31 protein-coding genes and 2 pseudogenes are annotated in these 41457 nt (G+C 63.8%); 21 read left to right on the top strand and 12 right to left on the bottom strand.

Going from position 1 to position 41457, the window contains the following annotated elements:
- The first annotated feature begins 265 nt into the window (after positions 1 to 265).
- Positions 266 to 1397 (top strand): annotated as a pseudogene (locus L5014_RS32990) (IS110 family RNA-guided transposase).
- A gap of 239 nt (positions 1398 to 1636) precedes the next feature.
- Here L5014_RS32990 and L5014_RS32985 read toward each other — a convergent pair.
- Positions 1637 to 2962, bottom strand: coding sequence for an IS110 family RNA-guided transposase (locus L5014_RS32985; RefSeq protein WP_238467986.1), 1326 nt, complete (start codon positions 2960 to 2962; stop codon positions 1637 to 1639).
- A 337-nt stretch (positions 2963 to 3299) separates the two neighbouring features.
- Here L5014_RS32985 and L5014_RS32980 point away from each other — a divergent pair, with 337 nt between their 5' ends.
- Together L5014_RS32980 and L5014_RS32975 are read left to right on the top strand one after the other, a co-directional pair.
- On the top strand, positions 3300 to 4454 hold the full coding sequence (locus tag L5014_RS32980) for an IS110 family RNA-guided transposase (protein WP_238467985.1): 1155 nt from the start codon (positions 3300 to 3302) through the stop codon (positions 4452 to 4454).
- Between the two features lie 475 nt (positions 4455 to 4929).
- Positions 4930 to 5634, top strand: coding sequence for a sterol desaturase family protein (locus tag L5014_RS32975; RefSeq protein WP_238467984.1), 705 nt, complete (start codon positions 4930 to 4932; stop codon positions 5632 to 5634).
- A 15-nt stretch (positions 5635 to 5649) separates the two neighbouring features.
- Here the strand turns inward: L5014_RS32975 and L5014_RS32970 are convergent, their stop codons facing one another.
- From L5014_RS32970 to L5014_RS32950, 5 genes are all read right to left on the bottom strand, one after another.
- Positions 5650 to 6567, bottom strand: a complete 918-nt coding sequence (locus L5014_RS32970; RefSeq protein ID WP_238467983.1) for a LysR family transcriptional regulator — start codon at positions 6565 to 6567, stop codon at positions 5650 to 5652.
- A gap of 182 nt (positions 6568 to 6749) precedes the next feature.
- Positions 6750 to 7679, bottom strand: a complete 930-nt coding sequence (locus tag L5014_RS32965; RefSeq protein ID WP_238467982.1) for a D-2-hydroxyacid dehydrogenase — start codon at positions 7677 to 7679, stop codon at positions 6750 to 6752.
- An 18-nt stretch (positions 7680 to 7697) separates the two neighbouring features.
- Entirely contained in the window at positions 7698 to 8408 is a 711-nt protein-coding gene (locus L5014_RS32960; RefSeq protein ID WP_238467981.1) for a GntR family transcriptional regulator, read from the bottom strand.
- Between the two features lie 32 nt (positions 8409 to 8440).
- Complete coding sequence (locus L5014_RS32955) at positions 8441 to 10354, bottom strand: TRAP transporter large permease (protein WP_238467980.1); 1914 nt, start codon at positions 10352 to 10354, stop codon at positions 8441 to 8443.
- 35 nt (positions 10355 to 10389) lie between these two features.
- A complete protein-coding gene (locus L5014_RS32950; protein ID WP_238467979.1) occupies positions 10390 to 11418 on the bottom strand; it encodes a TRAP transporter substrate-binding protein in 1029 nt (342 codons plus the stop codon).
- A gap of 245 nt (positions 11419 to 11663) precedes the next feature.
- Here L5014_RS32950 and L5014_RS32945 point away from each other — a divergent pair, with 245 nt between their 5' ends.
- Genes L5014_RS32945 through L5014_RS32910 form a run of 8 tightly spaced genes read left to right on the top strand, consistent with a single transcriptional unit; the run spans position 11664 to position 21535 of the window.
- Positions 11664 to 13145, top strand: a complete 1482-nt coding sequence (locus tag L5014_RS32945; protein ID WP_238467978.1) for an NAD-dependent succinate-semialdehyde dehydrogenase — start codon at positions 11664 to 11666, stop codon at positions 13143 to 13145.
- Between the two features lie 12 nt (positions 13146 to 13157).
- On the top strand, positions 13158 to 13982 hold the full coding sequence (locus tag L5014_RS32940) for an HpcH/HpaI aldolase family protein (RefSeq protein ID WP_238467977.1): 825 nt from the start codon (positions 13158 to 13160) through the stop codon (positions 13980 to 13982).
- Positions 13983 to 14002: 20 nt separating this feature from the next.
- Positions 14003 to 15184 carry an acyl-CoA dehydrogenase family protein gene (locus L5014_RS32935; RefSeq protein ID WP_238467976.1) on the top strand — a complete coding sequence of 394 codons (1182 nt, stop codon included), beginning with the start codon at positions 14003 to 14005 and terminating at the stop codon, positions 15182 to 15184.
- 12 nt (positions 15185 to 15196) lie between these two features.
- Positions 15197 to 16975, top strand: coding sequence for an FAD-binding protein (locus L5014_RS32930; RefSeq protein ID WP_238467975.1), 1779 nt, complete (start codon positions 15197 to 15199; stop codon positions 16973 to 16975).
- Complete coding sequence (locus tag L5014_RS32925; RefSeq protein ID WP_238467974.1) at positions 16968 to 18191, top strand: CaiB/BaiF CoA transferase family protein; 1224 nt, start codon at positions 16968 to 16970, stop codon at positions 18189 to 18191. Before L5014_RS32930 ends, L5014_RS32925 begins: the two co-directional genes overlap by 8 nt.
- Positions 18188 to 19828 (top strand): GMC family oxidoreductase, encoded by a 1641-nt coding sequence (locus L5014_RS32920; protein ID WP_238467973.1) that lies wholly within the window; start codon positions 18188 to 18190, stop codon positions 19826 to 19828. The genes L5014_RS32925 and L5014_RS32920 overlap by 4 nt, the downstream gene beginning before the upstream one ends.
- Positions 19825 to 20574 carry an electron transfer flavoprotein subunit beta/FixA family protein gene (locus L5014_RS32915; protein ID WP_238467972.1) on the top strand — a complete coding sequence of 250 codons (750 nt, stop codon included), beginning with the start codon at positions 19825 to 19827 and terminating at the stop codon, positions 20572 to 20574. The genes L5014_RS32920 and L5014_RS32915 overlap by 4 nt, the downstream gene beginning before the upstream one ends.
- Positions 20575 to 20596: 22 nt before the next feature.
- On the top strand, positions 20597 to 21535 hold the full coding sequence (locus L5014_RS32910) for an electron transfer flavoprotein subunit alpha/FixB family protein (RefSeq protein WP_238467971.1): 939 nt from the start codon (positions 20597 to 20599) through the stop codon (positions 21533 to 21535).
- 243 nt (positions 21536 to 21778) lie between these two features.
- Here L5014_RS32910 and L5014_RS32905 read toward each other — a convergent pair.
- The 4 genes and pseudogenes from L5014_RS32905 to L5014_RS32890 all read right to left on the bottom strand — a co-directional run bounded on the left by L5014_RS32905 (position 21779) and on the right by L5014_RS32890 (position 26811).
- Positions 21779 to 22617 (bottom strand): annotated as a pseudogene (locus L5014_RS32905) (IS110 family RNA-guided transposase).
- A 774-nt stretch (positions 22618 to 23391) separates the two neighbouring features.
- Positions 23392 to 24414, bottom strand: coding sequence for an XdhC family protein (locus L5014_RS32900; protein WP_238467970.1), 1023 nt, complete (start codon positions 24412 to 24414; stop codon positions 23392 to 23394).
- 19 nt (positions 24415 to 24433) lie between these two features.
- Positions 24434 to 25873: an aldehyde dehydrogenase family protein gene (locus tag L5014_RS32895; protein ID WP_238467969.1), complete on the bottom strand. Its 1440-nt coding sequence runs from the start codon at positions 25871 to 25873 to the stop codon at positions 24434 to 24436.
- A complete protein-coding gene (locus tag L5014_RS32890) occupies positions 25870 to 26811 on the bottom strand; it encodes a LysR family transcriptional regulator (protein WP_238467968.1) in 942 nt (313 codons plus the stop codon). Before L5014_RS32890 ends, L5014_RS32895 begins: the two co-directional genes overlap by 4 nt.
- Before the next feature lie 278 nt (positions 26812 to 27089).
- On the opposite strand from L5014_RS32890, the gene L5014_RS32885 reads away from it, so the two are divergent.
- The 10 genes from L5014_RS32885 (at position 27090) to L5014_RS32840 (ending at position 39940) form a co-directional block, all read left to right on the top strand.
- Positions 27090 to 28583 carry a UbiD family decarboxylase gene (locus L5014_RS32885; protein WP_238467967.1) on the top strand — a complete coding sequence of 498 codons (1494 nt, stop codon included), beginning with the start codon at positions 27090 to 27092 and terminating at the stop codon, positions 28581 to 28583.
- Positions 28576 to 29190: a UbiX family flavin prenyltransferase gene (locus L5014_RS32880; protein WP_238467966.1), complete on the top strand. Its 615-nt coding sequence runs from the start codon at positions 28576 to 28578 to the stop codon at positions 29188 to 29190. The genes L5014_RS32885 and L5014_RS32880 overlap by 8 nt, the downstream gene beginning before the upstream one ends.
- Positions 29191 to 29194: 4 nt before the next feature.
- Positions 29195 to 32236: a xanthine dehydrogenase family protein molybdopterin-binding subunit gene (locus L5014_RS32875; protein ID WP_238467965.1), complete on the top strand. Its 3042-nt coding sequence runs from the start codon at positions 29195 to 29197 to the stop codon at positions 32234 to 32236.
- The gene (locus L5014_RS32870; protein ID WP_238467964.1) at positions 32233 to 33054 is read left to right on the top strand and encodes an FAD binding domain-containing protein; all 822 of its coding nucleotides are present in this window, start codon (positions 32233 to 32235) and stop codon (positions 33052 to 33054) included. The genes L5014_RS32875 and L5014_RS32870 overlap by 4 nt, the downstream gene beginning before the upstream one ends.
- On the top strand, positions 33051 to 33587 hold the full coding sequence (locus L5014_RS32865) for a (2Fe-2S)-binding protein (protein ID WP_097219658.1): 537 nt from the start codon (positions 33051 to 33053) through the stop codon (positions 33585 to 33587). The genes L5014_RS32870 and L5014_RS32865 overlap by 4 nt, the downstream gene beginning before the upstream one ends.
- Positions 33580 to 35154: an AMP-binding protein gene (locus tag L5014_RS32860; protein WP_238467963.1), complete on the top strand. Its 1575-nt coding sequence runs from the start codon at positions 33580 to 33582 to the stop codon at positions 35152 to 35154. The genes L5014_RS32865 and L5014_RS32860 overlap by 8 nt, the downstream gene beginning before the upstream one ends.
- Positions 35155 to 35158: 4 nt before the next feature.
- A complete protein-coding gene (locus tag L5014_RS32855; protein WP_238467962.1) occupies positions 35159 to 35965 on the top strand; it encodes an enoyl-CoA hydratase/isomerase family protein in 807 nt (268 codons plus the stop codon).
- Positions 35966 to 36010: 45 nt separating this feature from the next.
- On the top strand, positions 36011 to 37732 hold the full coding sequence (locus L5014_RS32850) for a GMC family oxidoreductase (protein WP_238467961.1): 1722 nt from the start codon (positions 36011 to 36013) through the stop codon (positions 37730 to 37732).
- 67 nt (positions 37733 to 37799) lie between these two features.
- Positions 37800 to 39176: an MFS transporter gene (locus L5014_RS32845; RefSeq protein ID WP_238467960.1), complete on the top strand. Its 1377-nt coding sequence runs from the start codon at positions 37800 to 37802 to the stop codon at positions 39174 to 39176.
- A gap of 62 nt (positions 39177 to 39238) precedes the next feature.
- Positions 39239 to 39940, top strand: coding sequence for a sterol desaturase family protein (locus L5014_RS32840; RefSeq protein ID WP_238467959.1), 702 nt, complete (start codon positions 39239 to 39241; stop codon positions 39938 to 39940).
- On the opposite strand, the gene L5014_RS32835 is transcribed toward L5014_RS32840, so the two are convergent.
- Positions 39937 to 40857: a LysR family transcriptional regulator gene (locus L5014_RS32835; RefSeq protein WP_238467958.1), complete on the bottom strand. Its 921-nt coding sequence runs from the start codon at positions 40855 to 40857 to the stop codon at positions 39937 to 39939. The two genes, L5014_RS32840 and L5014_RS32835, sit on opposite strands and share 4 nt — an antisense overlap.
- Before the next feature lie 348 nt (positions 40858 to 41205).
- Positions 41206 to 41400: a hypothetical protein gene (locus L5014_RS32830; protein ID WP_238467957.1), complete on the bottom strand. Its 195-nt coding sequence runs from the start codon at positions 41398 to 41400 to the stop codon at positions 41206 to 41208.
- Positions 41401 to 41457: the final 57 nt, after the last annotated feature.

Genomic DNA, 41457 nt, shown 5'->3' with positions numbered 1-41457 from the left:
TGACTGACTTCCATCGCCTCCACGCCAACGTCGCCGCTCGATTATGATCGCCGCGACGCGGCTACGCTCGACCTTCAATTGCCCGCAAGCTGCCATGCCGTGTGCTGAAATCGTCGCTTACGTTTGATGTGCACTAGGCAGTATGACTTCACGTGAGGTAGGAGGGCTGGCCTGCCGTGAGGTATCAAACGCGGGTTAGCATTGCTGCCAGAGCCGCACGGTGTGGACGGCGCCACACCCGGCGATTTCCCGCACGGAGGCCAGCATGGAACACGATAGCACGCTATACGTCGGCCTGGACGTTCACAAGGACTCGATCACGGTCGCCTATGCGCTCGGCACCGGCGAGGTCGAACTGCCTGGCAGGATCGGTACGACGCAGACCGACATCGAACGCCTGTGCAAACGCCTGCAGTCCAAAGCGCGCCGCATACGCGTCGTCTACGAAGCGGGCCCGTGCGGCTATGGGCTCTACCGTCAACTGATAAACAAGGGCTTCGACTGCATGGTGTGCGCACCGTCACTGATTCCCAGAAAGCCCGGCGAACGCGTCAAGACTGACCGGCGCGACGCCATAAAACTCGTGCGCCTGCTCCGCGCCGGCGATCTGTCGGCCGTGTACGTACCCACCGTAGAGGATGAAGCGTTCCGTGATCTGGCACGTGCGTGGGTCAGCGCCAAAGACGATATGAAGCGTGCACGACAACGCCTGAAGGCCTTCCTGCTCTCACATGGCGTGCGCTATGTGGGTCGTGCCGACTGGGGGGGCCGCGCACCGTCGCTGGGTAAGCGCATTTTCATTCGACAACCTTTGGCAGCAACTCGCGCTCGACGAGCTTCGGCGCACGATTGAGGACCGCCTCGCGCAATGCGAGCGTCTCGAAACCGCCCTGCGCGAGGCGGTCCTCATCTGGCGCTTCTATCCTGCCGTGCTCGGCCTGCAGACGATGCGCGGTGTGCAGTTCACTACGGCCGTAGGCATGCTCGCCGAGCTGGGCGATCTCTCACGTTTCGTGCACCCGCGCCAGTTAATGGCCTGGCTCGGCGTGACCCCGTCAGAACATTCCTCCGGCAACAAACGGCGCCAGGGCAGCATCACCAAGACGGGCAACAGCTATGCAAGAAAGCTGTTAGTCGAGGCCGCCTGGAGCTACCGGCACCCGGCACGCGTGAGCCCCGACATCCAGCGGCGACATGAAGGCATCCCCAAGCCCATCATCGATCGCGCCTGGGACGCGCAGTTGCGACTGTGCCGGCGTTATCGCAAACTCGTCGCACGCGGCAAGCAGAAGAACATCGCGGTGGTCGCGGTCGCCCGCGAACTCAGCGGATTCATCTGGGACATCAGCCGGCTGGCGATGTCGCTCGCTGTACCGCACGAGATGCGCGCGGCGTAATGCAACAATGCAACACTTGAGCATCCCCTCGACCTCACCCAACCCAGGAGGAAGAGTTTCCTGAAGGCGGCGTAGCCCGGCACGCGAGTAACCCGCGAATGGACTACGCAACGGACAACATCCGATTTGCGACACTAGATAGCGGTAGGCTCGTTGGGCGGACCTCTGTAATGCGGTAGCCAACCCGCGAATATCAGATCCTCTCAAGAAACCTAGCGGAATATAGATCGGTTCGGTTTTCAGGGAGTCGGCGCGTTTGGCTGCAGCTGGAATCCGAGGGCGGAGGCACGTCGCCTGAGGGCGGCGATGCTGCGCTGGCGCTGCTGTTCCTCATATCGCTGTTGGCCCTGGTCGACGAAGGCTTCGCCGCGCGTGAGCATGAAGTACACCATGCGGGCGAGTTTGTGGGCCACGGCCGTATTTGCGCGCGGCTTGTCCATGCGGGTGCACAGCCGGCGGTAGAACGCGCCGAGCGCAGAGTCGCTGCGCGACAGGCTCATGGCTGCCATTTTCAGCGCCTGCCGGGCGCGGTTGGCGGAAGGTCGGGTACCGGAAGTCAGCGTCTTCCCGCCGCTGATTTTCGTGGCTGGGCACAGGCGCAACCATGAGCAGAAGTGTTTGACGTTGGTAAAGCGGCTCAGGTCCGGGCCGATCTCGGACAGGAGCGTCATCACGGTTGCGACTGACAGGCCGTTGATGCGCGTGAGGTCCACGCCCGCCCAGCGCGCGAGCGCAGCACGCGCGTCGAACCGTGGGGTGTTCTTGTGGCGCTTCTTGTCCGGGCCGGCCAGTTCGACGTCATGACGCCCGAGCGGCACCAGTAGCGCGTCGATCCTGGCGTCGCACTCGAGGATGCGCTGGGCGAGACTGTCGAACATCGCCAGTGCCTGCCCGAGCACGAACAGGTGCTCCTCACGCCAGTTGCCAGTCAGCGCGCTGATGACGTCATCGGTGCTGGCTTTGACGAGTTTATGGCGGAAGCCCGCAAGCACTTTCGGGTCACGTTCGCCGGCAACGATGGCACGGATGATCGCTTGTCCGGTTGTACCCATCACGTCGGTGAGTACCTCGGCGAGCTGGAGGTTCATCTGCACCAGGGCCTTCTGCATGCGCTGTATCCAGCTGGCCTGTTCGGTAAGCAGCAGCTCACGCTGCCGCACTACTGCGCGCACCACGCAGACTTCGCCAGCAGGCCGCCAGGCCGCGCGCAGCAGTCCGAGACTCATGAGCTTCTGCAGCCATTGACAGTCCTGTACGTCGCTCTTGCGCCCCGGCACGTACTTCATCTGCCGCGCATCGACGAGCCAGACTGTCAGCCCGCGCTGCTCGAGCACCTCGTAGAGCGGTATCCAGTAGACTCCGGTGGATTCGAGCGCGACGATATCGACGCCGCACGCGAGCAACCAGTCGGCCATCGCGTGCAGGTCACCGGTCATCGCGCCGAACTCGCGCACCGGCTGGTCGTCGGCCGTCCGGGGGACTGCTACCCAGTGGCTCGACGCACCCACATCGATCCCGGCGGCGTTTGGATACACCACATCTTCGTCTCGCTTGCGCATGGCCATAACCTGCTCCCGGCTGGTTGGTTCAGGGCAGCGCCAGGGGGAAGCGTCTGAATCGACTCGATCTCTCAAACGGGATGCAGCTCGCGCTGCTCACCAATATCACCGACGATTCCCGGACCATGCTATGAACCGGGCTCGTCACGCGGCGTCCGGTGACGTCGCGTGCGGGCACCAGTGATCTTCCGGTCATCGGGGCGCTGCCGCCTGTGTTATAGCGCATCGTGGTTTCTTCCGGAACACCGGGGACGATCGGCGGCCTTGGGAAGCTATGAAGCGAGTCCCTCGCCAAGCTGACGCCTAAAATCAGCATGCTGAGGTTTGCTCACAGGAGAACATCATGCTTACCGATCAGGCATACACGGGTAGTGGTGACGGACTGGTGCTGGCAGTGTCGCTGGAACTGGCGGCGGCCAAATGGAAAGTCGCGTTTCACGACGGCCGGCGCGAGAAGCCGGCCATTCACACCGTTACACAGCCGCAGGCTGCGGCACGCCTGCAGGCAGTGCTGGACCTGATCGAGACCCACAAGGAGAAGTGGTCATTGCCGACAGATGTACGGATTGCCGTGAGCTATGAGGCCGGGCAGGACGCGCTCTGGATCTGGCGCGCGTTACGGGTCCGACACGTCGACTGCTACGTTATTGATCCGGCCAGCATTCCAGTCGAACGCCACCAGCGGCGTGCCAAGACCGATCGGCTCGATGTCATCAAGCTCGTCATCAACCTGCGCGCGTGGCTGCGCGGCGAGCGCGATCGCATGCATGTGATTCGCGTACCGTCACCGGAGGACGAGGCATCGCGCCATTTGATGCGAGAGCGCGGGCAACTACAGAAGGAAATCCTGCAGCACCAAGATCGCATGCGCAAGCTGCTGGCCACCCTCGGCTGCTGGGATGCGGTCGATCACCGGGCTTTCGCGGACCGGCTCGAGCGCGACGAGGTGCGCTGCCACGACGGTGCACCGTTACCGCGCGAGCTGTATGAGCGGTTACGGCGTGAGTGCGATCGGCTGGCCCTCGTCGAACAGCAACTTGCGGTGTTGGAGAGCACGCGAAAGACAAACGTACCAGCAGTCGCGCGCCAGCGTTGCGATGCGCTGGCGCGCCTAAGGGGTATCGGCGAAGTGGGCGCCTCGCGCCTTGCGCTCGAGCTCTTCTGGCGGAACTTCAACAATCGCCGCGAAGTCGGCTCGTGCGTCGGACTGGTGCCTCAGCCATACGACAGCGGCGAAAGCCAGGTCGATCAAGGAATCAGCAAACAGGCAAACCGGCGGGTACGCGCGCTGCTGATCGAGATTGCATGGACCTGGCTGCGCTACCAGCCCGGCAGCGCATTAACGAAATGGTTTGACCAACGCACACAGGGCACAGGGCCGAACCGACGTGCGCGACGTATCGCTATCGTCGCGGTGGCGAGGCGTCTTGCCATTGCACTCTGGCGCTATCTGAAAGACGGAGTCATTCCCGAAGGTGCGGACCTTAAGTCAGCTTAGGTTTCCTCATGTTTCTCTGGAGGATGTAACGGTTTGGCACCTTGTTTGCGTAGTAAGCACGGTTGAAGTGAACATGCCCGTGATCACGCTGGGTTGCTGAAGCAACCGAATATTTTCAGATGGGGCATGTTCCCGGAAGAAATTCCGGCGTAACGCGCATGCAGGATAAGGCTGGCAACACGCCAGCGGATAGAAGGTGGTGAGATGCTGGTTCATCTCACGAGCGCAACGGCGACTTCAGATCGAGGCCCTACCGGAGACACGTTATGAAGATACCGGCGAAAGCGATCTTGACATAATCTCGCTCATAGAAGCGTGATCTTCCTCGTGGGCGCGTTCGTCGTGCCCGAGACGCTCGGCAAGCTCGAGAACAGCGCGGCGCGCAATCCGTCCTAAAGCGCGCAGTCACCAAACCACCGGGCGCGCGAAGAACGCGCCCGCATCTTCCGGCAGAAAAAAACAGGAGACGCTCATCATGAAAAATGACGACGACGTTCGCGCGCGGTCCTACAAGTTCCGCGACGAATATGTCGAGGCGACGCCGTGGTGGTATCGCGGAGAGATGCACCTGGGCTTCACGCTCGTTTTCACGACGGCGGTGATCCTTTATTGCGCCGCGCAGCTTCACGCGCCGACGTTCGCGGAATGGCTCGCAGTCGTGCCGCTCTTCCTGTTCGGCAACTGGGCGGAATGGGCCGCGCACCGGTACGTGCTGCATCGGCCGACCAAATGCTTCAGCATGATCTACAAGCGTCACTGTGCCGTGCATCATCGCTTTTTCACGCATGTGACGCTCGAGTACAAGGGACACAAGCACTGGCGCGCGCTGCTGTTTCCGCCGTTCGCGCCGGTCGCTTTCGTGCTGGCCGCCACGCCGCTCGCCTTGTTGATCGGCTTCGTGTTCTCGCGCAATGCGGGGTATATCGCGCTTTTGACCATGGCCGCGTACTACCTGATGTACGAAGGGCTGCACACGCTCTCGCATGTCACGGACAGCCCGTTTCTCGACCGTGTGCCGTTCATCAGCACCGTGCGTCGCCTGCATGTGACGCATCACGATCCCGAGCAGATGGCGACGCAGAATTTCAATCTCACGTTTCCGCTCTGCGATACGCTTTTCGGCACGCGCAGCGATGCGCCGCGCACGGTGCGCAAGCCGACGACCCCGCGCGGCGGCTGATCGGCATTCGCTTCGTTATGGAGACGCGGCCGGCGCGCCCGTGGTCACGCGCCGGATCTCTTCGGTGATGATCGCAATGAGCGCCTGCGCCGCCGGCCCGATGGGCCGCTTCGGATGCGTGACCTGGATGATGTGACGCACGATAGGAGGCGAGCCGATCGTGCGGGCGCGAAGCAGCCCTTCGTCCACCTTCGACTGCACGACGACCCGCGGCAGGATCGTCGCAATGTGGCTATGCTCCACGAACTGCACGATCGTGCTGAGAAGATCGATCTCGAACTTCGGCTTGGTGACGACATCGGCCGCCATGAGCGCGGCGTCTAGCGCACCGCGCAGGCCGTTGCGCCGCGTCGGCAGCACCAGTTCGATCTCAGCGAGGGCGACGAGGTCGATCGTCTCCGGCAAATCCGGCCCGTGCGCCGCGCTCGTTACGAGAACCATTTCTTCCACCAGCAAGGGCTCCACGTCGAGCGTGAGCCTGCCACGCGGCTTGTTGATGATGGCCACGTCGAGCCGGCCGGACTCCACGGCGTCGATGAGTTGCGCGCTGAAGCCGTCCGCGACCGATACTTCCACCTGCGGGAAGAGCGCGTCGAACCGCACGAGCGATTCCGGCAGCACGCTTTGCGCTTCCGACGACACCATGCCGAGCGACACGCGGCCCGTCACAACGACATCGCGCCGGCTCAGGTGTTCGCGCGCATGCTCGATGTCGCGCATGATCGGGCTGTAGAGCCGGTACATGAGGCGCGCGGCTTCGGTCGGCGCCATGCCGTGCGGCCCGCGTTCGAAAAGCGTCTGCCGCAGTTCCGTTTCCAGCTTCGCGATCTGCATGCTGAGCGCCGGTTGTGCGATATTGAGCCGCTTGGCCGCGCGCGTGACGGTGCCTTCCTCGAACAGCGCGATGAAATACTGGATGTGCCTCAGTTCCATGTGACAGCCCTGCGACGAAACGGACATGGTACCGCCAGCCGGCCATCCACGGTTCTCCGCGCCCTCAGGCAATCACTCAAGCAATCACTCGGGCAATCAGCCCGGCACCCGCTGCTCATTGCAACGATGCTCTCGGCTTTTCAGCCGCGATGGCGCGGCGCAGCACCTCGTCGAATTCGCTCTCAGCGACGCGCGTAATGCTGTTCGATGCCTTGCGCGAGCTGTGTAACGAGCCGCTGCATCGCCACCCGAGTCCGCCATGCGACATGTGGAGTCACGATCAGATCGGTGCGCGCGCTGGTCAACAGCGGATGATCGGCCGCCGGCGGTTCCTGTTCGAGGACGTCGAGCGCGGCATTGGCTATCAGCTTGCGGTCGAGCGCCTCGATCAGCGCCCCCTCGTCGACGATACCGCCGCGTGAGGCGTTCACGAGTGACGCGCTGCGCTTCATTCGCTCGAATTCGGCGAGACCGAACAGATGCCGCGTTTCGTCGGTAAGCGGGCAATGGAGGCTGATCACATCTCCTTCGCGCAGCACCTCGTCGAACGCGGCGTAGCCCTCGCGCACCACCGTGGCGTGCCTGCGCTCGGCGAAGATCACACGCATGCCGAACGCGCCTGCCAATTCGGCGAGTCGCCTTCCACCGTGACCGGCGCCGACGATGCCGAGCGTCGAACCGTGCAGATCCTCGATCGGATGCAGTTCAGCATAGAAAGTGGGTGACCCGCTCCAGCCCCCGTCATAGACGTCGCGCCAGTAAGGAACCAGGTTGCGGCGCAGCGCGAGCATCAGTGCGAACGCGTGCTCCGGCACGGATATCGTCGAATATCCCGGGCACGCGACCACTTCGATACCTCGTTGGCGGCATGTTTTCATATCCAGATGATTGACGCCTGCGGCCGGCACGCCAATCAGTTCCAGTTGCGGCAACTGCTCGAGCACATCGCCCGACAGTGGAACCTTGTTGGTCACGACGATCTGCGCATCGCGGCAACGCTCCACCACATCTGCCTGCGCCGTAGATGGATATTCGATCCAGCGATGAGAAAACGAAAAATCGGGTAGATCAGCCCCCAGCGTCGCGCGGTCCAGAAACACTATGGTTTTCAACAAGCTACTCCAAGCTCATTAACGATCGGACGGATTCGTGGACACGGTGTCGAGCATGCGCTTCTTGCCCGTCTGCACGTGATTCTCGAAAGCCTGTGCAGCCGCGTCGGCCTGACCCGCACGCAGCGCCTCGAAAAGCTCGCGGTGTTCCTTCAAAGAACGCTGCATCTGCGTGAACGAATATACGCCTTTGTGAATATAAAGCGTCAGTTCGTCCTCGACAGCCTGGTTGATCGTGATCAGCCGCGGATTCTTGGTCGCTGCCATTAGTTGACGGTGGAACTCGATGTTCAGAGTCTGATACAGAGGGGTGTCGCGCTCAGCCACGGCGGAGTCCATCTGCTCGACGAGAAGGCTCAGCAACTGCTCCTCGTCGGTGGTCAGACGCAGCGCGGCGAGACGTCCCGCCGTGCGTGCGAGCCCTGCTCGAATCTCGTAGAGATCCATCGCCTCTTCGAGCGACAGCCGCCGCACTTCAGCGCCCCGATTGGGGACGATTCGCACGAGCCCCGCCTGTTCGAGCGCGCGCAGGGCCTCGCGCGCCGAATTGCGGCCGACGCCGATCTGGTTTGCGAGCGCCTGCTCATTCACGCGTTCACCGGGGCGCAAGTCCCCCCGCTGAATCATGGCGCGCACCTGATCGCGAATGTCATCGAGCTTCGACGCAATTACCTCGGGAGCGCGCGCGTTCCCCTTGCCGTTTGGTTCACTGTTAAACGCGTTTTTCATGCCGATTGCCCTTCCTGTGCCATTCGATACCTTTATTTTGCTTGCAGAAAACCCGTCGATACCCACGGAACCAGCACTATCACGATGAGGCCCCCCGCCAATGCCCCCAGATACGGCCAAACGCGGCGCATCGCGGTGGACGGGTCGACCTTGCTGACCGCGCACGCCGCATAAAAGCCAAGGCCAAGCGGGGGGGCGAACAGGCCCAGTCCCATCGCGAACACCACGACCATTGCGTAGTGCACGTCCGAGATGCCCATCGCGCGCGCGATCGGGAACAGTAGCGGCCCGAACAGTACGATCGCCGGGATACCTTCAAGAAAGCTGCCGAGCATCACGAACGTAATCGCGGAGATCGCCAGGAAGCCGAGCTTGCCCCCGGGCGCAGCCATCATCAACGTGGCGAGTTGCGCGGAGAAGCCTGACTGCGTGAGCGCCCATCCCATCGCGGTTGCACACCCGATGATGATCAGAATCGCGCCAGACAGCGACGCCGCTTCCACCAGAATAGGATAGAGCCGGCTCCAGTCGAAGCGGCGATACAGTAGCAAACCCACCACAAAGGTGTAAGCCACGCCGATTGTCGCCACCTCCGTCGCCGTCGCGATGCCTTCCACTACGGCCGCGCGGATCACGAAGGGCAGCGCGAGCGCAGGCAGCGAGATCACGAATGCGCGGCCGACCTGGGCCCGGGAGGCCCGTTGCACGCCTTGCAGGATTTCCCCGCGGCTTCTGAACCAGACGACTGCCGCGAGTGCTACCGCGCCGACCACGGCCGGCATGAAGCCGCCTGTGAACAGCGCTGCAATCGAAACGCCGGTTACCGACCCAATCGTGATCAGCACGAGGCTGGGCGGAATGGTTTCCGACATGGCCGCCGCCGAACTGAGCATTGCGACGAGGTCGCCTTCATTCGCACCGCGCTTTTTCATTTCCGGGAACAGGCCCGGCGCGAGTGCAGCCATATCCGCCACCTTCGAGCCGGAGATGCCGGAGACGAGGTACATGGCGCCGATCAGCACATAGGCGAGACCGCCACGCTTGTGCCCGATCAGCGAAGCGAGGAAACGGATCATCGCTTCGGCAAGCCCCATCGCTTCCATGAGCGCGCCTAGCAGGATGAACAGCGGGACGGCGAGCAGGATCAGGCTGGACATCCCCTGATTCATGGTGCTCACGACAATCGTCAACGGTGCGCCGGTGACGGTTGCGAGATAAGCAAACGTGCACACCCCGAAGGCGACCATGATCGGCACACCGAGACAGATGATCATGACTACGCCGACAGCGAAAAAAAGGATCAGGCTGACTGCGGTCAGTGGCGCGAGCGCTTGCCGTGCGAAATAGAGCGCAATTGCGACCCCGGCCACCAGCGCGAAAGCCTTCACGCAATCGCGCAGTGACGAGCGCTCGAGCAACCGTGTAACGGCGAGCACGAGCATCAGCACGGCCGCCACGGGAATCGCGGCCGCGGGAATGGCATTCGGCAGATCGAGCGCCGGCGTGCTGATGATCCATTCGTTCATCGCCCAGTCGGTTGCCGGCCGTACCAGCAGCAGCACGAAAGTCACCACGATGAAATTTCCAAGCGTTTCCGCAAACGCGCGGTTTTGCGGGGACATTCTGGCAACGAACATCGTCAGCCGCAGATGTTCGCCGCGCCGCAGCGCCACCACTGCGCCCAGCATCGACAGCCAGATGAACAGGATCGACGCGAGTTCGTCACCCCAGATCAATGGATCCTGCAGCACGTAGCGGCAGAAAACGTTGGTGAGCAGCAGCACCACTTCGGCCACTAGCAGCAACGCAGCGGGAACCTCGGTGATCCACTTGATGGCCGTTTCGAGTGCGCTGCCGACCCGCACGACCTTCGATATCGCATGTCGTTCCTTCGGCGCGCCCATGTCGTGGGCGAACACCTGCTCGGGATGAACTCGGGAAGTCATGACTCGTTCTCCAGAAACTCTTCGGTGGTCCGCGCTCATGCGAGCTTCTGCGTGTACTTCTCGAGCAACGCCCACGCTTCATCGCCGTATTTCTTGCGCCACTGGTCGTAGAAGCCGGCCTTTTGCAGCGAGGCGCGGAACGGCTGGGTGTCGGGTTTGTTGAACGCCATGCCGTGCGATTGCAAGGTTCCGACGAGCGATGTGCTCAGAGCGGCGACGTCCGCCCGTTCAGCCACCGCGGCCGCATTCAGGTGTTTCGCCACGATGGTCTGTAAGTCCGGTGGGAGGTTGCCCCAAGACCGCGCGTTGCCAAGGAACCAGAAACCGTCCCAGATATGGCCGGTCAACGAGCAGTACTTCTGGACTTCATAGAAGCGACCGGTTTCGATCAGCGCGAGCGGGTTTTCTTCCGCGTCGACCACCTTGGTTTGCAGCGCCGAATAGGCTTCGCTGAAGTTGATGCTGGTGGGCGAGGCGTCGAGCGCCTTGAACATCGAGGTCCAAAGGGGGCTGACCGGCACGCGAATCTTTAGGCCTTTAAGGTCGACCGGGCTTTGCACCGGCTTGACCGAGCTCGTGAGATGCCGAAAGCCGTTGTCCCACGGTTTCTCCATCGCGACGAGCCCGACCTTCGAGATCGCCGTGCGGATGTGGCTCCCGAGCTCGCCGTCCATCGCCGCCCATACCTGGTTGTAGTCCTTGAACGCGAAGCCGATGCCGTTGATCGCGGAGACCGGCACCAGCGTCGACAGCACCACGCCACCTTGAGTAAGGAAGTCGATGGCGCCCGATCGAACCTGCGACAGCATGTCGGTATCCGTGCCCATCTGACCGTTCGGGAAAATCTGCAACTCGACACGGCCGCCGGATTCCTTCTTGATGGCGTCCGCGGCTTCTTTCGCGCGAACGTTGAGCGGATGGGACAGCGCGAGGTTGTTCGCGTACTTCAGCTTGAACTGCGCGGTCTGCGCCCGAGCGAGCGACGGCAAGGCGCCGGTCCCCATCGCCGCCACCGTGGCGGCTCCGAGCGTTTGAAGAAAGGTACGACGGGAATACAAACTCATTTTCGTCTCGCTCCATGGAATGGAAATGCTGGATGACGCATTCGGCGGCGCCGGTGGCGTTCTTGTTGAATCTTCCGCTAGGCAAAGTGCATGCGGGTGAATGCATTTCGCTGACACACACTATAAAAGTGTTGACACTTTGATGTCAAGATGTTGTTATAAGAAAAAGAGTGCATGCAATAAGGCTCCCGGGAAAGCACCTACAAAGCCGGGAAACAACCGCGATACCTGTCAGGAGGAGGCAAATGGAACTAGAGGCGCACTACCGCGAGCACGGCTTGCTTCTCGGAGGCCGCTGGGAAGCCGCAACGGCTGACGACGGCCAGCTTTCGATCAATCCGGCGACGGAAGAGCGGCTGGGCTACATGCCACTGGCCAGCCAGGCGCAGGTGACCGAGGCCGTCGACGCCGCGACCGAGGCCTCGGCCGCAATGCGCAAGCTCACACCATGGGAGCGCTCAGCGCTGCTGCGCCGGGCTGCGACGCTCATCCGCGAACGCGCGCCGCAGCTCGCGCGAATCGTGGCGCTGGAAACAGGCAAGCCGATTGCACAGGCCAATGGGGAAGCCCACGCGTCCGCTGAGTCGATCGACTGGTTCGCCGATGAAGCGCGCCGTGTGTTCGGCATGTCTTACGAAAGTCGCGTCAAAGGCGGACGGTATCTGGTGCATTACGAGCCGCTCGGCGTGGTCGTCGCTTTCACGCCGTGGAATTTTCCGCTGCTACTTCTCGCCCGCAAGATGGGCCCGGCGCTGGCCGCCGGCAACGCGATCGTGATCCGTCCATCCAACGAAGCGGCCGGCGCGACGATGGCGCTGGTGCGATGTTTCATCGATGCCGGTTTCCCCGACGGAGCGGTCAATCTGGTGATCGGCAAAGCTGACACGATCACGCCGACGATCATGGCCGACCCGCGCGTGGCGAAGATCAGCTTCACCGGCTCGGTGCCTATCGGCCGGCAGATCGTCGAAATGTCCGCGCAGACCCTCAAGAAGGTCACGATGGAACTCGGCGGCCATGCGCCAGTGATCGTTCATCGCGACGCTGACATCGATGCCTTCGCGCATCTCGCGTCGCTGGGCAAGTTCCGCAATGCGGGTCAGGTTTGCGCATCGCCGACGCGCTTCTATATCCACGAATCGATCTTCGACACGACCGTAAAGGCGCTGGTCGAGCGCTCCAAAGCGCTCCGCGTCGGCGATCCGTTGCAACAGAAAACCGATCTGGGTCCGCTGACCACCTCGAAGCGCCGCGACGCGATCGAACGTCTCGTCGATGAAGCCGTCAGTGAAGGCGCCGGCGTGCTATGCGGTGGACGGCGCCCCGCGCAATTCGGTCGCGGCTGGTTCTATGAGCCGACGCTCGTCGCCAATCCCGCTTCGCACATCGGCCTGATGAACGACGAACCGTTCGGCCCCGTCGGGACGCTCACCCCGTTCACGACGATGGACGAAGTCATCACCGAGGCGAACCGGCTGCCGTTCGCGCTCGCGGCGTATGTCTTCACGCGCTCGATGCGCAACACGCTGGAAACCACGGAGCGTCTGCAGGCCGGCGTGGTCGGCGTGAATACGTTCGTCGCGTCGACGGCGGAGACGCCGTTCGGCGGCAGCAAGGACAGCGGGTTCGGACGCGAAGGCGGACCGAACGCGATCCGCGACTACATGGACACGAAATTCATCAACCTCGAACTGGCGAACGACGACCCGCTCGACGCCACCGCCTGAATGGGATCGATCATGCGAAGCATCAAGAATCACGCGAAAGCGCAACTCGCCGCGGGCGAACTGGCACTTGGCATGGGGCTGCGCCAGGCCCGCACCGTCGACATCGCGCAGATCGCGCAGACGGCGGGTTTCGACTGGCTGTTCATCGATATGGAACACAACTCGATGGACATCGACACGGCCGCGCAGATTTGCGCCGCCGCTCTGGTGGGCGGTGTGACGCCGATCATCCGCGTGCCAGGACACGAGCCGTTCCACGCCACTCGACTGCTCGATACCGGCGCGATGGGCATCGTGGTGCCGCACGTGAGCACGCCCGAACAGGCCGCGCGGATCGCCGATATGTGCCGCTTCCCGCCTGCGGGCGGGCGGTCGATCCCGGGCATGCTGCCGCAGGTCGGCTTTCAGGCTCTTCCGATCGCCGATGTTGTTCGCGCGATCAACGAAGAGGTGCTGGTCGTGGCGATGATCGAAACCCGCGAAGGACTCGAGAACGCCGACGCGATTGCGGCCGTGCCGGGCATTGACGTGCTGCTCGTCGGCGCGACCGATCTTGCGGCGGATCTCGGGATCACTGGACAACTCGGCCATATGCGTGTGGCGGCCGCCGTCGACGCCGTGTGCGCTGCATGTCACCGGCACGGCAAGGTGCCGGGCGTGGGCGGGGTGTACGACGAGGCACTGATGACCGCCTACGTGCAAAAAGGCGCACGTTTCATTCTCAGCGGCTCGGACCTTGCGTTCTTGATGACGGGGGCGAAGTCGCGTTCGGAGATGTTGCGTGCAATCCCGCTCGGCCAAGCGGAACAAGAGACGGCGCAACGCAAGGCGTCCTGATCGGACAAGGAGGAAACAGAGTGAATCCCGAATACGCAAGCAATCTGGTCAACCGGCGCGACCTGAAACCCTATCTGAATGCCGATCAATTCGAATTTCGAGATTCGGTGAATCGGGTGCTGACGCGCCATGCATCGCCGGAATACGTTCGCCAGTGCGACGAAGAGAAGCGCTTCCCACAGGAACTCGTGAAGGTGGCCGCCGAACAGGGCTGGTTCGGTATCACGCTGCCCGAAGCGTACGGCGGCGTCGGTGGCTATCTCGACATGGCCGCTTATCTGGAGGTCGTCGCGTATCACACCATCGCGCTCGCGCGCTTCTGGAATGCCAACGTGAACATGGTGGGCGGCGCGCTGGCGCGCTTTGCTCCCGACGATATCAAGGCCCTGGTGTTGCCGAAGCTAGCCGAAGGGCGTGCCTTTCTTGCCTTCGCACTGAGCGAAAACGGCTCCGGCTCGGATGCCGCCTCGCTGACGACGCGCGGCGTGGCCGACGGAAACGACTTCATTCTCGACGGCACCAAGATGTGGATTTCCGGCGCGCTGCAGGCCGACTACATTCTGACCGCGGTGCGCACCAATCCCGAAGCGAAGAAGCACGACGGGATCAGCCTCTTCCTCGTACCGAAGGAATCCAGAGGCCTGACCATCAATCCGATCGATTTGCTCGGCGGCCACGCTATCCGGACCTGCGAAGTGGTGTACGACGGAGTGCGTGTCCCGAAAGAAATGATCGTGGGCGGCCTGCACGTGGGTTGGAAGAAGCTCACCACGGTGCTGTCGAAGGAGCGCATCGCGTTGTCGGCGATGTGCGTGGGCGGCGCGCAGGCGGCGATCGATCTTGCGCGCTGGTATGCGAACGACCGCAAACAGTTTGGGCAGTCCATCATCGATTTCCAGGCCGTGTCGCATCTGCTCGCCGATATGCAGACGCGCGTGGATGCCGCTCGCCTGATGGCGTTTCGGGCGGCGAAGCTGCTCGACGAAGGCGGCAGCTGCGACGTGGAGTCGTCGCAGGCGAAGTACTTCGCGTCGGACACCTACGTACAGGTCGCGACCGACGGCATCCAGATCATGGGTGCCAATGGCTATTCCGCCGAATACGCGATGCAGCGTCATTACCGCGAAGCCAAGATGTTCCAGATCTTCGGCGGCACCAATCAAATTCAGCGCAACATCGTGGCGCGCGCGCTCAAATCGTAAGCGGAGACAGACGTGACGGCAGTTCGGACATTGGAGAAATTCGGCTTTAGCGTCGACTACGCGCAAGCCGACGTAGTGGTGGTCGGCGGTGGCGGCGCGGCGTCGCGTGCTGCCGTGTCGGCGGCACAGGCGGGTGCGAAGGTCCTCATGCTGGCCAAGGCGCTGGTCGGCCAGGGTGGCAGCACGGTGCACGGCGCTAGCGAAATCATGAGCATGGGGGCATCCGGCTACGGCAGTCCCGACGATAGCGCAATCGTGCACTACGAAGACACCATGCGTCCGGCAGCCGGCTTCATCGACCGCGACCTGGTGCGCGTTCTGGCGGAGGACGCACCGAAGCGCATCGCTGACCTGATCGACCTCGGCGTGCCGTTCGACCGCGTCGACGACGGCTATAAGCTCATCCGCAGCGACTTCGGCAGTTATGCGCGCGCGCTAGGCGTGAAGGGCAAAACCGGCAAGGCCTTCGTGGGCGCGCTCGCGGACCAAGCCAGAAAGCTCGGTGTCGAGACCCGTCAGCCGGCGGCGCTGATCGACCTTCTGCGCGATTCGACAGGGCGCGTGAGCGGCGTGGTTGCGATGGACCTCGATTCGCGGCGGCTGCTGGTGGTCTCGGCAGGGGCCGTCGTACTTGGCACGGGCGGCGCGCACGGTCTGTTCTCGCAGCAGGTGTCGACAGCGGAGATGACCGGTGACGGCCAGGCGATCTGCTTCCGCCACGGCGCAGAACTCGTGAACATGGAGTTCCACCAGTTCGGGCCGGCGATGGTGCACCCTTACGTGCAACTCTTCAGCAAGTCGTGCTTCATCCTGCATCCGAAGATGCTCAATCGCGACGGTCACGAATTTCTCTCGGACTATCTGCCGACGGGCGTGACGCCCGAGGCTGCGATGAACGAGAAAGTGTTCCCGTTCACGATCTCGAACGAGTCGCGCTACATCGATATCGCGATCGCAACGGAAATCGCGCAGGGCAGAGGCACGGAACGCGGCGCGGTGCATTTCTCTTTCGCCGACATCGCCGAGGAACGGTTGGCGGCCACCATTCCGAACACCATGCGCTGGATGCGCGCCAAGGGACTCGACCCGAATCGGGATCTGCTCGACGTCGGGATTGCTTTTCAATGCCTGAATGGCGGTGTCCGGATGACCAACACTGATGCGATGTCGACCATCGAGGGGCTCTTCGTGATCGGCGAACTCGCGGGCGGCGTGCGCGGTCCCGATCGTCCGGGCGGCAACTCGCTTGCCGAAGGTCAGGTTTTCGGCCATCGCGCAGGTGTGGGTGCGGCCGCATTCGCACGCGGCAGCGCGGCACCGGGCACGTCCGATGTGGCGCCGCTTGCACGGCGCCTCGAAATGGCCCTAAAACCGAACGCGTCGTTCGACGCTCGACGTATCGCCTCCGATCTGCGTGCAGCGATGCAGGCGCATTGCCTCGTCGAGAAGACGGAAAGCGGTCTGAACATCGCGTTAGCCGCCGCTCGCGAGGCGCGCGCGGCTTTTGCCGCAGGGGGCGGGGCCACGCCGCCGCAAGTGATCGATGCGTTGACGATCGACAACATGGCGACGACTGCCGACGTCATCGTGCAGGCGTGCATCGAGCGGCGCGAATCGCGCAGCAGCCACTATCGCACCGACTGTCCTGAGCGCGACGACGCCCGTTTCAGTCACGCATTGACCATCACGCGCGGTGGGGCCGACCCGTTCCGCCTCGCCTTCGACGTGCTCGATTATCCCCGTCCCGAACTCACGGACGCATCGCATTTCCAGGCGGCAAATCATGGATAAGAAGCAAGTCGGCCCGTTGTCGGGCTACCGCATTCTCGATCTCACCGTCATGACCGCGGGTCCGGTCGGTACAGTGCTGCTTGCCGACCTCGGCGCGGACGTGATCAAGGTTGAGGAACCGAAGGCCGGTGACCTCTCGCGCAATCTCGGTAATCAATTCGTCGAAGGCGAAAGCGTGCAGTTCCTGTCGCAGAACCGTAACAAGCGCAGCATCCGCCTCGACCTGAAGTCGCCGAAAGGACGCGATGCATTTCTGCGCATGGCGAAGCAGGCGGATGTCGTCGTCGAAAACTTCCGACCGGGCACGGTGGATCGGCTCGGCATCGGCTACGAGGCCGTGAAAGCGCGCAATCCGATGATCGTCTATGCAAGCGTGTCGGCGTTCGGACAAAGCGGTCCTTACGCCGCATGGCCCGCGAACGATCCGATCGTGCAGGCCGTGGCGGGTCTCATGGACATGACGGGCGAAGCCGGCGGCAATCCGGTGCGGCTCGGGGCGCCGTTGCCGGACTTCGGCGCGGCTGCGCTGCTCGCGTTCGGCATCTCTGCGGCGCTGTTGCATCGCGAACGGCACGGAGAAGGGCAGCGCATCGATACGTCGCTGCTGTCGGCTGCGCTTTTTAGCACCATCCCGCGCGACGGCGAGACGCTGAGAAGCGGCAAGGCGCCGGAGCGCCTCGGCAGCGGCCATCCGACGATGGTGCCGTATCGCAACTATCAGGGCTCCGATGGCCGCTATTTCTTCGCGGCCTGCTTCACCGAAAAATTCTGGCAGAACCTTTGCCGCGCGTTGGGCCGCGAAGACTTGCTGAGCGATGAGCGCTTTGTCGGCAACACCGCGCGGACCGCAAATCGGCATGCGCTCGACGTCATTCTCGAACAGGAGTTTCTGCTGCATACCGCCGAATACTGGGTGGCGCATCTGAGCGCCGCGGACGTGCCGTGCGCGATCGTGCAGGACTATCACACCGCGTTGACGGAGGACCCGCAGATCGCACATAACCGCGCGGTCGTCGAGATCGAACATCCGGTTGCGGGCACGGTGACGAACATCGCGAGTCCGGTGAATTTTCACGGTAGCCCGGTCGCTTACCGCCGTGCGCCGCCTACGCTCGGACAACACACGGCTGAAGTACTTGTCGAATTCGGTTTCGGCGAGGACGAGATCGCAGCACTGGAAGGTCGTGAACCGGCCGTTGCCGGAGCGAAGTCATGAAATCGTACTCAGCGGACTACGTGATCGTCGGCGCGGGGACGGCGGGTTGCGTACTTGCGAGTCGCCTGACCGAAGATCCGAACATCAAGGTGATCCTCGTCGAAGCGGGCGAGCGCGATCGTCACCCGTTCATACACGTACCGGCCGGCTTCGTACGCTTGCTCGATCATCCAACCGTGACATGGCGCTATCGCACCGAGGCCGACGCGGAGACCAGCGGCCGTGCAATCCTGTTCCCGCGCGGACGCGGGCTCGGTGGGTCCAGTGCGATCAACGGCCTGCTTTATGTGCGCCCGTTTGCGGAGGATATCGATAGCTGGGAGCAGTCGGGCGCCAGGGGCTGGACCTTCGGCAACTGTCTGCCGTACTACCGCCGCTCCGAAACGTGGACCGAGGGCCACAGTCCCCAACGCGGCACCCAGGGTCCGATCCAGGTCAGCCGGGTAAAGAATCCGCCGGACATTTGCGCTACGGTCGTGCAAGCCGCCCAAAAGGCCGGTCTCGAGTATGTAGATGATCCAAACAGCGACACCCGCGGTCCGTCGATCTGGTACTACCAGCAAACGCGCGACGGACGTCGCCGGTCCAGCGCAGCGCGCGGTTATTTGCGACCCGCAATGTCGCGGCCGAATCTCACGGTGGTGACCGGCGTCCAGGTGTCCGGCCTCGAAATGAACGGCACGCACGTGAGCGGCATCAATGCGACGACGAGCGCAGGCGTTTCGATGCAGTTTCGCGCGACCAGCGAGGTCATTCTGAGCGCGGGCGTAATCGGCACGCCCAGACTACTCGAAATGAGCGGCATCGGCGATAAGGACGTGCTGGAGAATGCAGGCGTTCGAACACGCGTCGCGTTGCCGGGCGTCGGCAACAATTTGCAAGATCACTATGTAGTCCGGCTGGGCTATCGTGTACGGGGTGCAGGTACCGCGAACGAGCGCTCGCACGGACTCGCGCTCGCGCGCGAGATGATGCGCTACGTCGTGTCGGGGACCGGCGTGCTGACATATAGTGCGGCGATCGTCGGCGGCTTTGCGCAGACATCGCTCGCAAGCCGGCCCGACGTGCAGTTCGTGATCGCGCCGGGCAGCTTCGTCGAGGGACGGATCGGCGTGCTCGAGTCCGAGCCCGGTGTCTCCTGCGGCGTCTGGCAGATGCGCCCCGAAAGCCGTGGGCACGTGCACATCACCAGCACCGAGATAACAGCAGCGCCGACGATCGCACCGTCATACCTCAGCAGCGAACTGGACCGCAACACGATGGTGGAAGGACTCAAGATCGGCCGCCGGATTTTCGCGCAGCCCGAGATCGCCCGGTATATCGTCGATGAAACCGTACCGGGCCGTCACGCGGACACCGATGAGGCGCTATTGCAATACGTGCGCGACAACGGGTCGACTGTGTACCACGCGGTTGGCACGTGCCGCATGGGAGAGGACGAAATGAGCGTCGTCGATTCGGAAATGCGGGTGCGCGGAACGACCGGCCTGCGCATCGTCGATGGCTCGGTGATGCCGTCAATTACCTCGACCAATACCAATGCGACGGTGTTGATGCTGGCCGAGCGGGCAGCCGACATGATCCGTTCGCCGATGACAACGCACACGGCTTCGACATATTCGAAGGAGACAGTATGAAAGTGCTGGTAGGTGTAAAACGAGTGGTCGATTACAACGTGAAGGTCCGGGTCAAGTCGGACGGCACGGGCGTCGACACTACGAACGTGAAGATGTCGATGAATCCGTTCGATGAAATCGCCGTCGAGGAAGCAGTGCGGCTGAAGGAAGCCGGCGTGGTTAGCGAGGTCGTGGCGGTTTCTTGCGGCGTAGCTCAGGCGCAAGAGACGCTGCGTACGGCGTTGGCGATAGGCGCGGATCGTGCTGTGTTGATCGAGTCATCCGAAGACCTGCAGCCTCTGGCCGTTGCCAAACTGCTCAAGGCGCTGGTCGACAAGGAACAGCCTTCGTTGGTATTGCTGGGCAAGCAGGCCATCGACAACGACTCGAACCAGACCGGGCAGATGCTCGCCGCTTTGGCTAGCCTTCCGCAAGCGACGTTCGCTTCGAAGGTCGTTGTGGCTGAGGGGAAGGCGACCGTGTCGCGCGAAGTGGACGGCGGAGCTGAAACGCTGTCGCTGACGCTTCCCGCCGTGGTCACAACTGATCTACGCCTGAACGAGCCGCGCTACGTGACGTTGCCGAATATTATGAAGGCGAAGAAAAAGCCGCTGGAAACGATCAGGCCCGAAGACCTCGGCGTCGATGTCGCTCCGCGTCTTAAGACGCTGAAAGTCGCCGAGCCGCCCAAGCGCTCCGCCGGTGTGACGGTGCCGGACGTAAAGACGCTGGTCGAGAAGCTGAAGACCGAAGCGAAGGTGCTTTAGATAGAACGCGGAGACAGAGCAAATGACGAATCTGGTAATTGCAGAACACGACGATGCGTCGATCAAGACCGCGACGCTGAACACCATCGCGGCGGCCCAGAAAATTGGCGGCGACATTCACGTGCTAGTCGCGGGTCACAACGCGCAGGCCGCAGCGGACGCCGCCGCGAAAATCGCCGGCGTCTCGAAGTTGCTGCTCGCGGACGCGCCGCAACTCGCCAAAGGCCTCGCGGAAAACGTCGAAGCCACCGTGCTGAATATCGCCAAGGACTACTCGCACATCCTCGCGCCGGCCACCGCCTACGGCAAGAACATCGCGCCGCGCATCGCCGCGAAGCTCGACGTCGCACAGATCAGCGACATCACCGCAGTCAATTCCGCCGACACGTTCGAGCGTCCGATCTACGCGGGCAACGCGATCGCGACCGTGCAATCGGCTGACTCGATCAAGGTGATCACCGTGCGTACGACCGGCTTCGACGCCGTTGCGGCCGAAGGCGGCAGCGCGTCGGTCGAGAAGATCGAAGCCGCAGCCGACGCCGGCATCTCGCAGTTCGTGAGCCGCGAAGTGATGAAGCTGGACCGTCCGGAGCTGACAGACGCGAAGATCATCGTGTCCGGCGGCCGGGGGCTCGGCAACGGCGAGAACTACACGAAGCTGCTGGAGCCGCTGGCAGACAAGCTCGGCGCGGCGCTCGGCGCGTCGCGCGCGGCAGTCGACGCGGGCTTCGTGCCGAACGACTACCAGGTCGGCCAGACCGGCAAGATCGTCGCGCCGCAACTGTACGTTGCCGTCGGCATCTCGGGTGCGATCCAGCACCTCGCCGGCATGAAAGACTCGAAGGTGATCGTCGCGATCAACAAGGATCCCGAAGCGCCGATTTTCAGTGTCGCCGACTATGGTCTCGTCGGCGATCTTTTTACGGTCGCGCCAGAACTTACTGGAGCGATCGACGGCTAGAATCGTCGCCATAGCTCGCCCCCGATTGAGTTTGCACGACGAGCCGAAGCTGTGCACGCGGAGACAGATGACGCCGCTCTTTGGCGCTGGTTGTTATCTTCATGCCCGGCATGGGAATTCGCCAGTGCCGGGCGGGTGACCGTTGGCTTATCACCGTCGAGCACAAGCACGTGGCAATCGAACGTCACTTCTGCGAGGCGATGCGCTTGGCGAAGACATTCGCATGCGCAACGTTTCGGTACCTTACGCACGCATTGCTTTCGGTTCGTGCCATCTAGAAGTCAAGTCGGTAGACAAACGGCTCTGGGCGGACGCGGTGAGCGGCCCGATTCCGAGTATTGTTTCGAGAAGTTGGCCGGGCGCATCGGTCCGGTGGATTGCGCGGATGCGACCTTCCAGTTCGGCCACCTTGTTGCCAAGCTCGCGCAAGTGCTCGACGAGCATCTGGATTAACGCCCGAAACGGTTCGCAATATTCACTGTCACGGCTGGAAAGAGCCTCCATGGCCCGTTGCCCCAGTAGCCGGATACCTTGTGGTAGCGCGATACCGAATTCGCCTAGAAGTTCGCGGATCTGGTTGGCCAGTGCTGTGCGCGACTTGACCAGCCCGGCGCGAGCGCGATGCAGCGATAGCATTGTCTGTTGCGCCTGCGTCTTGACCGGTACAAAGCGCATGTTCGGTCGTTGTACCGCTTCGCAGATTGCTTCGGCGTCGGCCGCGTCGGTCTTGTTGCTCTTTACGTAAGGCCGGACGAACTGCGGGGCGATCAGTCGAACGGTGTGTCCGAGCTTTGTGAGTTCGCGGCCCCAGTAGTGCGACGAGCCGCACGCTTCCATGGCCGCACGAACTGCGGTGAGATCAACTTGACCGTATGCCCGAATGTGGCCAGCTTGCGAGCCATATGATGCGAACCGGCGCAGGCCTCCATGACGGCGGTGCAGGCATGAAACGTTGAGAAGGACTCGATCAGTTGCTTGCGGTTCATCTTTTTGCGAAATACCGCCTTGCCGCTCCCGTCCTGACCGTGGAGGTGGAAGCTATGCTTGCCGAGATCGATGCCAACGAGCGCTACGTTGTCCATGATAATCTCCGGGTGCCGATAGGTTTTGCCGGTGTATGGTATCCGCTGAGGCGGGGCGGACCATCCCATTAGTTGATACGAATTCGCTACTAAAGTTGAGACTTTCTTGAGGGACTGTTAAAAAGTGTGGGGTTCGGCGCGGTAGCATTGAACCTCGCTGGTGCCTATGCCGAGGTGTGCGATGAAGATCGTCGTTCGCGTCGAATTGATTACCGACTGGGGTGATACAAATACAATCGAGGTTGGCCGCCGTACGGGGTGCAGAGGTGGGCTCGGCGAACTGGCGCTTGCGCTCAGGCAGGAGACTTACCGGCCGGATCCTATCAGAAGAGTGTTTAAGAAACCGATGATCGAGGTCGGAAGACACGCACGACGGAGGCCAGAGACAGCAGGCGCGGAATTCCGCAAGGGTCTCCCAATGGTCACCGAGCGTTGAGGGGGCGCTACCATCCGCGGCCGGTCAGATAGCGATTTGATCGGACATTCAAAAGCCCGGCAATGCATTGCTGTTCTCCGGTTGAGTTGGGTACAGCGAATGTACGGGAAGCATGCGTGGCGATAAATGCCGCGACAGTTGACAGTGTGTCGAGGAGGCCGTTGTGCCGCCCGCGCGGAGAACTTGTCGGCGATCTATCGGCCCATGGCGCCGCAATGCGGATGCCGGCGGCGCAGACGCAAGACCCGCGAGTAAGACATCGACTGTGTCGAATGCGCTTTGATGTCCTGAACGCTTCGCATCATGCAGAAGCCATGCAAAATTCGTTTCTGCTGCGCTTACAAGGCGCCACAGCCCACCGCGTTGCCCGCCATCTCCCGGACCGCCTTAGCGCCTTCGACCCGTAGCAGTTCCGGCAACGACACGCCATTTTTCGCGGCCGTCAATTCGGCAAGTATCGACAGGGCGATCTCCGGCGGCGTCCGGCTGCCGATGTAGATGCCCGCCGGTCCGTGCAGGCGCGCGAGTTCTTCATCGTTGAGATCGAACTCCTTCAAGCGCTTGCGCCGCGCCGCGTTATTGCGACGCGAACCGAGCGCACCCACATAGAACGCAGGCGTTTTCAGCGCTTCCATCAGCGCGAGATCGTCGAGCTTCGGATCGTGCGTCAGCGCGATCACCGCACAGCGTTCGTCGAGCTTCATGTCCATCACGGTGTCGTCGGGCATGGCGCGAACGATGGTCGTGCCCGGCACGTTCCACTCTTCCGTATATTCCTCGCGCGGATCGCACACCGTGACCTGATAATCCAGCCCAACCGCGATGCTGCACAGATAGCGCGACAACTGTCCCGCGCCGATCACCAGCATCCGGTAACGGGGCCCATGGATGGTCAGCAGCGTCGTCCCGTCGAACAGGACGCCGTCCGTCGCCTGCGCGGGTTCGAGGCGCGCAGCGCCCGTCGCCATGTCGAGCGTGCGCGCGATGAGCCTGCCTGCCTCCACCGCTGCACACAGCTCGGCGATACCGCTCGCAAGTGTCAACGGCTCCAGCACGAGCTGAATGGTGCCGCCACAAGGCAGGCCGAAGCGGTGCGCCTCTTGCGCGCTGACGCCGTACTTCAACGCCTGCGGCCTTTCCTGTTCGACGCCTCGCTGCCGCACGCGATCGATCAGATCGTCTTCGATGCATCCGCCCGACACCGACCCGACCACATGCCCATCGGCGCGCACGGCGAGCATCGCGCCTACGGGACGCGGCGACGATCCCCATGTCTTCACCACCGTCACCAGCAGCACGCGATGCCCGTCTGCCAGCCATCGCGCACTGCTTTTCAGGACTTCGAGATCCACGCTGTCCATTGACTCGCCTCCCTGCCATTCACCGCAACGGCGTGATATGTTCCGCAACGCCGGCCGGCATGCAGATGTGCTTGATTTCGGTGAAGTCGGCGAGGGCATCGTAGCCGTGCAGCCGACCCAGTCCGCTTTGGCGATACCCGCCCGTTTCGGCTTCGGCGAAAAGCTTGTTGTGGTCATTGATCCACACAGTGCCGTTGCGCAGCGCACGCGCGACGCGGAACGCGCGCGCTCCGTCGTGCGTCCATACGCTTGCCGAGAGACCGAAGACCGTGTCGTTGGCTTTGTCGATCGCTTCCATTTCGTTCGCAAAGACTTCCAGCGTGACGAACGGGCCAAAGATCTCGTCCTGACAGAAGAACGCCTTGGGATCGCCGTGTTCGACGAGCGTCGGCGACAGAAACGCATGCCCCGAGCAAGTGCCTCGCAGCAGCACGCGCTCGGCCATCCCGCACGCGCGCTCGATCGTCCGTTGCACCGCATCGCGCGTCGTGCCGTCGATGAGCGCGCCGATATCCGTTGCCGGATCGATGCCCGGTCCGACCCTCAGCGACGCTAGCGCCGACATGAGGTGCTCGCGCATCTCCGCGGCGCGCGACGCATGAACCAGCACCCGGCGCGCCGCCGTGCATTGCTGCCCGGAGATGATCGTCGCGGCGCGCGCGAGACGCGGCGCTATCGCCGCAATATCGGCATCCTCGAAAACGACGCAGCATGACTTGCCGCCAAGTTCGAGCGACAGCTTCTTCATGCTGTCGGCAGCGGCCGCCATGATCTTCTTGCCCGTTGCCGTCGATCCCGTGAAGCTCACCACATCGACGTCGTGAGAATCCACGAGCCGCTGGCTGGCCGCGTGTCCCCGTTCGTTGACGAGGTTCACCGCGCCTTCAGGCAACGCCGTGCGTTCGAAGCAGCGCAACATCGCGGCCGTGAGCAGCGACGTCTGCGCCGCCGGTTTGACGATCGCCGTGCAGCCGGCCGCCAGTGCGGGCGCGAGCGAGCGCACGAGCAGCACGGCGGGCGCATTCCACGGCACGATGATCGCCGCAACGCCGGCCGCTTCGCGCAGCATCGTCGATATCGTGCCCGGTTCCGGTTCGAGCACGTGCCCGGCAATATGCCGCGCGAGCCCCGCGTAATAGCGTACTTCCGATATCGCGCCCGCAATCTCGCCGCGCGATTGCGCGATCGCCTTGCCGTTTTCGCGCGTGAGCAGCGTCGCGAGCATGTCGCGTTCGGCTTCGAGCGCTGAAGCCCAGCCGAGCAACACGTCCTGGCGCAGGCGCGCGTCCTGCGCCCATGCCGTGTGATCGAACACGTGCCGAGCAGCGGCGATGGCGGCATCGGCTTCGATCGCGCCGCCGTCGGCGAACTGGCCGACGGCCTCGCCCGTTGCGGGATCGATGCTGTCGATGTTGGGCATCCCCGTCCATTCGCCGGCAATCCAGTGTCGTGCATTCATGCTGAGCGTTCCTTCGTGTCGTTTGAGGGCTCGTCGCCCGTAATGGTCGACGCCCGATGCAACTCGTCGCCGATGGTCGCGATCAACGCCTCCGCCGCCGCGCTCAATGGGCGGCGCGGATGGCTCACGCAGAGAATGTGCCGGACGATACGCGGCGCGAGGATCGGGCACATGCGCAGGGTGCCGTGCCGCGCGGCACGCTCGACGACGATGCGCGGCAGGATCGTCGCGAAGCGCGTGTGCTCGACGAGCTTGAGAATCGTCGAGAGCACGTCGATCTCGAAGCGCGGCGCGAGCAAAACGTCCTCGTGTTGCGCCGCGCTGTCGAGCACGCCGCGCAGGCCGTGGCGCTTCGTCGGCAGCACCAGTTCGAGTTCGGGCAATTGCGCGAGCTCGATTGCATGGGGCAAGTCGGGACCATGCGCGGCGCTGGTGGCAAGCACCATCTCTTCGTCGAGCAGCGGGCGCGAGTCGAGCGAAAGGCGCGCTCGCGGCTTGTTGATGATGGCGGCATCGAGCTGGCCGCCCGCCACCCAGTCGATGAAGGTCGCACTGTAGCCATCGGCGACGGTGACTTCGACATCGGGGTAACGCGCGTGAAAGCGCGACAGCGAATCCGCGAGCACGCTTTCCGTCACCGATGCGATCAGCCCGATGCCGACATGCCCCGTCACCACTTCGTCGCGCTGCACGAGTTGCTGCCGCGCGTGGGCAAGGTCGCGCATGATCGGTAAAAACAGGCGGTACATCAGCCGTCCGGCGGCGGTCGGCGCCATGCCGTCTGCGCCGCGCTCGAACAGCTGCTGATGTAGTTCGTCCTCGAGCTTCGCGATCTGCATGCTCAAGGCCGGTTGCACGATGTTCAGCCGCTTCGCGGCGCGCGTGACCGAGCCGTCCTCGAACAGCGCGATGAAGTACTGGATTTGCTTGAGGTCCATGTTCCCTCGGGGCATCAGCGACGCTAATGGGGTGCGGTGACATTATCACCCTGCGTTCGTCGACGGTGCAGGGCGCCTTATCGTGGCGAGCCCTCCGTGAGGGCGTGCGCGAGCGGTCTATTGATACGTAACTGTAAGGACGCTGTCATCCGGGCTAACACGGATATAAGAACGAATGATCCGTCGCATCAGTAAACAGTATTAGATGTTATGGCGCGATCTGGCTACGCTTCATCCCATGCGCTTGCCATGGCAGGCGCTCACAGATGGAGACGACGATGAACACACGCGATGCCGCAACGCACGGCATTCCCTCATTCGCCTGGGCACGGGATCACGCCGACACCGGCTCGCTGTCGCTGCGCGACTGGCTCGCGCATCTCGCGAAAACCGGCCGTGTCGCGACGATCGACAAGCCCGTCGCGCTCGAGCACGAACTCGCCGCCATTGCGAAGCGGCTCGACGGCGAACAAGCTGCTTTTTTCACGCAGCCGCACGGACATGCGATGCCCGTCGTGAGCGGCTTCATGTCGAAGCGCGCGTGGATCGCGGAAGCGATGGGCGTCGATGAATCCGCGTTGCTCGCGCGTTTTTCCGCTGCGGCCGCCGCGCCGCTCGCATCGAAACTGATTCAACGTGAGGACGCGCCCTGTCAGCAGGTGGTGCACACGAGCGGCATCGATCTTCACGCGCTGCTGCCCATTCCCACCCACAGCGAACACGACAACGGCCCGTACATCACCGCCGGTCTCGTGATCGCGCGCAATCCGCGCACCGGCGTGCAGAACGTCTCGATCAACCGCATTCAGGTGCACGGCCCCGATCGCATGGCGATCCTGCTGCTGCCGCGCCATCTCTACGCGTTTCAGCGCGCAGCCGAAGAAGCGGGCGATGCGCTCGACGTCGCCATCGTGATTGGCGTCGATCCCCTGACGATGCTCGCGTCGCAAGCGATCACGCCGATCGATCACGACGAACTCGAAATTGCGGGCGCGCTGCACGGTGCGCCGTTGCCTGTCGCGCGATGCATGACGAACGGCGTGCACGTGCCGGCGTTTGCGGAGATCGTCATCGAAGGGCGCATTCCGCCGAACGTGCGCGAGCCGGAAGGTCCGTTCGGCGAATTTCCGAAGTACTACAGCGCGAAGGAAGCACGTGAAGTCATCGAAGTGACGGCCGTCACGCATCGGCGCGATCCGATCTTTCATACGATCGTGCCCGCTGAAATGGAGCATCTGCTGCTCGGCGCGATTCCGCGCGAAGCCACGTTGCTCGCGCATCTTCAGCGCAGCCATCCCGCCGTGAAGGACGTGCATCTGTCGGTGGGCGGCGTGTGCCGCTATCACCTGTGGGTGCAATTCGACAAGAAGCGCGAAGGCGAAGCGAAGAACGTCATCCTGTGCGCGTTCGGCGCGCATTACGACATCAAGCAGGTCGTCGTCGTCGATACCGATGTGAACGTGCACGATCCCGCCGAAATCGAATGGGCGATCGCGACGCGCTTCCAGGCAGACCGCGATCTCGTCGTGATAGCGGGCGCGCAAGGTTCGCCGCTCGATCCATCGACGACGGTCGGTCAGCCCGACGATGCGCCGTCGCATCTGCAAGGCGTCAGCGCGAAGATGGGCCTCGATGCGACGCGCCCCGTCGTGTATCCCGCGCATGTGTTCACGCGCGTGCACATACCGGGGCAAGACATGGTCGATCTGCACGCACTCGTCGCCGCTGACAACAGCGCGTTCGACGCCTATCTGTTGCGCGATCATGGCTGAACGAAAGAAGCGCATCGTCGTCGGCATTTCGGGCGCAAGCGGCGCGGTGATCGGCGTGCGTTTGCTCGCCGCGTTGCGCCGGCTCGGCACGCACGAGACGCATCTCATCGTGTCGTCGTCGGGCGCGGTGACGGCCGCCCAGGAACTCGGCTTCGCGCGTGGTGATCTGGAAGCCGTTGCCGATGTCGTGCACAACGTGCGCGATATCGGCGCGGCCGTGGCGAGCGGATCGTTTCTGACCGAAGGCATGGTGATCGCGCCATGTTCGATGAAAACGCTCGCGGGCGTCGCGAACGGCTTCGCGGACAACCTGCTGACGCGTGCCGCCGATGTGATGCTCAAGGAGCGCCGCCGCCTCGTGCTGGTCGCGCGCGAAACGCCGCTCAATCTCGCGCATTTGCGCAACATGACACTCGCCACGGAAATGGGCGCGATCGTGATGCCGCCGGTGCCCGCGTTCTACGCGCATCCGCAGACTATCGAGGACGTGGTCGACCACACGGTCGGGCGCATTCTCGATCTGTTCGGCATCGAGCACGACGAGATTGCGCGCCGCTGGAGCGGTCTCGCAGATGAATTCGGCGGCCGCGCCGCACTGGAGGAGTAACGTCATGAATCAGCGCGAAACCGCATTTGCCGACATGGACGCGCGCGTCGCCGGCAAAGAGATGCGCGAAGCGACCGCGCCGCAGCGTCACATCGGACGCCCGATGGAGCGCCTCGAAGACCCGGCGATCCTGACGGGCCGTGGCCGCTATGGCGACGACATCGCTGTCAAGCCGGGCACGCTGCACGCCGCGATTCTACGTTCGCCGCACGCGCATGCGGACATCCTGTCGATCGATACGCAAGCCGCGTCGAAACTCGCGGGCGTGCGCGCCGTGCTCACGCGCGACGATCTGCGTCCGTGGTCGCGACCGTTCGTGGTCGGCGTGAAATCGCCGATGGAGCAGTGGGCGCTCGCGATGGACCGCGTGCGCTACGTCGGCGAGCCGGTCGCGGTCGTGATGGCCGAATCGCGTGCGCTCGCGGAAGACGCGCTCGATCTGATCAAGGTCGACTACGCGATGCTCGATCCCGTGACGTCGATCGAACAAGCCGCGAAGGACGACGCGCCGGTGCTGCACGAACGCGTCGGCAGCAACGTCATCAGCGACCGGCATTTCCGCTACGGCGAGCCGGAAGCGGCCTTCGAGCGCGCGCCGCATCGCGTGAAGCTGGTCGCGCATTATCCGCGCAACACGTGCGCGCCGATCGAGTGCGGCGTGGTCATCGCCGAGTATCTTTCGGGCGATGAAGGCTACGACGTCACGTCGAATTTCATGGGGCCGTTCTCGCTGCACGCTGTCATGGCGATGGCGTTGAACGTGCCCGCCAATCGCCTGCGTCATAAGGCCCCGCGCGATTCCGGCGGCAGCTTCGGCGTGAAGCAGGCCGTGTTTCCGTATGTCGTGCTGATGTGCCTCGCGTCGCGCAAGGCGGGCGCGCCGGTGAAGTGGGTCGAGGATCGGCTCGAACACTTGAGCGCGGCGACATCGGCGACGGCGCGTGTTTCAACGATAGAAGCGGCCGTCGAAGCGGATGGCCGCATCGTCGCGCTGTCTTACGATCAGTTGGAAGACGTCGGCGGCTACGTGCGCGCGCCCGAGCCCGCGACCTTCTACCGGATGCACGGCTGCCTGACGGGCGCGTACGCGATCCCGAATCTGCTCGTGCGCAATCGCGTCGTGCTGACGAACAAGACGCCGACGGGGCTCGTGCGCGGCTTCGGCGGGCCGCAGGTGTACTTCGCGCTGGAGCGGCTGATCCAGCGCATCGCGATCGAACTGAAGCTCGATGTGCTCGACGTGTATCGCCGCAACTTCGTTCCCGCCGATGCGTTTCCGTATCGCGCGGCGGCGGGCGCGCTGCTCGATTCGGGCAATTATCAGGAAGCGCTGCGCCGTTCACTCGACGAAGGCGGATACCGGGAACTCGTTGCGCGCCGCGACGCCGCGCGCAACGAAGGGCGGCTGTATGGCATCGGCTTCGCGGCGATCGTCGAGCCGTCGGTATCGAACATGGGCTACATCACGACCGTGATGCCCGCCGACGCACGCAGGAAAGCCGGGCCGAAGAACGGCGCGATCGCGAGCGCGACCGTCAGCGTCGATCTGCTCGGTGGCGTGGTCGTCACGATCGCCTCGACGCCCGCGGGCCAGGGCCACATGACAGTGTGCGCGCAAGTCGTCGCCGATGTGCTCGGGCTCGATCCGAAGGACATCGTCGTGAACGTCGAATTCGATACGCACAAGGACGCCTGGTCCGTCGCGGCGGGCAATTATTCGAGCCGCTTCGCGGGCGCGGTGGCGGGCACGGTGCATCTGGCCGCGAGGCGCGTGCGCGACAAGCTCGCGCGCGTGCTCGCGAAGCAGTTCAACTGCGCGCCCGGCGACGTGCGCTTCGAAGGCGCGCGCGTCTTTCCGCACGACGCCGAAGACCGCGCGCTGCCGTTCGCGCGCGCCGCGAGCAATGCGCCGCACTGGGCGCCCGCGCTGTTGCCCGAGGGCGAAGAGCCGGGCCTGCGCGAAACCGTGTTCTGGTCGCCGCCGCACATGGATGCGCCCGACGAACAGGACCGCATCAATACATCGGCGGCGTATGGCTTCGCGTTCGACATGTGCGGCGTCGAAGTGGATCGCGTGACGGGACGCGTGCGCGTCGACCGATATGTGACCGTGCACGACGCCGGCACCATCCTCAATCCCGCACTCGCCGATGGCCAGATTCGCGGCGCGTTCGCGCAAGGCGTCGGCGCGGCGCTGATGGAAGAGTTCCGCTACGGCGCGGACGGCAGCTTCCAGTCCGGCACGCTCGCCGACTATCTGATGCCGACGACCTGCGAAGTGCCCGATCCGCTGATCTTGCATCTCGAGACGCCTTCGCCTTTCACGCCGCTTGGCGCGAAGGGTCTCGGCGAAGGCAACAACATGAGCACGCCGCCGTGCATCGCGAATGCAGTGGCGGACGCGCTCGGCGTCGAAGACATTCGCCTGCCGCTCACGCCGCCCAGAGTGATGGCGATGATCGGCATGGACGATCCCGAACCGTCGCGGCCGGAATATCGCGAAGCGCCCGCCACGAAGCCCGCGACGCCGGGCGGCGGACGCGCACTGACGGCGCAGGGCGCGGTCGACCTGCCCGCGACGCCCGAAGCGGTGTTCGCCGTGCTGCTCGATCCGAAGGCGCTTGCCAAAGTCATTCCCGGCTGTCACGCGCTCGAAGAGACGGCGCCGAACCAGTATCGCGCGGACGTGACCGTCGGCGTCGGCATGATCAAGGCGCGTTTCGAGGCGCGTATCGGCTTGTCGGAGATCGATGCGCCGCGCCGGCTGCGACTCGCTGGCGCGGGGATCTCGCCGCTCGGCAGCGCGCGCGGCAGCGGTCTCGTCGAACTGACGCCGCAGGGCAGCGGCACGCGCCTCACGTACGACTACGAAGCGCAGGTGTCAGGCAAGGTAGCGGCGGTCGGCGGCCGGATGCTCGAAGGCGCGGCGAAGGTGGTGCTCAGGCAATTGTTCGAATCGCTCGGCCGGCAGGCGGCGGGCAAGCCCGTGCAAGCGCACGGATCGTGGATCGCGAGACTCCTCGCACGTTTCAGGAGACACGCATGAAGCCCGCACCGTTCGACTACCTGCGCGCGATGACCGCGCAAGACGCGCTCGACGCGCTCGCGCAATACGGCGAGGACGCGCGCGTGCTGGCGGGCGGCCAGTCGCTGATGGCCGTGCTCAACATGCGGCTCGCGCAGCCGAAGGTGCTCGTCGATATCTCGCGCACCGCCGAGCTGGACGCCGTGCGCGTCGACGACAAGGCGGGGCATCTCGTCGTGAACGCCGCGGCGACGCAAGGCAGCGTCGAATGGCGCAGCACGCTCACCGACGAAGCGCCGCTGCTCGCGATGGCCTTCCCGCATATCTCGCACTTTCAGATTCGCAATCGCGGAACCGTGTGCGGATCGATCGCGCATGCGGACCCGAGCGCGGAGTTGCCGCTCGTGCTTTCGGCGCTCGGCGGCGACGTGATGCTGCGCTCGCGAAAGAGGCGCCGCACGCTCGCCGCGCAGGACTTCTTTCAGGGAATGCTGATGACTGCGCGCGAGCCCGACGAACTCGTCGAAGCGGTGCGCTTCCCGCTGCGCAAGGCAGGCGAGCGCTACGCGTTCGCGGAATTTTCCGCGCGACACGGCGATTTCGCGATCGTCGCGTGCGCGGCCGTCGTCACCGACGAGTCGATCCGTATTGCAGTCGGCGGCGTCGCGGACCGGCCGGTGACGGAGCAATGGCCGCGTCTGCAGGGCGACGACCTGTGCGGCGCACTGAACGATTTGAGCTGGAAACTGAACGCGCAGGACGATGCGCACATCAGCGCGAAATATCGCCGGAATCTGGTCCGGCAACTCGGATGGCGCGTGATCGAGGAGGCAAAGTGAGCAAGATGTCGGACACCATCATGCGGCACGGCAAAGCGCAGCGCATCGCGCTGACGCTGAACGGCCGCGAACGAAGCGGCTATTGCGAGCCGCGCGAACTGCTGTCGGACTTCATCCGGCACGAACTCGGCGCGACGGGCACGCACGTCGGCTGCGAACACGGCGTGTGCGGCGCATGTACCGTACAGGTCGATGGCGTCGCGGCGCGCTCGTGCCTGATGCTCGCGGTGCAGGCCGATGGGCGGCATATCGATACCGTCGAAGGCCTTGCGCCCGATCAGACGCTTGGCGACCTGCAGCAGGCGTTCCAGCGGCATCACGCGCTGCAATGCGGCTTCTGCACGGCGGGCATTCTGATGTCGTGCGCGGATTATCTGCGGCGCGTGCCGGATCCGTCCGAAGAGCAAGTGCGCGAGATGCTCTCGGGTCATATCTGCCGCTGTACGGGCTACACGCCCATCGTGGCCGCCGTGCTCGACGTGGCCGCGCGCCGCCGGGCCGAGGCAAGCACGAAGGAGGTCGAACATGCTTGATCTCGGACGCACGTTCCTGCAAAGCGTCGAGCGCAGTCCGAACGCGCTCGCGCTCGTCGATGGCGATGTGCAACTGACGTACACGCAGTGGCATCGCATGATCCTGAATGTCGCCGATGGCCTGCGCGAGCTCGGCCTGCAACGCGGCGACCGGATGCTCGTCGTGCTGCAAAACCGCTGGGAAATGGCGACGCTGCATTGGGCCGGACAGTTTGCGGGCATCGTGATCGTGCCGCTCAACTGGCGCGCGAAGCCGGAAGAAGTCGACTACTGCGTGACCGACGCGGGGGCGAAGGCGATCGTCTACGAACCCGTCAGCGCCGATTCCGTCGCGCAGAGCGCCGCCGCGCAAAGAGTGCCGCGCGTTGGACTCGACGATGCGCCCGGCCGCACCAATACCTTCGATGCGCTCGTCGTCGAACGAACGCGCAGCGGCGACGTGACCGACACGACGCACGCCACCGCCGACGACATCTCGCTGATCCTTTACACGTCCGGCACGACGGGCAAAGGCAAGGGCGTGCCGCGCCGGCATCGGCACGAACGCGCGGGCGCGCTCGCGCACGTCGCGCAGAACCTGTACAGGCGCGGCGAACGCACGCTCGGCGTGATGCCGCTCTATCACACGATGGGCGTGCGCTCGCTGCTCGCGATGGCGCTCGTCGATGGCCTTTTCGTCTGCGTGCGGCGCTGGAACGCGAAGCTCGCGCTCGAATGCATCTCGAAGCACGCGCTCACCTGCCTCTATCTCGTGCCGACGCTCTATCACGATCTGCTCGCCGACAGCGCGTTCGCGAGCACGGACACGTCGTCGGTCAGAAAGCTCGGCTTCGCGGGCGCACCGATGAACGACGGCCTGCTCAAGCGCCTCTCGGCCGCGTTCGAGCCGGAGCTCTTCGTCAATCACTACGGCTCGTCCGAGGTCTACACGTTCAGCATCGACCAGGACGCGACAAAGAAGCCCGGCAGCGCGGGCCGCGCGGGCATCAATACGCGGCTGCGCGTCGTGAAGCTCGATGCGCTCTCGCCCGATGAGATCGCCGAAGTCGGCGAAGAAGGGCAGATCATCGTGGACCTGCTCGGCGACGAAGCCTTCGAAGGCTACTGGAACCGTCCGGACGCCAACGCGAAGTCGCTGCGCGACGGCTGGTACTTCACCGGCGACACCGGCTACTTCGATGCCGACGGCGATCTCTACGTGACGGGCCGCGTCGACGACATGATCATCAGCGGCGGAGAAAACATCTCGCCGGTGGATATCGAATCGGTGTTGTCGCTGCATCCCGCGGTCGATGAAGTCGCGGTCGCGGGCATCAAGGACGAGCGCTGGGGCCAGCGTGTGGTTGCATTCATCAAGCGCCGCGAGTACGTCGATTCCGACTCGCTCGATGCATGGTGCCGCCAGTCCGACCTCGTCAACTTCAAGCGCCCGCGCGATTACGTCTTCGTCGACGACATCCCGAAGTCGCCGGTTGGCAAGATTCTGCGCCGCAAGCTGCAAGCGGGCGAGTACACGCCCGATTCGCAAGCGCAGGCCGCGCAACCTACAGAAACCACCAAGGAGTAACACAATGAGTGATCTCAACCATCGCGGCCAGACCCTGCTGCAAGACCTCGACGGCTTCTCGGTCGAAATCGACGCGCAGCGCGAGCGCGCGGACATCATCCTGCACCGGCCGCCGTTCAACGTCATTTCGATGCACGCACGCGACCAGTTGCGCGCCGTGTTCGAAGCCCTCGACGAGGACGACCGCGTGCGCGTGATCGTCGTGCGCGCGAAAGGCGAGCATTTTTCGAGCGGCGGTGACATCAAGGGCTTTCTGGAAGCTTCGCCGGAGCACGTATCGAAGCTCGCGTGGAACATCGCGGCGCCCGCGCGGTGCTCCAAACCGGTGATCGCGGCCAATCGCGGCTTCTGCTTCGGCGTGGGCTTCGAGTTGTCGCTGGCGTGCGATTTCCGCATCGTCACCGATACGACCTTCTATGCGCTGCCGGAGCAGAAGCTCGGCCAGATTCCCGGCTCGGGCGGCTCGGCGCGTTTGCAGTCGATGGTCGGCATCGGCCGAACGAAGGACATCGTGATGCGCTCGCGCCGCATTCCGGGCAAGCAGGCATACGAGTGGGGCATCGCCGTCGAATGCGTCGCGGACGCCGAACTCGAATCGGCGACGGACGCGCTCGTCGACGAACTGCGCGCGTTCTCGCCGCTCGCGCAGCGCACCGCGAAGAAGCTCTTGAACGATTCGGAAGACGCACCGTTGTCGATCGCGATCGAACTTGAAGGGCATTGCTATAGCCGTCTGCGCTCGTCAGACGATTTCCGCGAAGGCGTCGAAGCGTTTCATGGCAAGCGCAAGCCGGTGTTTCGCGGCAGCTGATACCTGATACGCCGCGCGGCGGACGAGACAAGAGGAGACAACGCGATGGATCGCTTCGACTACGTGATCGTAGGCGGAGGCTCGGCGGGATGCGTGCTTGCGCATCGACTGTCGGCGCAGCCGTCGGTGCGCGTCGCGCTGATCGAGGCGGGCGCCGACACGCCGCCGGGCGCGGTGCCCGCGGCGATTCTCGACAGCTATCCGATGCCGGTGTTCTGCGGCGACACGTACATCTGGCCGGAACTGAAGGCGAAAGCCACGCAGGACGCCGCGCCGCGCGTGTACGAGCAGGGCCGCGTGATGGGCGGCGGGTCGAGCATCAACGTGCAGTCGGCCAATCGCGGCCTGCCGCGCGACTACGACGAATGGGCCGCGAACGGCGCCGAAGGCTGGTCGTGGCGCGAGGTGCTGCCGTACTTTCGCAAGCTCGAACGCGACGTGAACTTTCCCGGCGGCGAATTGCACGGCAGTGACGGTCCCGTGCCGATCCGCCGCATCATGCCGAAGGACTGGCCGGCGTTCTGTCATGCATTCGCGAAGGGTTTGCGCGCGAACGGCTTCGCGGAACTTCAGGACCAGAACGGCGAATTCGGCGACGGCTTCTTTCCGGGCGCGTTCTCGAACCTCGACGACAAGCGCGTGTCGACGGCCATCGCCTATCTCGACGAAGCCACGCGCAAGCGCCCGAATCTCAACATCTATTCGAATCTGCGCGTCGAACGCATCGTGATGGAAGGCGCGACGGCGCGCGGTGTCGTCGCGATTGCGGCGAACGGCGAGCGCGTGCGTTTCGATGCGGGTGAAGTGGTGCTGAGCGCGGGCGCGTTGCAGTCGCCCGCGATGCTGATGCGTGCCGGTATCGGCGATGCGCGCCAACTCGTGGCGATGGGCATCCCGTGTACGGTGGATTTGCCGGGCGTCGGACGCAATCTGCAGGATCATCCGTCGCTCACGTTCTGTCATTTTCTCGAGCCGCGCTTTCGGATGCCGCTCGCGCGACGCCGCGCGAGCATGTTGGCCGCGCGCTTGAGTTCGGGCGTCGCGGGCTGCGACGAGTCGGATCTGTATCTGTCGAGCGCGACGCGCGCAGCGTGGCATGCGCTCGGCAACCGGCTCGGCCTCCTTTTCCTGTGGTGCAACCGGCCGTATTCGCGTGGCCGCGTGCAACTGGCGTCGCCCGATGCGGCCGTTGCGCCGCGCGTCGATCTGAATCTGCTCGACGACGAACGCGATTTGCAACGGCTCGCCGCTGGCGTGCGGATGCTGGCGCGCATTGTCGATGCGTCGGGTCTGGGACGCGATGCGCGCGACTTCTTTCCGGCGGCTTTCTCGCCGCGCGTAAAGGCGCTGAGCAAGGTCGGCGAAGGCAATGCGCTTCTGACTTCGATCCTCGGCGCGCTGCTCGACACACCGGCGCCGCTGCGGCGTCTGCTGATCGAACGCTTCTTCACGCGCGGCCTGAAGATGACTTCGCTGATCCACGACGACCGCGCGCTCGCCGATTTCATCCGCGCGAACGTGTTCGGCGTGTGGCATGCGAGCGGCACCTGCCGCATGGGTGGCGCGCAGGACTGCGACGCCGTCACCGACACGGAAGGCCGCGTGCGAGGCACACGAGGGCTGCGCGTTGTGGATGCATCGCTGATGCCGCGACTGCCATCGGCGAATACGAACATACCGACCATCATGATCGCCGAGAAAATCGCCGATGCGATGGTTGCCCAGCGACGGGCGAGCGTGGCATCGCCGCTCGCCGCCGCCCACTGACGATTTTTCAACCGCGACAAGAGCGCGCATCCAACAAAGCGCGCCTGTGACACACAAGGAGATACAAATGTCTGTAGCAGCGCAAGACGGGGCCACCGTGCTTCCGGTTAATCAGAGGCAGATCATGGGCGCGGTGATGGCGTCGTGCATGGGCTGGGCGCTCGATCTGTTCGACCTGTTCGTGTTGTTGTACGTCGCGCCGATCGTCGGGCGTCTGTTCTTCCCGTCCGAGCACGCGATGCTTTCGCTCGCTGCGGTCTACGCGTCGTTTGCGGTGACGCTGTTGATGCGGCCGCTCGGCTCCGCGCTCTTCGGCTCTTACGCGGACCGTCACGGCCGCAAGGGCGCGATGATCGTCGCGGTCGTCGGCGTCGGCGTGTCGACGGCGGCCTTCGGCGTGCTGCCGACGGTCGCCCAGGCGGGCATCGTCGCGCCGGTGTTGTTCTTGCTGCTGCGTCTCGTGCAGGGCGTGTTCGTCGGCGGCGTGGTCGCATCCACGCATACCATTGGCACCGAATCCGTCGCGCCGAAGTATCGCGGCGCGGTGTCGGGGCTGATCGGCGGCGGCGGGGCAGGGCTCGGCGCGCTGCTCGCGTCGCTCACATATCTGGCGATGTCCTCGCTCTTTCCCGGCGATGCATTCGACGTGTGGGGCTGGCGCTGCATGTTCTTCGCGGGCATCCTGAGTTCGCTGCTCGGCCTTTTCGTGTTCAACAGTCTCGAAGAATCGCCGCTCTGGAAGAAACTCGCCGCCGACAAGGCCGCGAAGGCCGCCGCGCAGATGAAAAGCGCGACCGTCGAAGTGGCGCGCTCGCCGATCCGCACACTTTTCTCGCGTGAATATCGCTGCGTGCTGTTCGTCAATCTGCTGCTGACTATCGGCGGCGGCAGCGGCTACTACCTCACATCGGGCTATCTGCCGACCTTCCTCAAAGTCGTGAGTCATGCGCCGAACGGTGCCGCCGCCGCGATCCTGATGATCTGCAGCGTGGCCGTGGTGATCGCTTCGGTCGCGGCAGGGCACGTGAGTACGTTCATCGGACGCAAGGGCGCGTTTATCTTGATCGGCATCATCCGGCTCATCGCGATGCCCGCGCTGTTCCTGCTGCTGCCGACGGCGCAAAGCATCACGATGGTCGGCGTCTACGCGGTGCTGCTTTCCGCGCTCGGCAGCGCCGGCTATGCGCCGATCCTGATCTTCCTGAACGAACGCTTCCCGACCTCGATCCGCGCGACCGGCACGGGCCTTTCGTGGAATATCGGCTTCGCGATCGGCGGAATGATGCCGACGGCCGTGTCGCTCGTCGCGAAGGACGCGAGCCAGTTGCCGATGACGCTAGCCATCTTCGTCGGCGCGATCAGCGTGATCTTTCTCGTGGGCGCATTCGTCGTGCCCGAGACGCTCGGCAAGCTCGAAGGCGGTTCCGCGCGCAGTCCCTCCTGAGTCATTGGGCATAAAGGCGGACGCCAACGGGCGCACGCCTTTCACAACAGCCGGAGACATCGATGAAATACGAAGAAGACGTTCGTGCGCGTTCCTACAAGTTCCGTGACGAGTATGTCAATGCCACGCCATGGTGGTATCGCGGCGAAATGCACCTCGGCTTCACATTGCTCTTCACCTGCGGCGTGATCGTGTATTGCCTGACGCAGCTTCATGCACCGACGCTCGCCGAATGGCTGGCGGTCATTCCGCTCTTTCTGTTCGGCAACTGGGCGGAATGGGCGGCGCACCGCTACGTGCTGCATCGTCCGACGAAGTATTTCAGCATGATCTACAAGCGCCATTGCGCAGTCCATCACCGGTTCTTCACGCATGTGACGCTTGAATACAAGGGCCACCGTCACTGGCGCGCGCTGCTGTTTCCGCCTTTTGCGCCGGTTGCGTTCGTGCTGGCGGCCGTGCCGTTCGCGCTCATGATTGGGTTCGTATTCTCCCGCAACGCAGGCTACATCGCGCTGCTCACGATGGCGGCGTACTTTCTGATGTACGAGGGCCTGCATACGCTCTCACACGTCACCGATAGCCCGTTCCTCGACCACGTTCCGCTCGTCAACACAGTGCGGCGCCTGCATGCCACACACCACGATCCCGAAGTGATGGCGACACAGAACTTCAACCTCACGTTCCCGATCTGCGATACGCTGTTCGGCACGCGCAGCGACGTTCCGAGTAGGACGTGCGAACCGTTGGAACGCGGCCGCTAAGGCGCTTGTTTCCCCATAACACCCGTCGTCACGCGCTTTATCTCATCAGTGATAATCGTGATGAGCGCCTGGGCGGCCGGCCCGATCGGCCGCTTCGGATGGGTGACCTGAATGATGTGGCGCACGATCGGCGGCGACGCGATCGTGCGTGCGCGCAAGGCCCCTTCGTCCACTTTCGCCTGCACGACGACGCGCGGCAGGATTGTCGCGACACTGCTCTGCTCAACGAACTGCACGATGGTGCTGAGCAGATCGATCTCGAACTTCGGCTTGATGACGACGTCAGCCGCCATCAGCGCGGCATCGAGCGCGCCTCGCAGGCCGTTGCGGCGCGTGGGCAGCACGAATTCGATGCCCGACTGCTGCGTGAGATCGATCTCGTCGGGCAGCTCTGGGCCATGCACCACGCTCGTCACCAGCACCATTTCTTCGACGATCAAAGGCTCTACGTGGAGCGTCAGCCGTCCGCGCGGCTTGTTGATGATGGCGGCATCGAGCCGGCCAGATTCGACAGCGTCGATCAGTTGCGCGCTGAAGCCATCGGCGACGGAGACTTCGACTTGCGGGAAAAGCGCGTCGAATCTGGCGAGCGATTCGGGCAATACGCTCTGCGCCTCTGACGACACCATGCCCAGCGACACGCGGCCCGTCACGATGACATCGCGACGACTCAGGTGCTCGCGTGCGTGATCGATGTCGCGCATGATCGGCGTGTAAAGGCGGTACATCAACCGTGCGGCTTCGGTCGGCGCCATGCCGTGCGGCCCACGCTCGAAGAGCTTCTGCCGAATCTCCGTTTCGAGCTTGGCGATCTGCATGCTGAGCGCCGGTTGCGCGATGTTGAGCCGCCTGGCGGCGCGCGTGACGGTGCCTTCTTCGAAAAGCGCGATGAAGTACTGGATCTGCTTCAGTTCCATGGGACAGGGGTATACGGGATGGGGCCGACGAAGATAGTACCGCGCGCCGTCTTTCATGAGGTGGGCGTCGTATCGCTAACCTGCGGTATCGCGTCGTTGATTGCAGCCGGGCGTCCATCAAGGCCACCCGAGGCGATCGCGCAAGGCATACCACGGGGGAGACGGCGTGGCGTTGGGCTACCGTTTCTTGCGCACGGAGCCCGGTTCGCAGCCCCAGAGCGGTAGTCCCGCCGTGTCCTCGGCCGTCAGACTTGCGCCGACCTCTCGGTGTTTTCAGCGCGCAAAAAATTTGTTCAGACTTTTAATAGAGACCACGCCAGTGCCTATCACAGCACAACGTTCAGGTTTTTAGCGCAGCGTGCGGCCCGAGGCACCCGAGCGTTGCAGCCAGGTCGACACGCGCATCGTTCTATCCAGCCAGCGTCTGGGCGCTACGCTGCTTCGCGTTCGCCAGCACCCGACGGACTTCGTCACCTTGCCTGCGTATTCCACGACACCCGAGCGCGGATTCCACGCGTAGCCGAGCAGGTTTTCCACGAACACGCGAGCGCTCGTTCCACACGGAAGCGAGCACTTAAGCAGTGACGCGGGTGGTCAGTT

Origin of the sequence: Paraburkholderia tagetis, assembly GCF_022213065.1 — a bacterium.
GTDB classification, from domain to species: domain Bacteria; phylum Pseudomonadota; class Gammaproteobacteria; order Burkholderiales; family Burkholderiaceae; genus Paraburkholderia; species Paraburkholderia tagetis.
This window is presented reverse-complemented; position numbering and strand designations above follow the sequence as displayed.

Bases quoted from the DNA above. Each gene is read 5' to 3' on its own strand.
- L5014_RS32985 (WP_238467986.1), bottom strand. From the start codon at position 2,962: ATGGCCATGCGCAAGCGAGACGAAGATGTGGTGTATCCAAACGCCGCC.
- L5014_RS32980 (WP_238467985.1), top strand. From the start codon at position 3,300: ATGCTTACCGATCAGGCATACACGGGTAGTGGTGACGGACTGGTGCTG.
- L5014_RS32975 (WP_238467984.1), top strand. From the start codon at position 4,930: ATGAAAAATGACGACGACGTTCGCGCGCGGTCCTACAAGTTCCGCGAC.
- L5014_RS32970 (WP_238467983.1), bottom strand. From the start codon at position 6,567: ATGGAACTGAGGCACATCCAGTATTTCATCGCGCTGTTCGAGGAAGGC.
- L5014_RS32960 (WP_238467981.1), bottom strand. From the start codon at position 8,408: ATGAAAAACGCGTTTAACAGTGAACCAAACGGCAAGGGGAACGCGCGC.
- L5014_RS32955 (WP_238467980.1), bottom strand. From the start codon at position 10,354: ATGACTTCCCGAGTTCATCCCGAGCAGGTGTTCGCCCACGACATGGGC.
- L5014_RS32950 (WP_238467979.1), bottom strand. From the start codon at position 11,418: ATGAGTTTGTATTCCCGTCGTACCTTTCTTCAAACGCTCGGAGCCGCC.
- L5014_RS32945 (WP_238467978.1), top strand. From the start codon at position 11,664: ATGGAACTAGAGGCGCACTACCGCGAGCACGGCTTGCTTCTCGGAGGC.
- L5014_RS32940 (WP_238467977.1), top strand. From the start codon at position 13,158: ATGCGAAGCATCAAGAATCACGCGAAAGCGCAACTCGCCGCGGGCGAA.
- L5014_RS32925 (WP_238467974.1), top strand. From the start codon at position 16,968: ATGGATAAGAAGCAAGTCGGCCCGTTGTCGGGCTACCGCATTCTCGAT.
- L5014_RS32920 (WP_238467973.1), top strand. From the start codon at position 18,188: ATGAAATCGTACTCAGCGGACTACGTGATCGTCGGCGCGGGGACGGCG.
- L5014_RS32915 (WP_238467972.1), top strand. From the start codon at position 19,825: ATGAAAGTGCTGGTAGGTGTAAAACGAGTGGTCGATTACAACGTGAAG.
- L5014_RS32910 (WP_238467971.1), top strand. From the start codon at position 20,597: ATGACGAATCTGGTAATTGCAGAACACGACGATGCGTCGATCAAGACC.
- L5014_RS32900 (WP_238467970.1), bottom strand. From the start codon at position 24,414: ATGGACAGCGTGGATCTCGAAGTCCTGAAAAGCAGTGCGCGATGGCTG.
- L5014_RS32895 (WP_238467969.1), bottom strand. From the start codon at position 25,873: ATGAATGCACGACACTGGATTGCCGGCGAATGGACGGGGATGCCCAAC.
- L5014_RS32890 (WP_238467968.1), bottom strand. From the start codon at position 26,811: ATGGACCTCAAGCAAATCCAGTACTTCATCGCGCTGTTCGAGGACGGC.
- L5014_RS32885 (WP_238467967.1), top strand. From the start codon at position 27,090: ATGAACACACGCGATGCCGCAACGCACGGCATTCCCTCATTCGCCTGG.
- L5014_RS32880 (WP_238467966.1), top strand. From the start codon at position 28,576: ATGGCTGAACGAAAGAAGCGCATCGTCGTCGGCATTTCGGGCGCAAGC.
- L5014_RS32875 (WP_238467965.1), top strand. From the start codon at position 29,195: ATGAATCAGCGCGAAACCGCATTTGCCGACATGGACGCGCGCGTCGCC.
- L5014_RS32870 (WP_238467964.1), top strand. From the start codon at position 32,233: ATGAAGCCCGCACCGTTCGACTACCTGCGCGCGATGACCGCGCAAGAC.
- L5014_RS32860 (WP_238467963.1), top strand. From the start codon at position 33,580: ATGCTTGATCTCGGACGCACGTTCCTGCAAAGCGTCGAGCGCAGTCCG.
- L5014_RS32855 (WP_238467962.1), top strand. From the start codon at position 35,159: ATGAGTGATCTCAACCATCGCGGCCAGACCCTGCTGCAAGACCTCGAC.
- L5014_RS32850 (WP_238467961.1), top strand. From the start codon at position 36,011: ATGGATCGCTTCGACTACGTGATCGTAGGCGGAGGCTCGGCGGGATGC.
- L5014_RS32845 (WP_238467960.1), top strand. From the start codon at position 37,800: ATGTCTGTAGCAGCGCAAGACGGGGCCACCGTGCTTCCGGTTAATCAG.
- L5014_RS32840 (WP_238467959.1), top strand. From the start codon at position 39,239: ATGAAATACGAAGAAGACGTTCGTGCGCGTTCCTACAAGTTCCGTGAC.
- L5014_RS32835 (WP_238467958.1), bottom strand. From the start codon at position 40,857: ATGGAACTGAAGCAGATCCAGTACTTCATCGCGCTTTTCGAAGAAGGC.